This is a genomic window from Arthrobacter sp. K4-10C, from assembly GCF_059090085.1.
Map to the genome: position 1 here is coordinate 171504 of NZ_JBNHFI010000002.1, position 57671 is coordinate 229174.

At 67.2% G+C, this 57671-nt stretch carries 37 protein-coding genes (2 of these 37 cut by a window edge); 27 read left to right on the forward strand and 10 right to left on the reverse strand.

The annotated features are described in order from the left end of the window. The 8 genes from AC5RUU_RS03505 to AC5RUU_RS03540 form a co-directional block, all read right to left on the reverse strand. On the reverse strand, window positions 1–1262 hold the 5' portion of the coding sequence (locus AC5RUU_RS03505) for an acetyl/propionyl/methylcrotonyl-CoA carboxylase subunit alpha (RefSeq protein WP_493973826.1). The gene continues 547 nt to the left of window position 1, outside the view; the window shows 1262 of its 1809 coding nt (coding positions 1–1262); it begins with the start codon at window positions 1260–1262; the stop codon falls past the left edge of the window. Window positions 1263–1392: 130 nt separating this feature from the next. Next, entirely contained in the window at window positions 1393–2040 is a 648-nt protein-coding gene (locus AC5RUU_RS03510; RefSeq protein WP_493973827.1) for a Maf family protein, read from the reverse strand. A gap of 41 nt (window positions 2041–2081) precedes the next feature. Further along, window positions 2082–4604 carry an MMPL family transporter gene (locus AC5RUU_RS03515; protein WP_493973828.1) on the reverse strand — a complete coding sequence of 841 codons (2523 nt, stop codon included), beginning with the start codon at window positions 4602–4604 and terminating at the stop codon, window positions 2082–2084. A 16-nt stretch (window positions 4605–4620) separates the two neighbouring features. Further along, a complete protein-coding gene (locus tag AC5RUU_RS03520) occupies window positions 4621–5346 on the reverse strand; it encodes a TetR/AcrR family transcriptional regulator (RefSeq protein ID WP_493973829.1) in 726 nt (241 codons plus the stop codon). Window positions 5347–5766: 420 nt separating this feature from the next. Then, window positions 5767–7212 (reverse strand): dicarboxylate/amino acid:cation symporter, encoded by a 1446-nt coding sequence (locus AC5RUU_RS03525; RefSeq protein ID WP_493973830.1) that lies wholly within the window; start codon window positions 7210–7212, stop codon window positions 5767–5769. Between the two features lie 169 nt (window positions 7213–7381). Then, window positions 7382–9067 carry a DUF885 domain-containing protein gene (locus AC5RUU_RS03530; protein ID WP_493973831.1) on the reverse strand — a complete coding sequence of 562 codons (1686 nt, stop codon included), beginning with the start codon at window positions 9065–9067 and terminating at the stop codon, window positions 7382–7384. Between the two features lie 58 nt (window positions 9068–9125). Continuing rightward, the gene (locus tag AC5RUU_RS03535) at window positions 9126–9395 is read right to left on the reverse strand and encodes an acyl-CoA carboxylase subunit epsilon (protein ID WP_493973832.1); all 270 of its coding nucleotides are present in this window, start codon (window positions 9393–9395) and stop codon (window positions 9126–9128) included. Next, window positions 9392–10975, reverse strand: coding sequence for an acyl-CoA carboxylase subunit beta (locus AC5RUU_RS03540; RefSeq protein WP_493973833.1), 1584 nt, complete (start codon window positions 10973–10975; stop codon window positions 9392–9394). Before AC5RUU_RS03540 ends, AC5RUU_RS03535 begins: the two co-directional genes overlap by 4 nt. 225 nt (window positions 10976–11200) lie before the next feature. Between AC5RUU_RS03540 and AC5RUU_RS03545 the strand changes: the two genes are divergently transcribed. The 22 genes from AC5RUU_RS03545 to AC5RUU_RS03650 all read left to right on the forward strand — a co-directional run bounded on the left by AC5RUU_RS03545 (window position 11201) and on the right by AC5RUU_RS03650 (window position 49436). Next, on the forward strand, window positions 11201–12088 hold the full coding sequence (locus AC5RUU_RS03545; RefSeq protein WP_493973834.1) for an SDR family oxidoreductase: 888 nt from the start codon (window positions 11201–11203) through the stop codon (window positions 12086–12088). A gap of 15 nt (window positions 12089–12103) precedes the next feature. Beyond that, window positions 12104–12175: an antitoxin MazE-like protein gene (locus AC5RUU_RS03550; protein WP_493974018.1), complete on the forward strand. Its 72-nt coding sequence runs from the start codon at window positions 12104–12106 to the stop codon at window positions 12173–12175. A 9-nt stretch (window positions 12176–12184) separates the two neighbouring features. Next, a complete protein-coding gene (locus AC5RUU_RS03555) occupies window positions 12185–13093 on the forward strand; it encodes a biotin--[acetyl-CoA-carboxylase] ligase (protein WP_493973835.1) in 909 nt (302 codons plus the stop codon). Further along, on the forward strand, window positions 13086–13685 hold the full coding sequence (locus AC5RUU_RS03560; RefSeq protein WP_493973836.1) for a PH domain-containing protein: 600 nt from the start codon (window positions 13086–13088) through the stop codon (window positions 13683–13685). Before AC5RUU_RS03555 ends, AC5RUU_RS03560 begins: the two co-directional genes overlap by 8 nt. Beyond that, a complete protein-coding gene (locus tag AC5RUU_RS03565; RefSeq protein ID WP_493973837.1) occupies window positions 13675–14799 on the forward strand; it encodes an adenylate/guanylate cyclase domain-containing protein in 1125 nt (374 codons plus the stop codon). Before AC5RUU_RS03560 ends, AC5RUU_RS03565 begins: the two co-directional genes overlap by 11 nt. Window positions 14800–14962: 163 nt before the next feature. After that, the gene (locus tag AC5RUU_RS03570; RefSeq protein ID WP_493973838.1) at window positions 14963–21088 is read left to right on the forward strand and encodes an Ig-like domain-containing protein; all 6126 of its coding nucleotides are present in this window, start codon (window positions 14963–14965) and stop codon (window positions 21086–21088) included. A 162-nt stretch (window positions 21089–21250) separates the two neighbouring features. Then, entirely contained in the window at window positions 21251–27361 is a 6111-nt protein-coding gene (locus tag AC5RUU_RS03575; protein ID WP_493973839.1) for an Ig-like domain-containing protein, read from the forward strand. 83 nt (window positions 27362–27444) lie between these two features. Further along, on the forward strand, window positions 27445–28416 hold the full coding sequence (locus AC5RUU_RS03580) for an AAA family ATPase (RefSeq protein ID WP_493973840.1): 972 nt from the start codon (window positions 27445–27447) through the stop codon (window positions 28414–28416). A 58-nt stretch (window positions 28417–28474) separates the two neighbouring features. Further along, window positions 28475–29806 carry a DUF58 domain-containing protein gene (locus tag AC5RUU_RS03585; protein WP_493973841.1) on the forward strand — a complete coding sequence of 444 codons (1332 nt, stop codon included), beginning with the start codon at window positions 28475–28477 and terminating at the stop codon, window positions 29804–29806. Further along, complete coding sequence (locus AC5RUU_RS03590) at window positions 29803–32382, forward strand: transglutaminase-like domain-containing protein (RefSeq protein ID WP_493973842.1); 2580 nt, start codon at window positions 29803–29805, stop codon at window positions 32380–32382. The genes AC5RUU_RS03585 and AC5RUU_RS03590 overlap by 4 nt, the downstream gene beginning before the upstream one ends. Beyond that, complete coding sequence (locus AC5RUU_RS03595; protein WP_493973843.1) at window positions 32379–33968, forward strand: RDD family protein; 1590 nt, start codon at window positions 32379–32381, stop codon at window positions 33966–33968. Before AC5RUU_RS03590 ends, AC5RUU_RS03595 begins: the two co-directional genes overlap by 4 nt. Continuing rightward, a complete protein-coding gene (locus tag AC5RUU_RS03600) occupies window positions 33965–34945 on the forward strand; it encodes a PP2C family protein-serine/threonine phosphatase (RefSeq protein WP_493973844.1) in 981 nt (326 codons plus the stop codon). Before AC5RUU_RS03595 ends, AC5RUU_RS03600 begins: the two co-directional genes overlap by 4 nt. Then, window positions 34932–36812: an FHA domain-containing protein gene (locus AC5RUU_RS03605; RefSeq protein WP_493973845.1), complete on the forward strand. Its 1881-nt coding sequence runs from the start codon at window positions 34932–34934 to the stop codon at window positions 36810–36812. Before AC5RUU_RS03600 ends, AC5RUU_RS03605 begins: the two co-directional genes overlap by 14 nt. Continuing rightward, the gene (locus tag AC5RUU_RS03610; RefSeq protein WP_493973846.1) at window positions 36809–38533 is read left to right on the forward strand and encodes a serine/threonine-protein kinase; all 1725 of its coding nucleotides are present in this window, start codon (window positions 36809–36811) and stop codon (window positions 38531–38533) included. The genes AC5RUU_RS03605 and AC5RUU_RS03610 overlap by 4 nt, the downstream gene beginning before the upstream one ends. Window positions 38534–38594: 61 nt before the next feature. Then, window positions 38595–39299 carry a hypothetical protein gene (locus AC5RUU_RS03615; protein WP_493973847.1) on the forward strand — a complete coding sequence of 235 codons (705 nt, stop codon included), beginning with the start codon at window positions 38595–38597 and terminating at the stop codon, window positions 39297–39299. After that, window positions 39296–43741, forward strand: a complete 4446-nt coding sequence (locus tag AC5RUU_RS03620; RefSeq protein ID WP_493973848.1) for a type VII secretion EssC family protein — start codon at window positions 39296–39298, stop codon at window positions 43739–43741. The genes AC5RUU_RS03615 and AC5RUU_RS03620 overlap by 4 nt, the downstream gene beginning before the upstream one ends. A gap of 121 nt (window positions 43742–43862) precedes the next feature. Next, window positions 43863–44474, forward strand: coding sequence for a hypothetical protein (locus AC5RUU_RS03625; protein WP_493973849.1), 612 nt, complete (start codon window positions 43863–43865; stop codon window positions 44472–44474). Window positions 44475–44625: 151 nt separating this feature from the next. Continuing rightward, a complete protein-coding gene (locus AC5RUU_RS03630; protein ID WP_493973850.1) occupies window positions 44626–45246 on the forward strand; it encodes a hypothetical protein in 621 nt (206 codons plus the stop codon). A gap of 37 nt (window positions 45247–45283) precedes the next feature. After that, window positions 45284–47560, forward strand: a complete 2277-nt coding sequence (gene ligA / locus AC5RUU_RS03635; RefSeq protein ID WP_493973851.1) for an NAD-dependent DNA ligase LigA — start codon at window positions 45284–45286, stop codon at window positions 47558–47560. Next, on the forward strand, window positions 47557–48393 hold the full coding sequence (locus AC5RUU_RS03640) for an inositol monophosphatase family protein (RefSeq protein ID WP_493973852.1): 837 nt from the start codon (window positions 47557–47559) through the stop codon (window positions 48391–48393). Before ligA ends, AC5RUU_RS03640 begins: the two co-directional genes overlap by 4 nt. Before the next feature lie 108 nt (window positions 48394–48501). Further along, the gene (locus tag AC5RUU_RS03645) at window positions 48502–49005 is read left to right on the forward strand and encodes a GNAT family N-acetyltransferase (protein WP_493973853.1); all 504 of its coding nucleotides are present in this window, start codon (window positions 48502–48504) and stop codon (window positions 49003–49005) included. A 47-nt stretch (window positions 49006–49052) separates the two neighbouring features. Further along, complete coding sequence (locus AC5RUU_RS03650; protein WP_493973854.1) at window positions 49053–49436, forward strand: RidA family protein; 384 nt, start codon at window positions 49053–49055, stop codon at window positions 49434–49436. A gap of 13 nt (window positions 49437–49449) precedes the next feature. Here AC5RUU_RS03650 and AC5RUU_RS03655 read toward each other — a convergent pair whose 3' ends face one another. After that, window positions 49450–50115: a response regulator gene (locus AC5RUU_RS03655; RefSeq protein ID WP_493973855.1), complete on the reverse strand. Its 666-nt coding sequence runs from the start codon at window positions 50113–50115 to the stop codon at window positions 49450–49452. Then, window positions 50108–51841, reverse strand: a complete 1734-nt coding sequence (locus AC5RUU_RS03660; RefSeq protein WP_493973856.1) for a sensor histidine kinase — start codon at window positions 51839–51841, stop codon at window positions 50108–50110. Before AC5RUU_RS03660 ends, AC5RUU_RS03655 begins: the two co-directional genes overlap by 8 nt. A 201-nt stretch (window positions 51842–52042) precedes the next feature. On the opposite strand from AC5RUU_RS03660, the gene AC5RUU_RS03665 reads away from it, so the two are divergent. The 5 genes from AC5RUU_RS03665 to AC5RUU_RS03685 all read left to right on the forward strand — a co-directional run. Beyond that, on the forward strand, window positions 52043–53530 hold the full coding sequence (locus AC5RUU_RS03665) for a CitMHS family transporter (protein ID WP_493973857.1): 1488 nt from the start codon (window positions 52043–52045) through the stop codon (window positions 53528–53530). A gap of 147 nt (window positions 53531–53677) precedes the next feature. Beyond that, window positions 53678–53974 carry an Asp-tRNA(Asn)/Glu-tRNA(Gln) amidotransferase subunit GatC gene (gatC, locus tag AC5RUU_RS03670; RefSeq protein WP_009359679.1) on the forward strand — a complete coding sequence of 99 codons (297 nt, stop codon included), beginning with the start codon at window positions 53678–53680 and terminating at the stop codon, window positions 53972–53974. 3 nt (window positions 53975–53977) lie between these two features. Continuing rightward, window positions 53978–55552 (forward strand): Asp-tRNA(Asn)/Glu-tRNA(Gln) amidotransferase subunit GatA, encoded by a 1575-nt coding sequence (gene gatA / locus AC5RUU_RS03675; protein ID WP_493973858.1) that lies wholly within the window; start codon window positions 53978–53980, stop codon window positions 55550–55552. After that, window positions 55552–57060 (forward strand): Asp-tRNA(Asn)/Glu-tRNA(Gln) amidotransferase subunit GatB, encoded by a 1509-nt coding sequence (gatB, locus tag AC5RUU_RS03680; RefSeq protein WP_493973859.1) that lies wholly within the window; start codon window positions 55552–55554, stop codon window positions 57058–57060. The genes gatA and gatB overlap by 1 nt, the downstream gene beginning before the upstream one ends. Window positions 57061–57248: 188 nt before the next feature. After that, window positions 57249–57671 carry the 5' portion of a hypothetical protein gene (locus AC5RUU_RS03685; RefSeq protein ID WP_493973860.1) on the forward strand. Its footprint extends 231 nt past the window's final position, so only the first 423 of its 654 coding nucleotides appear in the window; its start codon is at window positions 57249–57251; its stop codon lies beyond the right edge, outside the window.

The following is a 57671-nucleotide window of genomic DNA, read 5'->3' on the forward strand; positions in this document are numbered from 1 at the left end:
TCTTCCAGTGCCCGGCGGGCCCGCTGCAGGGCCTGGGGCCGGCTGGCTCCGGTCACGATGAGCTTGGACAGCATGGAATCGAAATTGCCGCTGATCACGTCACCCTGCTCAATGCCGGAATCGATGCGGACTCCGGGTCCGGTGGGGTTTTTCAGGACGCGCACTGTTCCCGGTGCCGGCATGAAGTTCCGGCCCGGGTCCTCGCCGGTGATCCGGAACTCGAAGGAATGGCCGCGGACCTCGGGGTCGCCGTAACCGAGTTCCTCGCCGCGAGCCAGCCTGAACTGTTCGCGGACCAGGTCGATGCCGGTGACTTCCTCGGAGACACAGTGCTCCACCTGGAGCCGGGTGTTCACTTCCAGGAAGGAGATGGTGCCGTCCTGGCCCACGAGGAACTCGCAGGTGCCGGCGCCAAGGTAATGGGCCTCTTTCAGGATGGCTTTGGAGGATTCGTAAAGCCGCTGGTTCTGCTCCTCGGTGAGGAACGGGGCGGGAGCTTCCTCCACCAGTTTCTGGTTGCGGCGCTGCAGCGAGCAGTCGCGCGTGGACACCACCACCACGTTGCCGTGGGCGTCGGCCAGGCACTGGGTCTCGACGTGGCGGGGGGAGTCAAGGAAGCGCTCGATGAAGCATTCACCGCGGCCAAACGCCGCAGTGGCTTCCCGGACGGCGGACTCGTAGAGCTCGGGAATCTCTTCCCGGGTGCGGGCGACCTTGATGCCGCGGCCGCCGCCGCCGAAGGCGGCCTTGATGGCCACGGGCAGTCCGTGCCGGTCCACGAAGTCCAGCACTTCCTCCGCTGACTCCACGGGGTCGGCGGTACCGGGAACCAGGGGAGCGCCCACCTTTTCCGCGATGTGCCGTGCCCGGACCTTGTCGCCCAGCGCGGAAATGGCCTCCGGGGACGGACCGATCCAGGTGAGGCCGGCCTCGATCACGCGGGCTGCGAACTGCGCGTTCTCCGACAGGAAGCCATAGCCGGGATGGATGGCGTCCGCACCGGACTGCCGGGCGGCGTCGATGATTTTGTCCATCACCAGGTAGGACTCGGCTGCAGTATTGCCGCCGAGGGCGTAGGCCTCGTCAGCGAGGCGGACGTGCAGGGCGTCGCGGTCCGGGTCGGCGTAGACGGCCACGGAGGCGATGCCCTCGTCGCGCGCGGCGCGGATAATGCGGACGGCGATTTCACCGCGGTTTGCGATCAGCACCTTTGTGAGGGTCGACTGCGTGGTTCCTGCGGACTGCTCCAAATTTGCTGACAAGGCGTCTCCTTCTTTCCTTCAGGGAGCCTAGCGCGCTTTTGGAGGTTTCGCCGATATTACTTGCGGAATCCGCGGGTAAACCGGGAAGGCTTTGTAGGGAAGCTACAAGATCCGTTGAAACGGTGACGATTTACGCCGAAGGCCACAGGTCTGTGATCCGCACGTTAGCGGCGGCGAGCAGGCCCCGCAGGGTGGACACGGACAGTCCGACGACGGCGTGCGGGTCCCCGTCCACCTTGCGGATGAAGGCCCCGCCCAGGCCGTCGATGGTGAAAGATCCGGCGCAGTGCAGCGGTTCGCCGGTGGCGATATACGCGTCGATTTCGTCAGGTTCCATGTCCATGAAGGAGACCTCGGCGGAGGCAACCGCCCCCAAGGTGGCACCTGAGCCGGGGTCCCCGCCGTCGTCGTCCGCTTCCGTGTCCCGGCAGTCCACCAGCCAGTGACCTGTGTGCAGCACCCCCGCGTTGCCGCTCATCCGCAGCATCCGCTCCCGTGCGATGGCTGCCGTGTACGGCTTGCCGTGCGCCTCGCCGTCGAACTCGAACACCGAGTCGCAGCCCAGGACCAGCGCACCTTCGGCCTGGGGCAGGGCCGCCACCGCTTCGGCCTTGGCGCGGGCCAGCAGCAGCGCGGTGTCGTGCGGATCGGTGACTCCGTAGTGGGCCTGCACCGCGGCTTCGTCCACGTCCGAGACCAGGACCGAGTGCCTGATGCCGGCCTCGGCAAGGAGCTTGGTGCGGGCGGGGGACTGGGAGGCAAGTATCAGGCGGACCACGCCTTTAGCCTAGCCCGTCCCCGCAGGGACCGGAGCCGGAGTCAATGGACCAGCTCGCCGGATGCCTTCGCAGCCTCCGGCCGCTTGAGCTTGGCTCCCTCCACATCCACGTCCGGCAAAATCCGGTCCAGCCAGCGCGGCAGCCACCACGATTTTTCGCCCAGCAGGTACATCACGGCGGGAACGATGGTCATGCGGACTACGAAGGCGTCGAGCAGGACGCCGAAGGCCATCGCAAAGCCGAGGGGCCGGACCATGGTGAGGTGGCTGAAGATGAAGCCTGCAAAGACGCTCACCATAATGATCGCGGCGGCGGTCACCACGGCGGCGGCGTGCCGGAAGCCCACCCGGACTGCCTCCTTCGCGGACGAGCCGTGCATATAGGCCTCGCGCATGCCGGAGGCAATGAACACCTGGTAGTCCATGGCCAGTCCGAACAGGACACCGATCAGGATGATGGGCAGGAAGCTCAACACCGCGCCGGGGTTGGCGACATCGAAGACGCTTCCCAGCCACCCCCACTGGTACACGGCCACCACGGCGCCGAACGCCGCGGCGAGGGAGAGCAGGAACCCGCCGGTGGCGAGCAGCGGCACAACGATGGAGCGGAACACGAGCAGCAGCAGGATCAGGGACAGGCCGACGACGATCGCCAGGTAGGGCGGCAGGGCCTCGCCGAGTTTGGTGGAGACGTCGATATTGCCGGCGGTCTGGCCGGTCAGGCCCATGGCCACGTTGTATTCCGCCTGGATGTCATCGTTCAGGCCGCGCAGTTCGGAGACCACCTGGACGGTGCTTGCGCTGGCCGGGCCTTCCTTGGGGATGACCTGGAAGACGGCCGTCCGGCGGTCCCCGCTGAGCGCGACGGGCACGGCGGCCACCACGTTGTCGACCGCGCGCAGTTTGTCCGCGACGTCGTACTGCAGGGCCTGCGCCTGGGCCTCGTCAAGGTTGGCGGGGAACTCGCCCACGGCCACGATGGGACCGGTGACGCCTTCGCCGAAGCTCCGGGCTGTCAGGTCGTAGGCCAGGTAGGCCTCGGACTCCACGGGTTCCGAACCGCCGTCGGGCAGGGCAAGCTGCAGCTGCGCGGCGGGCAGGGCAAGGGTTCCCAGCAGGACCACGCCGGCGAGCAGTGCCAGCACCGGATGCCGGGTGACCAGGCCGCCCCACCCGTGCGTGCTGCGTTCACGGTCGGCCGCCTCATCTGCTGCCTCGTGCCCAGGCTCGGCGTTGTGAGCCTCCGCCTTGGCCCAGGCCCGCCGGGAAATGATCCGGCAGCCAATCAGCGACAACATGGCCGGGGTGAGGGTGATGGCCACCAGGACCGCCACGGCAACCGTGCCGGCGGCCGCGAGGCCCATGACCGAGAGGAACGGCAAACCGGGAACCACCAGTGCGGCGAGGGCGATGATGACCGTGAGGCCGGCAAAGACCACCGCGTTGCCGGACGTGCCGGTAGCCCGAGCGACGGACTCCCCGGGTTCCATCCCGGCAAGGAGCTGGGTGCGGTGCCGGTTCACGATGAACAGCGAGTAATCGATGCCCACGGCGAGGCCGAGCATAAGGGCCAGCATCGGCGAGATGGAGCTCATGTCGAAGAGGCCGGACAGCGCGAACGTGATGCCGACGCCCACTCCCACGCCCACTATTGCCATCAGCAGGGGCAGGCCCGCCGCTACCAGGGTCCCGAGCATGATGATCAGCACCAGGGCCGCCACGGCGATGCCGATGATCTCGGCGGCGCCGAAGAGTTCGGAGATGTCCTCGGTGATTTCCTTGCTGGCCAGTGCGGTGACCCCGGCCGAGGACGCCTCGTGGGCGATGTCCTGGACCTGCTGCCGGGTTTGGGGGCTCAATCCGTTGATGGAGGTGTTGAACTGAACCTGCGCGACCGCGGCCCGGCCGTCTTCGGAGACGAACCGGATGGCGGAGGATGCCGCCGCCTGGCGCTTGCCGAGTTCGAGCCTGGCCTTGTTCGCTTCGAGCTCCTGCCGGCCGGCCTCGAGCCTGGCTTCACCTTCCGCCAGCGCTGCTTTCTGCTGCCCCAGCTGTGCCTCCACCAGGGCTGCCGGGGCGCCCGCGGCAGCCAGCTGCTGCTCGGCGGCAGTGAGCTGGGCTTTGCCGGCCTCGAGCTCGGCGCGGGAGGCATCCAGCTGTGCCTGGCCGGCGGCCAGCTGCTGCGCGCCGTCGGTGATTGCCCGCCCTGCCTGGTCCACCTGGGCCTGGGTAGCGAACGGGTCCACGGTGCCGCGGACGTCCGGCAGGGTCTCGAGCTTCTTTAGTACATCCGTGACGGCGGCCCGGCTTCCGTCCGTGAAGCCGCCCTCGGGGGCTTCGAAAACGATGGTGGCGCTGCCGCCGGACGCCGAGGGCAGGTCCTGTTTCAGTTTGTCAGCGATCCGCTGGGTTTCGGTTCCCGGGATCTGGAAGTTGTTGGAAAGGGTGCCGTGGAAGGCTGCGGCCGAGCCGCCAACCGCCACCAGCGCGGCCAGCCACAGCGAGATGACCAACCAGCGCCGGCGGTAGGAGAATTTGCCGAGGCGGTAAAGGAACAGTGCCATGGGGGAACCGATCTGATCAGGCGGAACGGGAATCTGACGGGGAGGGCTGGACAGCCTTTCCTGCTGCAGGACGGGGGGTGCCTGTTGGCCGCGGAGACGCGTTGAAGCCGGCACCCAGCAGCGCCATGGCATCGATAAGCAGGTGCCGCAGCTCGGCCAGGGACGCGGGCGAGAGGTCCGGCCCGCGCCGGCTGAACCAGACTTCCAGGGCAGCCTTGCCGCCCGAGATAACGGAACCGGCCAGTGCGTGGACGTACAGGTCATCCTGCCCGCCGCGCATTCCCGCCACGCGTTCACGGGCAATCGCGAAAACTTGCGCCCTGCAGTGGTCCCAGGCCTCAAGTTCCGTATGGGACATGAGCGGACTTTGCTGGGTCAGCGTGAACAGTTCGGCCAGGGGTGCGATGGCCTTTGGATCGGCGAGGGCCATGAGGGCTGCCTGGGCTGATTCCAGCACGGGTTCCTCAGCCGGGCGGAGCCGCAGCTGCTGGATGGCGTTGTCCAGGAAAGCGTGGGTGATCGAGGCCAGGGCGGCGTCGGTGCTGCTGAAGTAGTTGAAGAATGTGCGCCGGGAGATTCCGGCCGCCTCTGCAATGTCCTCGGCCGTGAAGTTCCCGGGGCCCTTGGCGCGCAGAAGGCCGAGGGCGGCGTCGGTGATCGCCTGGCGCGTTGCCGCTTTGTTGAGCTCGCGCCGGGAGGGAGCGGCAGCCGGTTCCGCGGCCGGGGGAGGAGAAGTCGCCACGCTTCTTACACTACGTGCAAATTTGCACTCTGCGCAACTTCAATTCACAGCCGACTGAAAGTTTCCAACAGCCTGTCCAGAACCTTGTTTCCGATGCTGGGAGTGCCTTGAAGAGGCGAACCAGCAGCAGCTGTCACTGACGGCGGATCCAGGAGACAAAGAAATGTCACGCACAAAAGAAAATGACCCTCGGCCTGTCAGCCACGGCGCTGGCCCTTGCGGCCCGCATCGGAGTCGCCGGCATGGCCTCCGCACGGACGGCAAGCTGACGCGGGCGGAAGGTGATGCCGCCACCAAGGCGGTGGAAAACGGCGTGATCGGCGGCGGCGGACGCTGATGGTGCCGGCCCTGTAAGGGCATAAACGAAAGGAAGTCCCCGGGATCCTCCCGGGGACTTCCTTCGGTCACACTTCGCGGCGCTTAGGCTTTCGCGTCCTGCAGTTCGCGGGGCGTGGTGTCCGTGGCGATGCCGTCCGACGGTGCAACGTCAGCTTCGCTGGCCTTGTCGTCGTCAACAAAGGGGGTGCCGTTGCGCGGTGCGTTGTACAGCGACTCGTCCAGGATGCCCTGGCGCTTTGCCACGATGGTGGGGACCAGTGCCTGCCCTGCAACGTTCACCGCGGTGCGGCCCATGTCCAGGATCGGGTCGATCGCCAGCAGGAGGCCGACGCCGGCCAGCGGCAGTCCCAGTGTGGAGAGCGTCAGCGTGAGCATTACGACGGCGCCGGTGGTTCCGGCAGTTGCCGCCGAGCCCAGGACGGAAACCAGGGCGATCAGCAGGTACTGGCTGAAGTCGAGCTGGATGCCGAAGAACTGGGCCACGAAGATGGCGGAGACGGCCGGGTAGATGGCCGCGCAGCCGTCCATTTTGGTGGTGGCGCCCAGCGGCACCGCGAAGGAGGCATAGCCGCGTGGTACGCCCAGGCTGCGCTCGGTGACCCGCTGGGTCAGCGGCAGGGTGCCCACCGAGGAGCGGGACACGAAGGCAAGCTGGACTGCCGGCCAGACGCCCGAGAAGTACTGCTTGACCGAGAGCCCGTGGGTGCGGACCAGGAGGGGGTATACCGCGAAGAGCACCAGGGCGAGGCCTGCGTAGATGGCGAAAGTGAACTTGCCCAGGGAACCAATGGTGTCCCAGCCGTAGACGGCTACGGCGTTGCCGATCAGGCCGACGGTGCCGAGGGGTGCGATGCGGATGATCCACCACAACACCTTCTGGATGACGGCCAGGGCAGAGGCGTTGAGGTTCAGGAACGGTTCCGCTGCCTTGCCCACCTTGAGGGCGGCAACGCCGACGGCGATGGCGATGACCAGGATCTGCAGGACGTTGAAGCTCACCGAGGTGGTGACGGCACCGGATTCGGCCACGGTGGAGCTGGCACCCAGGCCGAGGAAGTTCTTGGGGAACAGCCCGATCAGGAACGCCCACCAGTCGCCCACCTTGCTCGGCGCTTCGCCTTCGCCCGTGATGCCCGTGTTGGCGCCGGGCTGCAGGAGGACGCCCAAGCCAATGCCGATCAGCACGGCAATCAGCGAGGTGATGGCAAACCACAGCAGCGTGTTCCACGCCAGCTTCGCAGCGTTGGACACCTGGCGCAGGTTGGAGATGGAGCTGACAACGGCGGTGAAGATCAGGGGAACGACTGCGGTCTGCAGCAGCGAAACATAGCTGGATCCGATGGTCTGCAGCGTTGCGCCGAGGCCGTTGGGGGCAGCCTTGGTGCTGCCGGTGTATTTGGCCAGCAGGCCGAGTCCGAGGCCGACGACGAGGGCGGCGATGATTTGGAAGCCGAACGAACCAGCCCACTTGGGGAACTGGAAGCCGGTCTTTCCTGCGGGATCTGAGGGGCGGGTCGAAGTGCTCACCCGAACACGCTAGGGTGCCAGCCAATACCACGGCGAATGAACATTGAGAAATATGACGCGGTCCTCGGACGCGGGTAATACGAAAAGCCCGAAAATCCAGCGGCATTCCGGGCTTTTGTTAACTTATTCCCAGCAGCTTTGTGGCAAACATCTCGCGCAAGAGTCGGGATTACACCAGCAGTGCCCGCCTCAGGGTGTCCAGCCCTACGGAACCGACGTTGAGTGCCCTGGTATGGAAATCCCGGAGCTCAAAACCCGGGCGGGCCTGGAGTTCGGCCCGGATCTGTTCCCAGAGCCGCTGCCCGACTTTGTAGGAGGGGGCCTGGCCCGGCCAGCCGAGGTAGCGGGCGAACTCAAAGTCGAGCTGGCCCTCGCTGATGGCCAGGTTCTGCTTCAGGAATCCGTAGCCCTTGTCCGGCGTCCAGAGGCCGGAACCCCAGCGGGGCGGAACCGTCAGTTCCAGGTGGACGCCGATGTCGAACACCACGCGGGCCGCACGCATCCGCTGCATGTCAAGCATGCCCATGTGGTCCCCGGGGTCGTTGAGGTAGCCCAGTTCCTGCATCAGTTTCTCGGCGTACAGTGCCCAGCCTTCGCCGTGGCCGGACGTCCAGCAGACGTTGCGCCGCCATTTGTTGAGCAGTTCCCGCCGGTAGGTGGCGGTGGCCACCTGGAGGTGGTGGCCCGGGACGCCTTCGTGATAGACGGTGGTGGTTTCGGCCCAGGTGGTGAAGGTGTCCTCGCCGGCCGGAACGGACCACCACATGCGGCCGGGCCTGCTGAAGTCATCGGACGGGCCTGTGTAATAGATGCCGCCCTCGTCCGTGGGCGCAATCAGGCACTCCAGCCTCTTCATGACGTCAGGGATGTCGAAGTGCACGCCGGCGAGTTCCGCCACGGCCTTGTCCGACAGTTCCTGCATCCATTCCCGCAACGCCTCCGTGCCTTTCAGCCCGCGGGCGGGATCGTTGTCAAGGATTTTCTTCGCTTCGGCAATGCCGGCGCCGGGCTTGATGGTGTCGGCCACTTCCTCCTGCTCGGCGATGATGCGGTCCAACTCTTCCACGCCCCACGCATACGTTTCTTCCAGGTCCACGGTGGCGCCTAGGAAGGACCGGGAGGCGAGGGCGTAGCGGGCCCGGCCCACGGCATCCTTTTCCGGGGCGGCGGGAAGCAGTTCGGTGCGGAGGAACTCGGCAAGCCTTGTGTAGGCGCTGCGGGCGGCGACTGAACCGGCGTCGAGCTTTTGCTGCACCTTTGCGCCCAGGGGCCCTGTCGTTGCGGCGGCGCCCGAAGCAAGTTTGGCGAAGAAGCCGTCAGCTGCGGCGTATTTGCCTGCCTGGTCGATGACGATTTTCACCTGGCGCGCCGCGGCAACCCGGCCGGCGTCGCGGGCCTGCCGCAGGGATTCGATGTAGCCGGCGATAGCCCCGGGTACGTTGTGCGCCCGCCCGGCAATGTTTGACCAGTCCTGTTCGCTTTCCCTGGGCATCAGGTCGAAGATGGAGCGGATGTCCTGGGCGGGCGAAGCAATGTTGTTCAGATCTGCATAGTCCCAGCCGGAGGCGTGGATCAGCAGCTGCAGGCCGAGGCGCTCCTGCATCGCGTCCACAGTGACGGTGTCCACATCATCCTGGGGTTCAAGCCCTTCGAGACCGGTCAGTGCCTGGCGCGCCGCCTCGGCGAACCCCGCGATGCCGGCGGGGGAGAAGTCCTGGAATTCTGTTTCGTGCCCCGGTACGCCCAGGGTGGTGGCGAGCGACGGGTTCAGGCTGATGAGCGTGTCCGTGTACGCGTCCGCGACGGCGTCAATGCGGGTATGCGGGCGTGCGGCAGGGGCGTTTTCAGTAGTCACCTCCCGAGACTAACGGGGCTCCGGAGGATGGGAAAGCACCCGGACCCCGCGCGCGCGCTCAGCCCCGGCTGCGCTTCCAGGCGCCGGGTCCCGGCGTGGGCGCGAGCCGCAGCTGTTGCCTGCGCACCCAGTGGCGGACGGTGGGGGTGCGCGCCGGAGCAGGTGACGAACCAACCAGGGACAGGACGACGGCGGTCAGCGCCGCAAGTTCCTCGGCGTCCGGCTGGCCCTTGACCACAGAAAAGAGCGGCGCCTGGGGTGCCCGCGGTGCTTCGGCTGCCCCGGAGGTTTCGAGAGCCTCAGCCGGCGGCTGCTTCGCGGCGTTCACAGCGGGATGTTTCCGTGCTTCTTGGCGGGGAGGCTGGCACGTTTGTCGCGCAGCGCGCGGAGGCCCTTGATGATATGGACCCGCGTGTCCGAAGGGGCGATGACGGCGTCAACATATCCGAGTTCGGCTGCCTGGTACGGGTTGAGGAGTTCCTCCTCGTACTGCCGGATGACCTCGGCCCGCCGCGCCTCGACGTCGCCGCCTGCTTCGGCAACTGCGGCGAGGTCGCGGCGGTAAAGGATGTTGACGGCACCCTGGGCACCCATCACGCCGATCTGCGCGGTAGGCCAGGCCAGGTTCAGGTCGGCGCCAAGCTTCTTCGAACCCATGACGATGTAGGCGCCACCGTAAGCCTTGCGGGTGATCACCGTCAGCTTTGGAACGGTGGCCTCGGCGTAGGCGTACAGCAGTTTCGCGCCGCGGCGTATGATGCCCTGGAACTCCTGGTCCTTTCCGGGCAGGAAGCCCGGCACGTCCACGAGCGTGATGATGGGGATGTTGAAGGCGTCGCAGTGGCGGACGAACCGGGCCGCTTTTTCAGAGGCTGCGATGTCCAGCGTCCCGGCGAACTGCAGCGGCTGGTTTGCCACGATGCCCACCGTGTGGCCTTCCACGCGGCCGTAGCCGATGATGACGTTGGGCGCGTACAGGGCCTGCATCTCCAGGAAATGGGCGTCGTCCACGATCTGCTCGATGACCGTGCGCATGTCGTAGGGCTGGTTGGCGGAATCCGGCACCAGCGTGTCCAGGGCGAGGTCGTCGTCGTCGATTTCCAGCTCCTGCTGGTGCTCCGCCACGGGCGCCTCCGACAGATTGTTGGAGGGCAGGAAGTCCAGCAGTTCGCGCACGAACTCGATGGCGTCGCCTTCATCGGAAGCCAGGTAGGTGGAGGTGCCTGTGGTGGAGTTGTGCTGGCGGGCGCCGCCCAGCGTTTCCATGTCCACGTCCTCGCCGGTGACGGTCTTGATGACATCGGGGCCGGTGATGAACATGTGTGAGGTCTTGTCCACCATCACCACGTAGTCCGTGAGCGCGGGGGAGTAGGCCGCGCCGCCGGCGGAGGGGCCCATGATCATGGAAATCTGGGGGACGACGCCGCTGGCGTGGACGTTGTTGCGGAAGATGTCCGCGAACATTGCCAGCGAGGCAACACCTTCCTGGATGCGTGCGCCGCCGCCGTCCAGGATGCCGACCACGGGGCAGCCGTTCCGCAGGGCGAACTCCTGCACCTTAACGATCTTTTCGCCGTTGACCTGGCTCAGGGAACCGCCGTACACGGAGAAGTCCTGGCTGTAGACGGCTACCAGGCGCCCGTCCACCGTGCCGTAGCCCGATACCAGGCCGTCGCCCAGGGGCTTCTTCTTTTCCATGCCGAATGCGGTGGAACGGTGTACTGCCAGGGCGTCGAACTCCACGAACGAGTCCTCGTCCAGCAGGAGGCCGATGCGTTCGCGGGCTGTGTTCTTGCCGCGGGCGTGCTGCTTTTCAATGGCTTCTGGGCCGGAGGGCTGTTCGGCACGGGCCTGGCGGTCGCGGAAATCGGCAATCTTTCCCGCTGTCGTGGTCAGATCGTGGCTCATCAGGTATCTCCGGCTCTGTTGCAGATTTGTTTCGTGGCGCTCTGGTTTCTGGCGGGCTAAGTCATGCCGGAGCTTAAGTAGCTTCCACACAAAGGACGAACCCTGCAGGCAAGTCTAGTGACGCTTTGGGCGGCCGCAGCTGTAGGGAACCTACAATTTTCTGCCGCGCCTCCAGCTGCACCGTCATGTTACTCGCGGGTAACTTTCTTGGGTTACAGTATGCAGATGACTTCGAGCAATGACGCTGCACACGCCAGTGCCGGCCCCTACCGTGCCTCAGGTTCGCTTCAGGGACAGACCATCCTCATCTCCGGCGGGAGCCGCGGCATTGGCCTGGCCATCGCCGTCCGCGCTGCCCGGGACGGCGCCAACATCGTCCTGATGGCAAAGACGGGAGAGCCGCACCCCAAGCTCGCCGGCACCGTCCACACCGCGGCCCGCGAACTGGAGGAAGCCGGCGGGCAGGCCCTGCCCCTGGTTGGTGATGTGCGCCGGGACGAGGACGTGGCCCGCGCAGTGGCGGCCGCCGTCGAGCGCTTCGGCGGCATCGACGTCGTCATAAACAACGCGTCCGCAATTGACCTTTCCAGGACCGATGACGTGGACATGAAAAAGTACGACCTGATGCAGGACATCAACGTCCGTGGCACGTTCCTGCTCTCCAAGCTCGCGCTGCCTGCCCTGCGCGCCTCAGGGCAGGGGCACATCCTCACGCTTTCGCCGCCCCTGAACCTTGACCCGGTCTGGGCTGGAAAACACCTGGCCTACACCATGGCGAAGTACGGGATGAGCCTCACCACGCTGGGACTCGCGGAGGAGCTGAAGGCCGACGGGGTCAGGGTCAATTCGCTTTGGCCCTGCACGCTGATCGACACTGCCGCCATCCGGAATATGCCCCACGGCGAGGTGATGGTCCAGGCCGCCCGGGGCCCGGCAATCATGGCCGACGCCGCCCATGCCATCCTCACCGGCAGCCATCTGGCCGCGGGCGGGGTGCCGAGCGGCAACTTCTATACGGACGAACAGGTCCTCGCGGCCGCGGGAGTCAGTGATTTCAGCCCGTACAGCCTCGGCGCGCCGGAGGACCAGCTGGTTCCGGACATCTTCCTCTAGCCGCGCTGTGCTGGGCTGCGCTGTGCCGGGCTGCGCCCTGTCCAGTTTTGGCTTGCCCGCTCCTCCCGTGCTGGTTTAGCTCGCTAGGATTTAGGCATGGATGACGCACATAACCCAGGCACCCCTCTGAAGCGCTGGGACCTGGATGACCGGCGTTTCCTGTCCGCCGCCGGAATCACCCGGATGGACGTGGTCGACTCCACCGGATCCACCAACGCCGACCTCCTCCATGCCGTCGCTGTCGAACCGGGCGCCTGGCCTGACATGTCGGTCCTCACGGCCGAGTACCAGACCGCCGCCAGGGGTCGCCTGGACAGGCACTGGGAAGCACCCCCGCTGAGTTCCATTTCCGTGTCGGTGGTGCTGCGGCCCGTCAACGCCGACGGCAGGCCGCTGCCCACCCACAGCTATTCCTGGCTCTCGCTGATCGCCGCGCTGGCGCTGCGGGAAACCCTCCTGGAAACAGCCGGCCTTCCCGCCGAACTCAAATGGCCCAACGATGTCTTGGTCCGCGGCAGGAAAATCGCCGGCATCCTGGCGCAGCTTGGCTCCATGGTGGACGGAACGCCGCCCCCGGTCATCCTGGGAACCGGCTTGAACGTCACCCTGCGCGAGGGCGAGCTCCCCGTTCCCACCGCCACGTCCGTGGCACTGGAGGGTGCCCGCACCACGGACCGGACATTGCTCCTGAAAAGCTACCTGTCGCATTTCGCCGTGCTCTACCGCAGCTTCTGCAACGCCGACGGCGACCCGGCAGCGGGGTTGGCCGGCGGACCGTCCCTGCACAAGCGGGTGGAAGCCGTCATGGCCACCCTGGGCAAGCAGGTGCGGGCGCAGCTGCCCGGGGACCACGAAATCATCGGGCACGCCTCACGGCTGGACGAGTACGGGTCGCTGCTGGTTGTGGACAGGGAGTCCAGGGAGCACGTTGTCACGGCCGGGGACGTGGTGCACCTGCGGCCGTGGACTTCCCCCGACGACGCCGGCCAAGGCGGTTATGCGTAAAGACCTCGTGCCGGGCGAGCAGGTGATTGTGACCACACGCCCGCAGCCGAGGAAGCTGGCAGGAGCCGCGCTCGCCTTCATCATGTCGCCCGCCCTTGCGGCGTTCGCTACGGCCTGGATTATCCGGGGTGAGGCCCGGCGGTATGTTCCCTTCCTCACTCCACAGTGGACCCCCTGGCTGGTTGCCGCCTGCGCCGGGGCCGCAGCATGGGTATGGCTGGGGTACTGCCTGCCACGCCTGCTGCGCTGGCATGGCACCCGTTACACGCTGACCAGCCGCCGGATGCTGGCCAGGTACGGCAGGCTCAAGCGGCGGGACCAGCAGGTCAACCTTGCGTGGGTGCGGAACCTGACTGTCCACGAGTCGGTGCTGCAACGCCTCCTGCGCTCCGGGAATATATCCTTGGAAACCGGGTACCAGGGCGTGGTGACTTTTCAGGACGTGCCCGAGGTGGCCCGGTTCCGGGAATTCATCCTCGACGCCATCGGGGAATTGCCGGACGATCGTGATGCCCAGCCGGGCGGCGCAACGCACTACCCCGCCGAAGCTTTGCCGTGGGATATGAGAGAAGGTGGACGGGATGACCGATGAGGACCAGCAGGAACGCCTCGACCCCATCGCGCCCCCACCCGCCACGGACCCGAACCCGCCTACCGGCACCATGTCCGCGGAACGGCTGGCAATGAAGGCGCTGGAAGCCAGGCTGCTGGGCGGGGAACGCAAGCTCCGCCGTCGTGAGGTCGCCGCCGGTGCGGGACTGTCCCTGCTGTCCGCGCGCAAGCTTTGGCGCGCCCTGGGCTTTCCCAACTTCGGCGATGACGACGTCGCCTTCACCGAACGCGACCAGGCAGCCCTCTCCACCGTGGTGGACCTCGTCCGGACCGGCAAGCTCACCGAGGAAGCCGCCATCTCGGTCACCCGTTCCATCGGCCAGATGACGGACCGGATGGTGGTGTGGCAGATCGAGGCACTAGTGGAGGACATGGTCCACGAGCAGGGCGTCACGGATGCCGTGGCCCGCAAACGCCTGGTCAACGAACTTCCCGCCCTGGTGGACGCGCTCGAGGAAGTGCTGGTCTACTCGTGGCGGCGCCAGCTCAACGCCGGAGTCCAGCGGCTCGCCGTCCGCGCGCAAGCTGGCCTGCAGGCCAGTGAAGAGGGCAGGGAAGGCGACGAGGATGATGCCCCGCTGCCGTTGGCCCGTGCCGTGGGGTTCGCCGACCTGGTGTCCTATACCAGCCTGTCCCGCCGCATGAATGAGAAAACGCTGGCCCGGCTGGTCCAGCGGTTCGAAAACAAGTGCGCCGAGATTATCTCCGTTGGCGGTGGCCGGCTTGTGAAGACCGTCGGTGACGAAGTCCTTTATATCGCCGAAACGCCGGCTGCCGGCGCGGAGATTTCGCTGGCACTTGCGCAGGCCTTTACCGAAGACGAAATCCTGCCCGAGGCCCGCGTTGCAATGGTGTGGGGCCGGATCCTTTCGCGGCTTGGGGACATCTACGGGCCCACCGTGAACCTTGCCGCCCGCCTGACCACCCTCGCCGATCCCGGAACAGTGCTGATCGATTCAATGACCGCCTCCGCCCTCGAGCAGGATGAGCGGTTTGTCATGGTTCCGCAGCCTCCGGAGAACGTGCGCGGCTTTGGTGAAATCCGGCCTGTCCGGCTGACCCGCGGGCTGGGCAAGGGGCTGGTGCTGGACTAGCCGCCGGCTTATCCAGGGTTTATCCATTTGTTGGCCTTACGGGCTATATTAGTTGTGCCCTGCTGCCGCACGGCCGGAGGCCGGCGGGCGCCGGACTCTATCTGGGGGAAGTCTTTCGATGAATTTTCGCGGACCCGTTCGCGCAAAAAGCGGCCGCTCAGCAATGCCGTTCCGCAGCCGCCTTCCCCGTTCCCGCGCTTTTGGGGGCACCGTTATTGGCCTTGCCCTCGCCCTGCTGGTGGTGGCAGCGGTCGTCTATCCGGGGTTTAAGACCGCTGAGGTGGAGTTGAATGACGGCGGCGTGTGGGTGGTGTCGAAGTCCAAGAACGCGGTGGGGCGGTTGAATTATCCGTCGCGGGTCCTGGACGGTGCGGTGACGCCTGCTTCGACGACGTTTGACATTCTTCAGGATGCCGGGGATGTGTTTGTTGATGATGATTCGGGTTCGACGTTGAATCAGGTGTCGCCGGCGAATTTGCGTTTGGGTGGGGACAAGCAGTTGCCGGGGGCGGCGGATGTGAGTCTCGGGTCCGAGGTGATTTCGGTGACGGATGCGGCCTCGGGCAAGGTGTGGGCGGTGTCGCCGTCCACGGTGAATGGTTTTGATGAGGAAGCTTCAGAGCCGGTGTTGGTGGGTTCGGAAGGCACTGTTTCCGCCGTGGGGGAGGATGACCGGATTTATTCGGCGGATCCGGAGTTGGGCGTGGTCACCGTTACCGGCGTGGACGCCAATGGTGCTGTGGTGTCTTCGGAGTCTGAAACCTGGGGTGGGTTGAAGGGTTCGGGGGACCTGCAGATCAGCGTGGTGGGGGACAAGCCCGTGCTCCTGGATGCGGCGGCGGGGAGGTTGTTCCTGCCGGGTGGGAAGCGGCTGCAGTTGGAGAACGCGCGGGATGCGAAGTTGCAGCAGGGCGGCCCGGCCAGCGATTTTGTTGCCATCTCCACGCAGAAGGCGTTGTTGAAGCAGCCGTTGGATGGCGGTACGGCCAAGATGGTGACGTTCGATGGTGAGGGTGTCCCTGCTGCCCCGGTGCAGTTGGGCGGGTGTGTGCATGCGGCGTGGTCGGGGGCGAACAAGTATGTCCGTGATTGTGTCAACGATGGTGATGATAAGAACGTGGACGTGCCCAAGGCGAGTGCGTCGCCGTCGTATGTGTTCCGGGTGAACCGGGATCTGGTGGTCCTGAACGATGTGAACTCGGGCAATGTGTGGCTGGTCAACCAGAACATGCAGCTGGTCAACAACTGGGACGACGTCATTCCGCCGAAGGAGACGTCCGACGACGCCGACAAGGACTCCGCCGACGAGGTACAGCAAACAGTCCTTCCCGACCGCACCAAACCCAACAGCCCGCCGGCGGCAAAACCGGACTCCTTCGGAGTCAGGGCCGGAAAAACCACCGTCCTGCCGATCCTGGACAACGATTCAGACCCCGACGGCGACATCCTTACCCTCCGCCCGCCCGCCGGGGTGAAAACGGGAACCCTGTCCAGCATCTACGGCAGCACCGGTTTCCAGATCGCCGTGCCCGCCGACAAAGCGGGAACCGATTCGTTCCAGTACACGGTTGACGACGGCCGCGGGCTGTCCGCAACTGCCGACGTTGCCTTGCGCGTCGTGCCCGCCGGAGAGAATACGGCACCGCAGCAGAAACCGAACCGCGAAACGGCGCTCGTGATCCAGCAAGGCAAGGCACTCAGCCAGAACATCCTGGCCAACTGGATCGACCCCGACGGCGACGACCTCTTCGCGGAATCCGTCAGCAGCCCCGACCCGCTGGACCAGGTCAGGATCAGGCCGGACGGCCAGCTCACCTTCCAGGACTCCGGAACAGCACCCGGCCGCAAAATCCTCACCGTCCGGATTTCCGACGGTACAGCCGCGGCGGAGGGACGGATCACCGTCGACGTCCGCGCACCGGGATCCCTGCCGCCGGTGGCCAACGCCGACCACGTCATCGCCGTGGCCGGTACGGATACAGTGATCGCCCCGCTGAAGAACGATATCGATCCCCAGGGCGGGTCCCTGCGCCTTGCCCAGGCCAGCACCGATGAACAGTCAACCGCAACGCTCGGGGCGGACCAGCAAACGTTCACCTTCACATCCGACGTCCTTGGCGCCCACTACGTCTCCTACCTGGTAACCAACGGCCCGGCCAGCGCCCAGCAACTGGTCCGCGTCGACGTCGTTCCCGGTGATGACGAGGGCGCCCCGGTCGCGGTGCGCGACATTGCCCTGCTTCCCACCGGCGGCAGCGTGCTGGTGGACGTGCTGGGCAATGATTCCGACCCGTCCGGCGGCGTGCTGGTGGTCCAGTCCGTGACCGCGGACTCCAGCCTGCCCGTCAGCGTCTCCGTCCTGGACCATTCGGTGGTGCGTGTGACCGACATCCGCGCCGAAGGCCAGCTGACCATGAAGTACACCATCTCCAACGGGCGCTCTTCCGCCGTCGGCGAGATCGCCGTGCTGCTGGTCCCGGCGCCGGCCAAACTCCAGCCTCCACAGGCCAAGCCGGACGAAGCCACGGTGCGCGCGGGGGACGTAGTGACTATCCCGGTCCTTGAGAACGACACCGACCCCAACGGCGGAAAGCTGGCACTTGTCCCGGAACTGGCCCAGCAGCCCGATGCGGCGGACGGACGGATGTTCGTGTCCGGCGACGCGCTGCGGTTCATTGCCGGAGAGACGGCCAGGACGGTCTATGCCATCTACAAGGTCCGCAACGATACCGGGCAGGTGGACTCGCAACAGGTCACCATCCGGATCCAGGCGCGGGACGACGAACGCAATTCCCGCCCCGAACCGAAGAACCTGACGGCACGCGTTGTTTCCGGGATGACAGTGAAGATCCCGGTACCGCTGGACGGGATAGACGTCAACGGTGACTCCGTCCAGCTCATCGGCATCGACAACGCCGCGGCCATGGGCACCGCCACCGTCAGGGACGGCTACCTTGAATTCACGGCCGCAGGAGATGCCGCCGGAACCGATACCTTCACGTACCGGGTGCGTGACCGCATCGGTGCCGAGAACACGGGAACGGTGATTGTAGGCATCGCCCCGCCCGAAGCCAACAACCAGAACCCCATCGCGGTGGATGACTCCATCGACATCCGCCCGGGCCGCAAAGTGGCGGTGGACGCGCTGGCCAACGACTCAGACCCCGACGGCGACCCGATCGCGCTGCGCTCCAACGCTTTCGAGGCACCGACTGACCTGCAGGTGGAAGCCACGGAGGACTCCAAGGTACTGCTCACGGCCCCGCCGGTGGCGGGCAACGCCAGCATCGGTTACGGCGTCCAGGACGACAAGAAGGCAGAGGCCCGTGCCGCCGTCCGGATCCGCGTCAGTCCTGATGCCGAACTCAAGCGCCCTGCCGCGAAGGACGACAGGGTGACGCCGGCAGAAACCCTGGGCAAGACCGCCGTGGATGTCCCGGTGCTGAAGAACGACTCCGACGCCGACGGCGTTGCCGCCGACCTTAAAATTGGCCTTCCGGACGGCAATCCCAACGCCCGGGCCGGCGGCTCCGGCAACGTAGTGGTGACCCTGGCTCCGCAAGACCAGCTGATTCCCTACACAGTCACGGACGTTGACGGCCTCAGCTCAACCGCCGTCCTGTGGATCCCCGGGCAGGGAGCCCAGTACCCCAGCCTGGCGCGGTCCGACACCGTGGAAGTGATGGCCGGCAAGGAAGTCACCCTCCAGCTCAACGAGTACGTCCGGGTGCAGGAAGGAAAACGTCCGCGTATTACTGTTGCGGATTCGGTCCAGGTCCAGGGCGCCGCACCGGAGAACGTCATCGCCGGGGACGGAACAGCGCTCCGTTACGCCGCAAAGCCGGACTATGTGGGCCCCGGCTCGCTGACCTTCGAAGTCACCGACGGCAACGGACCCGACGATCCCAACGGCCTGAAATCCACGCTGGTGATCATGACCAAGGTGATACCGGACCCCCATGCCAACCACCCACCCACGTTCAGCGGGGCCGCCCTGGACGTGCCCAAGGCGGAAACGGGAACGCTGGACCTTGGGCCGCTCGCAACGGACGTTGATGAGCAAGACAAGGGCAACCTCAGATTCGAACTCGACGGCGGCCTCCCGGCAGGGTTCTCGGCTACGGTGAAGGGCAGCGTCCTGGAAGTCCGCGCCGAAACCTCAGTGGCTGCCGGATTCACCGGCAATATCCCTGTCCGGGTCACCGACGGCAGGTCCCCGGCGGTCAAAGCGAACATTTCGGCGCGCCACGTTGCCTCCACCCGGCCGATGCCGGTCGCCAACGACGACGTCGTCGGGAAAGCCAACGCGGGCAAGACCGAAACCGTGAACGTCCTCGGGAACGACGGAAACCCGTTCGACGACGCACCGCTGAAACTCGTCTCCGCGGGGGTTGAAACCGGGTCCGCTGCCGGACAGCCTACGTTCGAGGGCGACTCTGTCACCGTGACGCCCGCCCAGGGCTTCAAGGGCGTGCTCGTGGTCCGCTACACAGTGGTGGACAAGACCGGTGACGTGTCCCGGCAGGCCACCGGCCGCCTGCGCCTGACCGTCCGCGACGTGCCCGACGCGCCGTCCCCGCCTACCGCCACGGACGTCCGCAGCCGGACCGCCGTGCTCAAGTGGGCGCCGCCGTCGGACAATGGCGCTGCCATCACCGGCTACCGGGTGGAATCAAACAGCGGCTTCACCCAGTCATGCCCCACCACCACCTGCACCCTGTCCGGACTGACCAACGACGTCAAATACGTCTTTACGGTCATCGCCGAGAACGAGGTGGGCAAGTCCCAGCCCTCGGCGGCCTCCAACGAGATCCGGCCGGACGAAAAGCCGTCGCCCCCGGAGGCGCCCTCGGTAAAGGCCGGCGACAAGAACATGGTCATTACCTGGCCCGCCGCCAAAACCGAGGGCTCGGCGGTAAAGCACTACAACCTGGAGATCTCCCCGCCGCCGGCCAACGGCGTGGCTGTCAAGAACGAAGTGGGCGGCCTCAACTACACCTGGAGCGGCCTGACCAACGGCGTGAAGTACCGGGTCCGGGCCCAGGCGGTCAATGAACTCGGTCCCTCCGACTGGGGCATCTACTCGGTGGAAGACAACCCCGCCGGGGTCCCCGCCGCGCCGGCTGCCCCCGGCACGGCAGTGGCGGGCGCGGTCGGCAGCGAAAACCAGATCCGGGTGGACTGGGCGGAACCTGACACCAACGGCGACCCCATCCGCAACTACTACGTCACCATGAGCGGCGGCGGCTCCGGCCCGCAGACGCAGGTGGTGGCTGGAACCGTGCGCACCGCCGTGTTCCGGGCCCAGAACTCGGAAACGGCCTACACGTTCACGGTCCAGGCCGAAAACAAGGCCGGCAAGGGAGCTGTCAGCCCGTCCTCCGCACCCCGACGGGCGACGGGAAAACTCGCCCAGGTGACCGGTGTCAGCGCCACGCCCGCAAACACGGACGGGGCCGGCCGCCAAATCACCATCCAGTTCAACCAGCTCACCGACGCACAGCGTAACGGCTCCCGGGCCGAGGAAGTCAGTTACCGGTACTCCGCGGGCGGACAGAGCGGACCCATCAGCCCGGGCCAGACCGTGGGCGGCTTCACCAACGGACAGGCCCTTTCCGTCACCGTGACTGCAGTCTCCACCGTGGCGCCGAGCTCCGACGCCAGCGCGCCGGCACGAGCCACGCCGTACGGTTCGCCGGGCACGCCATCAGCGAGCGGCACCAACGGAAAACTCAACGACCAGACAGTAACCCTTAGCTGGTCGTCGCCGTCCACGTCCACTAACGACGTCGCGGAAACCAGGATCATGATCAGCGGCGGCGGGTGGGAGACTGTCGCACCCTCCGGCAGTCGCACCATCAACACCGGGGGATGGGAACAGTCCCGCACCATCACCGTGCAGACCTTCAATTCCCTGGGCACCGGCAGCGCACAGGTCAGTGCCACCGCCACCTCCGGCAAGAGGGGTGAATGGACCACCCGGCTGAGCTCGGCAGACCCGGAGTTTGTGAGGTCCTGCACCTACACGCTGGGCGGAGCGAACTACCGGCCGGCCCCCTATTACGACTGTGACGGCATCAACGCGCACCGGCCGCCCTGGCTGTACGTTGCCGACCAGCACACCCTGATTGTCCGCTGCTACATCATCCAGAGCGACCATTGGACGCCCAACCCGATCCAGGCGTGGTACCGGATCGAACCGGGGTCCGCAAGCAACGTGGGCCGCTACGTAGTGGCCGGTGCCACCACGCTGGGCCAACCGGGCTCTGCAGGTGTTCCGCCATGCTGACGCGCTGGGCAGCAGAAACCGCAGGCCACGCGCTGGGGGAGGGCTCCCCATCGCGGGTGAACAAACCCTTGGGTAGGCTTGCGCGGGGAACGGAGAGCCCAATACCGGGTTTTCCCATGTGCTGGCCTGGGGCCACCGTGAAAATTCGAGGGAAATAACGCTGTGACAAGTCTGCTGGGGAAACTTGTGCTCAAACGGCGCCACAAAAAGATTGTCTCGGGGACGGCGTTCAGTGCCGCCGTGGCTGTCGTGGTGACTGGCGCCGTGCTGTATCCGGGGTTTAAGACCGCTGAGGTGGAGTTGAATGACGGCGGCGTGTGGGTGGTGTCGAAGTCCAAGAACGCGGTGGGGCGGTTGAATTATCCGTCGCGGGTCCTGGACGGTGCGGTGACGCCTGCTTCGACGACGTTTGACATTCTTCAGGATGCCGGGGATGTGTTTGTTGATGATGATTCGGGTTCGACGTTGAATCAGGTGTCGCCGGCGAATATGCGTTTGGGTGGGGACAAGCAGTTGCCGGGGGCGGCGGATGTGAGTTTCGGGTCCGAGGTGATTTCGGTGACGGATGCGGCGTCGGGCAAGGTGTGGGCGGTGTCGCCGTCCACGGTGAATGGTTTTGATGAGGAAGCCTCGGAGCCGGTGTTGGTGGGTTCGGAAGGCACTGTTTCCGCCGTGGGGGAGGATGACCGGATTTATTCGGCGGATCCGGAGTTGGGCGTGGTCACCGTTACCGGCGTGGACGCCAATGGTGCTGTGGTGTCTTCGGAGTCTGAAACCTGGGGTGGGTTGAAGGGTTCGGGGGACCTGCAGATCAGCGTGGTGGGGGACAAGCCCGTGCTCCTGGATGCGGCGGCGGGGAGGTTGTTTCTGCCGGGTGGGAAGCGGCTGCAGTTGGAGAACGCGCGGGATGCGAAGTTGCAGCAGGGCGGCCCGGCCAGCGATTTTGTTGCCATCTCCACGCAGAAGGCGTTGTTGAAGCAGCCGTTGGATGGCGGTACGGCCAAGACGGTGACGTTCGATGGTGAGGGTGTCCCTGCTGCCCCGGTGCAGTTGGGCGGGTGTGTGCATGCGGCGTGGTCGGGGGCGAACAAGTATGTCCGTGATTGTGTCAACGATGGTGATGATAAGAACGTGGACGTGCCCAAGGCGAGTGCGTCGCCGTCGTATGTGTTCCGGGTGAACCGGGATCTGGTGGTCCTGAACGATGTGAACTCGGGCAATGTGTGGCTGGTCAACCAGAACATGCAGCTGGTCAACAACTGGGACGACGTCATTCCGCCGAAGAACGAATCCGATGAGCAGGACCAGGAATCGGCGGACAACAACACCATCAACGTCCTGCCCGACCGCACCAAACCCAACCGGCCGCCGGAAACCAAACCCGACGCCGTCGGCGTCCGCCCGGGACGCACCACCATCCTCAGCGTCCTGGACAACGATTCCGACCCCGACGGCGACGTGCTCACCGCAGCGGTGACCGACTCCGGCCCGCAGGCCGGCACCCTCGAAAACATCTACGGCGGTACCGCCTTCCAGATTTCCGTGCCCGCCGACGCAAAGACTGGCACGGAGACGTTCAATTACAACGCCTCTGACGGACGCGGCCTTTCCGCAGGCGGCCAGGTTACCCTGAGCGTGGTGGGCCCCGACGAGAACAAGCCGCCGCAGTTCAAGCGCGGTGACGACACCACGATGCTCGTGGAGCAGGGCAAGACGGTCAGCCAGAACATCCTTACGGACTGGATCGACCCCGACGGCGACGACCTGGTCCTCCTGGACGCCAGGGCGGACAACGACCAGGACCAGGTGAAGGTCCGCCGCGACGGCCTGCTGACCTTCCAGGACTCCGGCGCCACGGCCGGCAAGAAGACCGTCGAGGTCACCATCTGGGACGGCCGCGCGACGGTGACGGGCAAGGTCACTGTCAACGTCCAGCCGCCCGGAGCCCTGGCCCCGGTGGTCAACGCCGACCACGTCACGGCAGTGGTGGGCCAGGACCTGGTGATTGCGCCGCTGAAGAACGACGTCGATCCCAACGGCGGAGCCCTCCGGCTCGCCCAGGTCGAAGCCAACGGACCGGCAGAACTGGGACCCGTCACCGACGGCGGAACATTCACCTTCCGCAGTACCACCCCGGGGCCCGTCTACCTGACCTATATCGCCAGCAACGGCCCGCAGAGCAGCCAGGGACTGATCCGCGTTGACGTCGAGTCCGGAAACGAGGCCGGCAACCCGGTGGCCGTCCACGACGTCGCGCTGATGCCCACCGGCGGCAGCGTCCTGCTGGACCCGCTCGCCAACGACTCCGACCCCTCCGGCGGAGTCCTGGTCCTGCAGTCGGTCAAGCTCCCGGAAAATTCCACGGCTTCTGTCAGCGTGATCAACCACAGTGTCCTGCGCATCACGGACATCCGTGGGACCAAGGATCCCATCCTTTTCGAGTACACGATGTCCAATGGCAAGAAATCAGCGACGGGCAGCGTTTCTGTGGTCCCCGTGCCCGCTCCCGCTGTAGTCGAAGCGCCCCAGCCCAAGCCGGACGAAGTGAATGTCCGCGTCAACGACGTGGTGACTATCCCGGTGCTGGAGAACGACACCCACCCGCAAGGCCAGGAACTCACCGTTGACCCCGTCCTGCCGCAGGGCGTGGACCCCGCGGACGGCAAGAGCTTCGTGTCCGAGAACACGCTGCGCTTCATCGCAGGCAGCCAGCCCAAGACAGTGCGGGCCATCTACAACGCGGTGGACCCGCAGGGCCAGAAGAGCGCCGCCGCCGTGACCATCCACATCCTTCCGCTGGAAGGCGCCGAAAACTCGCGGCCCCAGCCGCGCAACCTCACGGCCCGCGTGGTGGCCGGCGGCACGGTCCGGATCCCCGTCCCCCTGGACGGCATCGATCCCGACGGCGACTCCGTCCAGCTCACCGGAATCGACAGCACGCCTGCCATGGGTACGGCGGCCGTGGGCAGCAATTTCATCGACTTCACCGCGGCCGGGGACGGCGCCGGAACCGACACCTTCCGCTACAAGGTGCTGGACCGCCAGGGCGCCGTCAACACGGGAACGGTAACCGTGGGCATCGCACCCCGTGGCGAGGTCAACCAGAAACCCACCCCCGTGGACGATGAGGTCCGGGTCCGCCCGGGCCGGCAGATCGCCGTCGACGCCACCGGCAATGACACCGATCCCGACGGCGACCTCATCCGCATCCTCGCCGACGGCATCGAGGCAGATCCCGCCCTGCAGGCCACCGTCAGCAAGACCAGCGGGCGCATCATCCTGCTTGCCCCCGGCGAGGCCGGAACCGTCAACGTCCGCTACACCATCGCCGACGACAGGGACGCAACCGGCCAGGCCGCCATCCGCCTGGTGGTGGACAACGAAGTGCCGCTCAAGGCACCCATCGCCCGCGACGACCGGGTGACGTCCGCGCAGACCCTGGGCAAGACCGCCGTCGACGTGCCGGTCCTGAAGAATGACGAGGACCCCGACGGCGTGGGGGAGAACCTGTTGATCACCACCGAGGCTCCCACTGCCCGGCCCGGCGCCGAGGGCAACATGATCGTGGACCTCACTGACCAGCCGCAGCTCATCCCGTACACCGTCGAGGACGTGGACGGACAGCAGTCGACGGCGGTCATCTGGGTTCCGGGGCTGGGGCAGCAGGTGCCCACGCTGGCAAAGGACGAGGTGGTGGAAGTCGTAGCCGGCCAGTCCATCGACGTGGACCTGGACGAATGGGTGAAGGTCCGGGAGGGCCGCTCGCCGCGGCTGACCCAGGCGGACCGCATCAAGCTGATCGGCTCAAACGGCAGCGATCCCGTCACCAGCGATGGCACGGCCCTGAAATACACCGCCGGCACGGACTACGTGGGCCCTGGCTCGCTGACCTTCGAAGTGACGGATGGAACCGGACCGGACGATCCGGCAGGTTTGAAGTCCACGCTCAGCATCCGCACCCGGGTGCTGCCCGATCCCAACAGGAACAACCCGCCTGAGCTCCTTGGCGCCACCGTGGACGTGCCCAAGGGCGACTCCGCCACCACCGACCTGGGCAAGCTGACCTCGGACCCGGACCGGGACGACGTCGAGAAGATGAAGTACGAGCTGGTGGGCGGATCGCCGGCAGGTTTCAACGCCAGCGTCGACGGCAAGACCCTGAAGGTTTCCGCGACGGACGCCACCGGCACCGGAACCACGGGAGCCCTTCAGGTCAAGGCCAGGGACTCCCGCGGACTCGAAGCCACCGCAACCTACCAGCTGGCTGTCACGGCGTCCAACCGGCCCAAGCCGGTGGCAAACGACGACCTCGAACCCAACGCCGCCGCCGGCAAGCCGGTCACCGTCAACGTGCTGGCCAATGACGCCAACCCGTTCCCGGAGGCCCCGCTGAAGATCATCGCCGCCGGATCGGAAACGGGCAGCGGCAACGTGGAGGTCAACGGCGAATCCGTGGTGGTGACCCCCGCCCCTGGCTTCACCGGAACAATGGTGGTTTCCTACACGGTGGCAGACAAGACCGGCGACGCCTCACGGCAGGCAACTGCCCGCATCCGCCTCACAGTCAAGGACAAGCCGCAGGCCCCCGCGACGCCGCAGGCACAAAGTGTGGGTGACCGGACTGCACTGCTGGCATGGACGGCCCCGGCGGACCGTGGCTCGGCCATCACCAAATACACGGTGTACGGCGAGGGCGGGTTCCAGCAGGACTGCCCGGCCAACACGTGCACGCTCAACGGGCTGGTCAACAACACCAAGTACCACTTCCAGGTCACGGCCACGAACGAGTTCGGTGAGTCCGACAGGTCCCCGGCCTCCGCGGAGGTCCGCCCGGACGTTAAGCCCGATACCCCGCTCGCGCCGCAGCTGAAGTTCGGCGACAAGGAGCTGTCCATCAACTGGACGGCGCCCGCCAGCAAGGGGTCGCCCGTGAAGACCTACGACCTGGAGATCTCACCGCCGCCCGCCGGCCAGAACGCCCAGGTCCAGAACCTGACCGCCGTGAGCTACGTCTGGAAGGGCCTGCAGAACGGTGTTTCCTACAAGGTCCGGGTCCTGGCCCGCAACGACGCCAAGGAACCATCAGAATGGAGCCCCTATTCGGCGGCAGAAGTTCCCGCAGGCGCGCCCGCCACCCCGGCGGCGCCCACGGCCGTACAGGTCCAGCCGGTGGGCAGCCAAAGCCAGATGAGGGTTTCCTGGACGGCGCCCAGCAACAACGGCGACGCCATCTCGGCCTATACCCTGACGACGCTCCGCGGCGGCGCGGTGGTGTCCAGCCAGCAGGTGACGGGCACCACCCAGAACGTTACGGTGGACAACTCGGAGACCAACTACACCTTCACGGTCTCGGCCACCAACAAGGCGGGAACCAGTGCGGCAAGTGCCCAATCGGCGGCAGTCCGGGCAGCCGGAAAACCAGGCCAGGTCAATAGTGGCACCGTCAGGGACACCGGAACCAGCGGCCAGCTCGAGGTGACGTTCACGCCCCTGACCGAAGCGCAGCGCAACGGGTCCACCGCCGCTGAAATCGCCTACTCCTACAACGCCGACGGCAAGAGCGGTGCCATTGCGGCAGGGGGCGGCACCATCGGCGGCATGACCAATGGCAGGGACATCACGGTCACCATCATCGCCACGTCAACGAAGAACAACACCGCCGGCGACGCCAAGGCCATCGGGACCGGCAACCCCTACGGGCCGGCGAACGCACCCAGCATCGACGGCCGCACGTCCGCCAAGGGTGACGGTGATGTCCACTGGACCTGGAACGACCCCAGCACCAACGGACGGCCGCTCAGCCATTACGAGGTGAGCTACGAAGGTGGCGGCTGGATCAACGTGGGCAAGGCCAACCGCTACGACAGACCCGCTGGCGGCTGGGACCAAGCGCGCCAGCTTCGCGTGCGTGCCGTGACGGCGGTGAACGGTGCCATCGGCGGACCTGTAACGTCCAGGTCCGGTGCAGACCCCACTCCGCCCCCGCCGACGTCGTGGAACATCACGGCCAGCCCTGTCCGCAGTTGCACCGAACCCCGTAAAGGAACGGACAGCTTTGTTGCCGGCAACCCATCACAGTGCAACGGCGAAGGCAAGTGGCTCGATGCCGGTGCCGCCGCGCAAACGGATCGCTACCAGGTCTGGTACAAGACATCGAACAACCCCAGTGGCATCTGGTACCACCTGACTTCGGGCATGGCGGCCGGAAACTGGATCCGCTGCGACACCACGAACATCGGGTGCAACCCGCCGCCTGGCATGCCAAACCGCTAGGCCCGTACCACCAACTTAACAGCGGGGGCCGGGTGCACCGGTCCCCGCCAGGACTTTGAATTCAGGAAGAGGAAGAGCCACCCATGACCATGACCACCGAGCAGGCCGCCTGGTTTGCCGACACGTTCGAAAAGCTCGTAGCCAATGTGGGACAGGCCGTCCTGGGCAAGGAACACGTCATCAGGCTGACCTTCACGGCGATGCTCGCCGAGGGACACGTCCTGTTCGAAGACGCACCAGGCACGGGCAAGACCTCCCTGGCCCGCGCCCTTGCCGCAACGGTGCAGGGCTCGAACAACCGCATCCAGTTCACCCCGGACCTGCTGCCCTCCGACGTCACCGGCGTGACCATCTACGACCAGAAGACGCAGAAATTCGAGTTCCACAAGGGCCCGATCTTCAACAACATCGTCCTCGCCGACGAAATCAACCGTGCCTCGCCCAAGACCCAGTCAGCCCTCCTCGAGGTCATGGAGGAATCCCGGGTCACCGTGGATGGCATCACCTACGAGGCCGGCCGGCCGTTCATGGTGATGGCCACGCAGAACCCCATCGAGCAGGCCGGTACCTACCGCCTGCCCGAAGCCCAGCTGGACCGGTTCCTGGTCAAAACCTCCATCGGCTACCCGGACCACGCCTCCACCGTGCGCCTCCTGGGCGGATCCAACCTCAAGGACCGTTCAAAGGAACTCTCGGCCGTGATCACCACGCAGGCAGTGGCTGACATGGCCGACCTTGCCGCCACCACCCACGTGGACACCGCCGTCCTGGAATACATTTCCCGCCTCTGCGAAGAGACCCGCAACGCACCTGAAACCCGGCTGGGCGTCTCGGTCCGCGGGGCGCTGGCCATGGTGCGGGCCGCCAAGGTCTGGGCCGCCTCGCAGGGCAGGAACTTTGTCCTTCCGGACGACATCAAGGAACTGGCCTCCGTGGTGTGGACACACCGCTTCGTCATGGATCCCGAAGCCGAGTTCTCCGGGGCCACAGCCGAGGCAGTGCTCACCCGGATCCTCGCGGACGTCGCCGCGCCGCAGCAGCGCACCAGCGCCTGACCGCCGGCAGGACGCCCGGCACCACCATCCACCAGCGCAACACAACGAAGGCACAAATATGTCCAGCGGCACCCCGTTGATCCGGCTCGCGGAGCGTCTGAAGCAACCCTTCGCCAGGAACGGCCGCCCCACCCGCCTCCACCCGTCAGCAGTCTGGGCCGAGGCGAGCAGCACGGCGGCCCTGGCCCTGGCTCCGGCCTGGCGGACGGTACGCGGCGCCTGGCTGAAATACGCCTGGCCGGTCCTCTCCGTGGTCAGCATCCTGGGCTGGTCCGTGCTCGCGGCCGCCATCCTGCTCTGGGCAACTGGGCAGGCTTTCGGCTGGCAGGAAGCGAAGGCCGCAGCCATCGCAGCTTTCGTGATGTTCCTGGTCGCAGTCGGCTTCATCCTGGGCCGCTCGTCCTACGGCGTGGTGCTGGACCTCGCCCGCACCCGGGTGGCGGTGGGGGACAGTGCCGTGGGCAGCATCGCCGTGTCCAACACATCTGCCCGCCCCCTGCTGCCTGCCGCGCTGGAACTGCCGGTGGGCAATGCGACCGCCGTCTTCCACCTGCCCCGGATGAAGCCCGGCCAGGTCCATGAGGACCTGTTCACCATCCCCACGGCCCGCCGGGCCGTCATCGTCGTCGGCCCCGTGCGGTCGGTCCGGGCAGACCCGCTGCACCTGCTGCGCCGGCAGGTCCTGTGGACCGAACCGGAGGACCTTTTTGTCCATCCCCGCACGATGGCGCTGGCCGGCTCGGCGGCCGGCTTCATCCGCGACCTGGAGGGCATGCCCACCACTGACCTGTCGAGCGCCGACGTGTCCTTTCACGCCCTGCGTGACTACGTGCCGGGGGATGACCGGCGGCACATCCACTGGAAGACCACGGCCCGCACCAACAAACTCATGGTCCGCCAGTTCGAGGAGACCCGCCGGGCCCACCTGGCCATCTCCCTGTCCATCAACACCGACGAATACGCGTCGGAGACCGAATTCGAGATGGCGATTTCCGCGGCGGCCTCCATCGGCCGCCAGGCCATCCGTGAACAGCGGGAACTGGACATCATCACCCAGAAAGGCCCCATGCGCTGCGAAACGGGCCGCAACATGCTGGACGACATGACCCGGATCGTCGGCGCACCCATGCGCCGCACCGCCGTCGACCTCGCCAGGACCCTCGCCGACACCGTCCCGAACGCCTCCGTGACGTTCTTCGTGGTGGGGAGCAACGTGACGGCCACGCAACTCCGCTCCGCCGCCGTGTCCGTCCCACCCGGAGTTCGAAGCCTCGCCGTCCGGATCGAAGCCGGCGCCGCTCCCACCAGGGCCAACATCGCCGACCTGACAGTGCTGACGCTTGGCGACCTGGCCGACCTTGCCATCGTGCTCAGAAAGGCGGCAGCATGAGCTCCGCACCGGGCCAGGGGCCCCGCAGGGCATCCCGCCGGGCGGCCACCACGGACCAGCAGGAGTCGGCCTTCGCCGACGGCCAGCCCCGCTGGCATTTCGTGCTCGATGCCGGCGCCCTCACGGTCCTGCTGGGGCTGGGCCTGCTCGGGTTCGGACTGAGCTTCGGCGGCGACCCCTACTACCTGTTGTCCGGCTTCGGCGGGATTGTCCTGGGCCTGGCCATCGGGGTCGCCAACGCACACTTGCGGCTCGGCCTGCTGATCACAACGGCACTTGCCCTGGGCGCGTACCTGGTGTCCGGCACACTCCTGGCTGTCCCCGATTCAGCCATCGCCGGCTTCATCCCCACCCTGGACTCGCTGCGGATCCTGCTGCTTGGGATCGTCTTTGCCTGGAAGGACATGCTCACCGTCGGCGTTCCGGTGGGAACGGCCGGCGGCGTGCTCATTGTTCCCTTCCTCAGCTCGCTGGTCACCGCCCTGGTTGCGGCGGTCCTGACCTGGCGCGTGCGGAGCCCCTATTTGCCGCTCCTTCCCGTCCTGGTCCTGTTCGTCACGGGTATCGCCTTCAGCACCAACGCCGCGTTCCTCACCCTCGAGCGCGGCATCGGCCTCACGGTCCTGGGCATTGCGTGGGCCACCTTCCGCCGGGACGCCCTCCGCCGGAACAGCACCCGGAAGGTTGCGGTGAACAGCCCGCAAACCGATTCCTCCACTGCCCGGCGCGCCAGGATCCGCCGGCTGGGGATGGCCGCGGGCGTCATCGCCGTCAGCGTGGCCGTCACCGCGCTGTCCGCGCCGCTGGTAACCGCCGGCAACGAGCGGAAAGTGCTCCGGAACGTCGTGGTGCCGCCCTTCGATCCCAAGGATTACATCACCCCGCTGGCCAGCTTCCGCACCTACGTCAAGGATAAGAAGGACGACACCCTTTTCGTGGTCAAGGGGCTCCCGCGCGACGGGCGCGTGCGGCTGGGTGCGCTGGACGCCTTCAACGGCACGAACTACAACATGGACCCCAACGGGTCCGGCAACTTCAGCAAGGTGGGCGACACGACGTCCATCAACACCCTTGCCGACACGTCCGGCACCGTGCCCACCAACGACTACTCAATCAACATCAGCATCGAGGACTACCAGGGCTTCTTTGTTCCCGGCGGGCGCAAGACCACCGGCCTGAGCTTCGACCAGGGCGCCTCAGCAGCGGCGTCCGGCCTGTACTTCAACTCCGGCACGGACACCGCCGTCACCACCAACGGCCTGTCCCGCGGCGACTCGTACAGCGTCCAGGTGTCCGACCCCGTCAAGCTGGAACACGGGCAGCTCACGCAGTACGACTTTGCCAGGATCTCCATGCCCGACGCCCTCGAGGTCCCGCCGGTGGTGGCGTCCCAGGCCAATGACCTGTCCTCCGATGCCCCCACGGCCATCGACCGGGTCCGCCAGATCGAAGCCCACTTCCAGAAGACCGGCGCCTTCAGCAACGGCCTGGTCAGCGAGGGCCAGCTGCCCAGCGTCTCCGGCCACGGTTCCGCCCGGATCCGGAACCTGCTGACCGCCAAGCAGATGCTGGGCGACGACGAGCAGTACGCCGTCGCCATGTCCCTGATGCTCCGCCACCTGGGCATCCCGTCCCGCGTGGTCATGGGCTTCTACCCGGATCCCACCAGCCCCGAAAACGGTGCTGGCGAAGTCAAGATCACCGGCAAGAACGTCCATGCCTGGGTGGAAGTCGCCTTTGAACGCGTGGGCTGGGTCAGCTTCGATCCCACTCCTCCGAAGGACAACGTTCCCATCCCGCCGGACCCGGAAAACAAGTCCAAGCCCAAGCCCCAGGTGCTGCAGCCGCCGCCCCCGCCGCAGGAGCCGGCCGACCTTCCGCCGGACTCCTCGCCAGACGCGCTGGACGCCGACCAGAAGAAGAACAACCCCTGGCTGTTCTGGGGCGCCCTGCTGGGCGCGCTGGGTGTCGCATTGATCCCGCTGTCCATCCTTGCGCTGCCGCTGCTGCTGATTGCTTTGCTGAAATCACGACGGCGGAAGGCACGTTTCCGCGACGGCCACCCCGCGCAGCGGGTGGGCGGAGGCTGGAGCGAGGTGGTGAGCCTGGCCACGGACATGGGCGCCGCCGTCGATACCCGTTCGACGCGCCGCGAAAGCGCAGCGGTCCTGGCCGACGCGTTCCCCGCCAGCAAGGGAACCACCACCATGCTCGCCCGGCGCGCGGACGCCTCGATCTTCGGCGCGGGCCAGCCCACGGAGGAAGAGGTCCAGGAATACTGGACCATCGTGGACGGCTCGCTGAAGGAGATGACTGCCACGGTGGGATTCTGGCGCCGGCAGCAGGCAAGGTTCTCGCCGCGTTCGCTCCTCGCCGACGCCCGCAATGTCCTAAACCTGCGCGGCACACGGCTGGCGCTGCCCGCCCTGCCCTCCATCAAGGTGCCGGGGCGCCGGGGTTCCGGTGCAGAAAGCGGACCACGCCACCCGGCCACGGATGCGCCTCAAACAAGGGCATCTGAAACCGGCTCGCCTTCGACAGATGCTCCTCCGACGCAAGGACCCAGGACGCAGTGACCTTCGACGCAGAGCGTTGCCCGCGCTGCCAGCAACCTGTCCGCACCGGGGCGGCGTTCTGCACGGCCTGCGGTGCACCCCTTCCCAACCGGGCGGCGCGCAGCATTCGCAACCAGGACCACGCACTGGATCCCGGCACCACCGGGCGCACCCGCCCCGGCGGCAGGCAGCCCGCCACGCATGCGCCGGCGATTCCCGGTACTATCCCGGTAGTACAAACGCGCCCGGCCCAGCACGCCGCGGGCATCGCGGATCCGGGCACAGGGCTGGGCAGCGCCAGCGGTTCCACCGCCCAGGTGGGTGCCGCTCCAGGGGGAGGAACGGGAATGGCAACTAACCTTCAGCTTGTTCCGGCCGCGGCGGGCAGGCGGCTCGGCGCTGCGGTCATCGACTGGCTCCCCCCGCTGGCGGTGCTGGTGGTGACGTTCACTATCGGCTTTGCCGGCATCACCCGCACCCGGAGCGGCGGATTCATCATCTACGACACAGCATCGCTGGTGCTGTTCGGCAGCATCGGGCTGGGGCTCACCCTGGTGTACCTGTTCGTGGTCATGGGCGTGGAGGCACGGACCGGCAAAACGCCTGGAAACCTGCTGATGGGCATCCGCAGTGCCGACAATGACGGGTACGCACCCGGCGCGGGAGCGGTCTTCCTGCGCGGCCTGATCACCGGGGCAGGCATCCTGCTGGCGCTGCTTGCAGCCATCCTGGTGGTGGTCTTCCAGTGGTTCGGGGCTGCCCTGTTCATCCTCGGTCCGCTGATGCTTGCGGGCACAGCATGGGCGGTGCTGGTGGTCGTCTCGAACAGCTGGGACAAAAACGGCCGGCTGCGGGGCTGGCATGACGCCGCGGCCAAAACGCTCGCCTTCGATGTGAAGGCAGGCCGGGATCCGATCACCAGCGGAGGTATCCAGGGGCCCTACAGTTTCGCCCCGCTCGACCTGCCGCCCGTGCAGCAGGTGCTCTCCCCGGTTGCCGCTGCCACACCCAGGGTCATCAATGCGCAGGCTCCCGCCGGCCCGGTCCAAAGCCCAGGGCAGGAATCTGTGCAGGCGCCGGCCGGCCTGCATGCACCGGCCAGACTGCAAGCGATGCCCTCCCAGGCGCTGCCTTCGCAGACAATGCCTTCCCAGGCAATGCCCTATACAACGCCGGCGTCGTTCGCTCCGCCCGCAGCCGGGCAGGTGCAGCCGCACGCGGACGACGACGTCGAACGCACCCAGGTGCGCCCGGGTGTTGCCGGTCCCGCGCCGGTTGCGGTCCTTCGGATCCGGCTCGATGACGGCCGCGACTTCCAGCTGGACCGGAGCGTCCTGGTAGGCCGCAATCCCGTGGGGCAGGCGGGTGAACAGCACGCCCAGCTGCTCGCCGTCGATGATCCCGGCCGTTCCATTTCAAAGACGCACCTGCACCTGCTCACCGACGGTGCGGGGATCTGGGTGACGGACCGGAACTCAACCAACGGCAGCGCCGTGACCACCCCGGACGGCCACCGCACGCCGCTCGTGCCGGGGGTCCCCAGCTTTGTTACCCCGGGATCCAGCGTGCACTTTGGAGACCGAACCTTTTACCTAGGACAGGCATGAACCAACAGCCCGCCAGCGAGCCCTCCACCTTGCAACCGGGACAGGGGCTCAACCTGACCATCGGTTACGGAACGGACCGTGGACTGCGCCGGGAGCTGAACGAAGATTCCTACATCGCCTCCGATCCCGTGTTCGCCGTGGCGGACGGGATGGGCGGCCACGAGGCAGGCGAAATCGCCAGCGGAATGTGCGTTCGGGCCCTGGCCGCCATGCCCCAGCTCACCACCGGCGAGCGGACGGCCACGGCCGCGGTGCTCCAGCAGTACCTGGTGCGAGCGGACCTCTCCATCCGCGAAGCCACCGGAGCCCGCGCCGGCACCACCCTCACCGGCGCCGTCATCGTTGAGCAGATGGGCGTGCCGTACTGGCTGGTGATGAACATCGGGGACTCACGGACCTACCGGCTCAGCCAAGGCAGGTTCGAGCAGATCAGCGTTGACCACTCCGAGGTCCAGGAACTCGTGGACGCCGGAGAGATCACACCCCAGCAGGCCACCGTCCATCCGCGCCGCCACGTGGTCACCCGGGCCCTGGGCACCGGGGACGAGACCGAGGCCGACTACTGGCTCCTTCCGGTGGAGGAGGGGGACCGTGTCCTGGTCTGCTCCGACGGGCTCACCTCGGAGCTGGCCGACGAACACATCCTCCGGATCCTCAGCACGGTGGGCCAGCCGCAGGATGCCGTGGATGCCCTCATCCAGGCGGCACTGCGCAACGGTGGAAGGGACAACGTCACGGTTATCGTGGTGGACGCCCGGAACGTTTTGAACGACGCCGGCGCCGCCACCACCGCGCCGCGGCACGACGCTTCGGCGGAGGACGAAGTGACACTTCCGCGTTCCCACGCCGCAGAACCGCGCGCTGACCAAGGTACAGGGCACGACCGGGGCACAGGGCAAGACAAGGGCACAGGGCACGACAAGGGTGCAGGGGAAGACACGGACGAAAACGGGGAGCCCCACGATGGCCGGCACTAGTTACATTCCCGGTTCCTGGCTGGGCGTTGTGCGTTCCGGTACCGCGGTCCTCCTCGGCCCGGACACCCCGCCGGCCCTGGCCGGTGCGGTGTGGAACCTGCTGGGTGACAAGCCTGGAGTCCACGACGTACTCCATGCCGTCACCAGCAGCAGCCCGGGCAGCTCGCTGGCCAGCATCCCGTCGTTCGGGATCCTTGCCTTCGATGGTTCGCTGCGGGTGTTCCTCCGCGGCGGGCTGGACCTCACCGTGGAACAACCGGACGGGCCGGTGGAACTTGACGGGCGTGATGTCACCACCTGGAACGAGCGCCGTTTCGCCCTGCCAGCTCCATGCACCCTGGTTATTCCTGGTGCCGGCTCCGCGGGCCTGCCAGAACTTCCACTGGGTGAGGGGGTCATCCTGCTTCAGTCCCTGACCTTTGGGAGGGAACGGGGGCAGGCGGCAGTCGGCGCCGGCCCCGCCGCTGCGGCGGTAGTGGTGGACTCCGAAGGCAACGCCGGCGTGCGGCACGCCGCGGACAATAACGCCCCGGCCCCGGAACCCGCCGCTGAGCCTGAACCCATCGATTCCGACGTAACCATTTTCCCGGAACAAGGAGTGTCCGGGGAGACGGTTCTGGCGGTGATTGATGAGGATGAAGACCAGCTGCTGGAAGAGCAGCTTGAAGAGCAGCTTGAAGAGCAGGTGGAGGAACAGGGTGCGGCTGCGCTGGCTGGTTCCGATGCCGCGGATTCCCCACTGGCCGGTCCAGTGGTTGGGCCCGGTTTTGTACCTGCCACCGACCTCACCGGTTCCTATGACCACCTGTGGGAGCGCACGGTGATGCGGAACATCGAGGATGCCGCCGTGCGGGAGGAAGAGGAGGAGGACCACGCCGGGCACGCTCCGTCCCGAACCCCCGCCCTGGAACCGGCGGTCCAACATCCCGTCCTCGAAACCGCCGGCCCAAAGGGGCCTGCAACGCCAGCCACGCCCGCCGCCGTCGTGCCCGAAAGCGCCCCGGCCGGCAGCCTCCAACCGGAACCGGACGATCGCCCCGTGCCCGAATACGGGCAGGCAGTGCCGCTGCCGTCTGCGCCGGCGCATCCCGCTCCGGGCACCGTCCTCATCGACTCCGTGCCATGGCGGACCGCGGGAGCAGGCTCCGGTCCGGCACCAGCCTCCCCGTCCCATGCCTCCCAGTCCCATATCCCAGGAGCGCCGGGAGCCGCTGGGACGAGGGCAGCGCCGCCACCGAACGTACCCCACCCGGCACCCGCGACAACGCCGGCCGCACCCGCCGGACTTCCTGCGGAAGCCGGTGCCGGCTGCTTCGACGGCGACCACGACGGCCAGACAGTCATGAGGAGCAGCCTCACCGGTATGGCTACCGGCCCCGCTCCGGCCGCCTCCATGGAGCATGCGGACGGACCCCTCGTGCTGGCCCGGGTCTGCGGCCAGGGCCATCCGAACCCGCCCACCCGCGCCCAGTGTGCGGCCTGCGGTGCACCGCTGCTGCCGGATGCCGTGCAGGTGGCACGTCCCCGGTTGGGCCGGGTCCGCCTGTCCACGGGCGAACTGCTGGACCTCGACCAGTCCCTGGTCATCGGCCGCCAGCCGTCGGTGTCCCGTGTTCAGGGCGGCGTCATGCCGCGCCTGGTCCAGGTGGCAAGCCCGGGCGGTGACATCTCACGGTCGCATGTCGAGGTCCGGCTGGAGGGCTGGCACGTCATGCTCTGCGACCTGAAAGCCACCAACGGCACCGTCCTGGTCCGGGAAGGCCAGCCCCCGCGGCGCCTCGCCCAGAATGAGATGGCAATCCTCCTGGACGGCGACATCGCGGAGCTCGGTGACAACATCTCGCTGCGTTTTGAGGAGATTCCTTGAGTTCCAAACGGCCTGTAGCGCCGCCGCCCCGCATCCCGGGGTTCACGTACATCAGCCTGCTCGGCTCCGGCGGGTTCTCGGACGTCTACCTGTATGAGCAGGACCGGCCCCGCCGGAAGGTTGCCGTCAAGGTGCTGCTCTCGGACCTGAAGACCGAAGGCGCCCGCCGCCGGTTCGAGTCCGAGGCCAACCTGATGGCCCAGCTGTCCTCGCACCCCTACATCGTGACCATCTTCGAGGCGGAGGTGACCGACGACGGCCACTCCTACCTGGCTATGGAGTACTGCTCCCGGCCGAGCCTGGACGTCCGCTACCGGCGGCAGCGGTTCAGCGTGGACGAGGTCCTGGCCGTCGGCATCCAGGTGGCATCCGCCGTCGAGACGGCACACCGCGCAGGCATCGCCCACCGCGACATCAAGCCCGCCAACATCCTCGTGACGGACTATAACCGCCCGGCGCTCACCGACTTCGGCATTTCCGGCACCCTCGCCGGCGACGGCGACGACGATTCGGGCATGTCCATCCCGTGGTCGCCGCCGGAGCAGTTCAGGGACGGCAGCGTGGACGGCGTCATGGTGGACGTCTGGGCCCTGGGGGCAACGCTCTACACGCTCCTTGCCGGCCGGTCGCCGTTCGTGATGCCGGGTGCGGACAACTCGCAGCGGGAGCTGATCAACCGCATCAGCAATACGCCGCTGCCCCGCCTTGGCCGCGCCGACGTTCCCGAATCGCTGGAACTGGCCCTCGCCACGGCCATGGCGAAGTCCCCGCAGTCCCGTTACTCGTCGGCGCACGCGTTCGCCCTTGCCCTGCAGCGGATCCAGGCCGAGCTCAACCTGTCAGTGACGCCCTTCGAGGTGCTTGAGGAACCGCACCAGGAGGACAACCACCCGGACGAAGGCGTGGAGGAGACGCGCGTCCGGAGCATCGCCGCCATCGACCCGGAGCGGACCGGCAGCGCGCCCACCTTCCCGGCACGCACCCGCCCCCGGGACACACCAGCGGGGGCAGCCCTGGACTCCGCCGCAACCTCGGGCCGGCCGCACTTGCCTGCCGCCAGAGTCACCGAACCAGGCAAAGTCACCGAACCAAAGGACGACGGCGGCCGGCAGGAATGGGCACAGGCTACGGTCCTGCGCGGCAATGCTGGAAGCGGCAATGCGGGAACCAGTGCCAGCCCGGGCGGCCCTACCGGCTACGCCGCGGAAGCGGGCTATACCGGTGCCGCAGATGCCACCGTCCATAGGCCGGCGCCGGTGGACGAACGCGCCGCCCTGCCGGCAAAGGACCACGGCAGGCGCAATGTCTGGCTGGCCATCTCCGGCGGCACCCTGCTGGCCCTCGCCGCCGTCGTGGGCCTGGTGGTGGCGAACGCCGCCCCGGAAACTCCCCGGGCGGCCGAAACCTGGCAGGCCAGTAGGCCGCCGGCCGACGCACTGGACAACGGCACTGTGCCGGACGTCGCGGCCCTCACTGGAGTGCTGGACGCGGAGGGCAAGGCGACGTTCACCTGGGAGAATCCGCAGCCCAAGGACGGCGACACCTATAAGTGGCGCGTGTACGCCGTGGGGGAGAGCAGCGAGTACCAGGCCACCACGGGGACGAGCGTCCAGGTGGCGTTGAACCCGGCCGTGCCCACCTGCATCCAGGTGATGATCGTCCGCAGCGACGGAGCTTTCTCGCCGATGGAGGATGACTCCATTGGCTGCATCAACAAATGACCCGGCAGAGCAGGCCGACGAACCCAATCACGCGGGGACTGCCCGGAAGGAGACACAGAACATGGGGGATCTAGCAATAGATTTCTGTGGTGAATGGTACGAACCGTCGGATGAGGACGTCTTCAACATCGGTCGCGAAGGCGACCTGGAAGTGGACGATAACCCGTACCTGCACCGGCAGTTCCTGCAGGTGGCCCGCTACGACGGCATCTGGTGGCTCAGCAACGTGGGCAGCATGCTGTCCGCCACGGTGGCCGACGCCTCCGGCGGGATGCAGGCCTGGCTGTCTCCCGGCGCCCGGATCCCGCTGGTGTTCAGCCATACCAACATCATCTTCACGGCCGGCCCCACCACCTATGAGTTCGCCGTGCACCTGAAGACCCCGTCCTTCCGGCAGGAGGCGCGCGAAGGCGGCGTCAGCGGCGACACGACCATTGGCCCGGTGGTGTTCACGGACTCCCAGAAGGCCCTCATCGTGGCGCTCGCGGAACCCATGCTCCGCCGGGAAGGCACCGGGTTCAGCGCCATCCCCTCGTCGGCCGCCGCCGCCAAAACCCTTGGCTGGGCACTGACCCGGTTCAACCGGAAGCTGGACAACGTGTGCGACAAACTCGACCGCGTGGGCGTGGTGGGACTGCGCGGAGGTGGCGGCAAACTCGCCACGAACCGCCGCGCGAGGCTGGTGGAACACGCCGTGACCTCGCATCTGGTGACGCCCGACGACCTCTACCTGCTTGAGAAGATGAGGGGCGTGGACGAAGGATGAGGATCCGGCTGACACTCCGCCGCGAGCCCGCCGAAGCCAAGGACCTTGCCGTGACAGTGGACGGCCTGGCCACCGTGGCCGACATTGCCGCCGTGCTGTGGGCCGCGGACCCGGACCGCAAGGGGACCCCCGCTCCGGAGAACCTTTCCCTGCGCATCGACGAGGCGTTCGTGGGCGCAGGCATCAGCGGCAATGTCCTGACCCGCACGGACAACCTCCTCGAGTCCGGCCTCCGCCCCGGCTCCGTGGTGTCGCTGGCCCAGGTGAGCGAACAGTTCCACGAACCCGGAAGCAGCCGCGGCCCCGCGGCCGCCACCCTCCGCGTGCTGTCAGGGCCCGACGTCGGCCGCGAATTCTCGCTGCCCACCGGCACCAGCTACATCGGCCGGGACCGGGACGTGGATATCCGGCTCACGGACCCCCTCACCTCCAAACGCCACGCCCGCATCACCGTGGGCGAGGGGGTGGAGATCGTCGACACGAACTCCGCCAACGGGCTCCTGATGGACGGCCTTCCCGTCACCCGCGCAACCTTGAACTCCTCAGACACCGTCACCCTGGGCGACACCACCGTGACAGTGGTTCCGCTGGGGCACAACCATGCGGCAGCACCGACGTCGCCCATGGTGGACTTCAACCGGTCACCGCGGGTGGTGCCCCGGTTCGAGGAACCCAAGCGCGTGGTTCCGGCCGGGCCGAAGCGACCCGAGGACCAGCCCTTCCCGTACATCATGCTGATCGCGCCGCTGATGATGGGCGCCGTGATTTTCGCCGTCACGCGCAACGCGCTGTCCATGGTGTTCATGCTGATGATGCCGCTGTTCATCGTGGGTCACTACGTTGACCAGAAAATGCGCAACCGCCGCCTGCGCAAGGACGGCCTCAAACATTTCCGCGCCTCAATGGCCGCGTTCCGCGAGGACATCACCGGGCTTCAGAAGGTGGAACGCGCCGTCCGGCTGCATGAGGCGCCCTCCGTCAGCGACACCGTCGACGCCATCTACAAACTGGGGCCGCTGCTGTGGACCCACCGCCCCGAACACAAGTCTTTCCTGGGGCTGCGGTTCGGCATGGGAACGGCGCCCTCCCGCCTCCAGCTCGAAGAACCTGCCAACAACGACACCGAAGTCCAGTACACGCGGGAAATCCAGGACTGCCTGAAACAGTTCCGGGATATCGATGGCGTTCCCGTGGTCTGCCAGCTCCGTACCTCCGGATCGCTGGGGATCGCCGGCGCCCGCGGCCTGGTGGACGACGTTGCACGCGGCATGGTGCTCCAGCTTGTGGGGCTCCACTCCCCGGCGGAAGTGGTCCTCACGGCCATCACGTCCGCCCAGTCGCGGGAGCGGTGGAACTGGCTGCAGTGGTTGCCCCACGTCGGGTCCGGCCACAGCCCGTTGTCCGGCGACCACCTCGCCGCGGGATCCGCGGGTGGGTCCTCGCTCCTGGCCCGCCTCGAGGACCTGCTCGACGCGCGGGAGGCCGCCGCCAGGCGTTCCGGCCCCGACCTGCGGCCGGACGTGGACCCGGCCAAGCACGAGCTGGAGGAGCCCGTGCTGCCGTCCGTGCTGGTGATCGTGGAGGACGACGCGCCCGTGGACCGGGGACGCCTCACCAGGCTCGCCGAACGCGGCCCGGATTCCGGTGTCCACGTCCTGTGGGTGGCCACGGACATCCAGGCACTCCCGGCCGCCTGCCGCGATTTCATGGTGGTGGATGGCGACCACGGCACTACCACCGGCCAGGTGCGCCTGGGCCGGCACACGTACCCGGTCAGCTGCGAAAGCGTGGAAGCTGAACTCGCCGGCCAGCTGGCCAGGATGCTCGCCCCCGTGGTGGATGTGGGCAAGCCCGTGAACGACGACTCCGACCTGCCACGGTCCGTCTCCTACGCCAAGCTCATCGGCAAGGACTTCCTGGACAACCCCCAGGCGGTGGCCGAACGTTGGACCGAAAACAACTCCGTCCACGCCACCGCCGTGGCCAACCGCAAGGACAACGGCACGCTCCGCGCCCTCGTGGGATCCAAGGGCATCGAGCCGCTGTACCTGGACTTGAAGAACGAAGGTCCGCACGCCCTGGTGGGCGGTACCACCGGTGCCGGCAAGTCCGAATTCCTGCAGTCCTGGGTGATGGGCATGGCGGCCGCTTACAGCCCGGACCGCGTCAGCTTCCTGTTCGTGGACTACAAGGGCGGCGCCGCCTTCGCGGACTGCATCAACCTCCCGCACACGGTGGGGCTGGTCACCGACCTGTCGCCGCACCTGGTGCGTCGGGCCCTGACGTCCCTCCGCGCCGAACTCCACTACCGGGAGCAGCTGCTCAACCGGAAGAAGGCAAAGGACCTGCTGGCATTGCAACGCGAAGCAGATCCGGACGCCCCGCCGTACCTCATCATCATCGTGGACGAATTCGCGGCCCTCGCCAACGACGTCCCCGAGTTCGTGGACGGCGTGGTGGACGTTGCGGCACGCGGGCGGTCCCTGGGCCTGCACCTGATCCTGGCAACCCAGCGTCCCGCCGGTGTCATCAAGGACAGCCTGCGGGCCAACACCAACCTCCGCGTGGCGCTGCGCATGGCCGACGAGGACGACGCCACCGACATCCTGGGCGTCCCCGACGCCGCCTACTTCGACCCCGGCATTCCCGGACGCGGCGCCGCGAAGACCGGACCGGGCCGGATCCAGGGATTCCAGACCGGCTACGCCGGCGGCTGGACCACGGACAAACCGCAGCGGCCCCAGATCGACATCGTTGAAATGGCCTTCGGATCCGGACCCAGCTGGGAACCGCCGGCACCGGAAAAACCGGCAGTGGCAGAACCTGCGGGGCCCAATGACATCGCGCGGATGACGACGAACATCGTCCGCGCCGCAGGTGCCCTGGGCATCCGGCCGCCGCGGAAGCCATGGCTGGATGAACTGGCCACGACCTACGACTTCTCCAAGCTGCCCAACCCGCGAACTGATGAACGGTTGCTGCTAGGCGTCGGCGACGACCCCGCCCGGCAGGACCAGCCCACGGTCTTCTACGAGCCGGACAAGGACGGCAACATGGCCATCTACGGAACGGGCGGTTCAGGAAAGTCGGCCGCCCTCCGCGGAATCGCCATCGCGGCGGCGGTGACGCCCCGGGGCGGCCCGGTCCATGTATACGGTATCGACTGCGGCTCGTCCGGGCTGAGCATGCTCGAAGAGCTCCCGCACGTGGGCGACGTCATCGACGGCGACGACGTGGAACGGGTTGGACGGCTGCTGCGCCTGCTGCGCGACATCGCCGAGCGGCGTTCCGCCCGCTTCGCCGAGGTCCGTGCGTCCACCATCGTGGAGTACCGCAAGCTGGCCAACCGGCCTGACGAAAAGCGCATCTTCGTCCTTGTGGACGGCATGTCCGCATTCCGGGAGGCCTACGAACACAGCAAGCTGTCCGGCCTGTGGGACATCTTCCTGCAGCTGGCCACCGACGGCCGCACCCTGGGCATCCACCTGGTGGTGACCGGCGACCGGCCCAACGCCGTGCCGGCATCACTGCTCGCCTCCATCCAGCGCCGGCTGGTGCTGCGCCTGTCCTCGGAGGACGACTACATTTCGATGGACGTGCCCCGTGACGTCCTGGGCGCCGGCTCACCGCCAGGCCGTGGGCTGCTGGACGGGCTGGAGGTCCAGCTGGCCGTGCTCGGCGGAAACTCCAACCTTGCGCTGCAGGCCCGCGAGGTGCACAAGCTCAGCGAGGCGATGCTGCGCCAAGGCCTGGACACCGCTCCCGGCATCGAGCGGCTCCCCGAACAGGTGGACCTGGACGTCCTGCCGGCCGGCGGCCCCGACCTGCCGGTCATCGGCGTCGACGACGAAACGCTGGAGCCCGCAGGGATCATGTCCCGGGGCCCGCTGCTGCTGGCAGGCCCTCCCGGCGCCGGACGCACCGTGGCATTGGTCACCCTGGCCTACGCCCTTCGCCGGTCCAACCCGGACACGGAGCTGATCTACGTCGGGTCCCGGCGCTCCGCCGTCGCCTCTCTGCCTCTGTGGAACCGCTCCGTGGTGGGTCCCGACGACCTCGCCGAGGTGGCGGAGGAACTGGTGGAGCATTCCTCCGGCAACCCGGGCAAACTGGCCATCTTCATCGAGGGGCTGACCGAATTCACCGACACCCTCGCAGAGTCCGGCGTGGCACAGCTGGTCACGGCCTCCGTCAAGGCGGACCAGTGGGTGGTGGGCGAGTCGGAAACTTCCACCTGGTCCTCGGCGTGGCAGCTCGCGCAGCCGTTCAAATCGGGCCGGCGGGGCCTGCTGCTCAACCCGGGCGACATCGAGGGGGACAGCCTGCTTAACACCTCACTGGGCCGGGTCAGCCCAGAGTTCATCCCCGGCCGGGGCTATGTGGTGGGACGCGGAAAGGCCCGCAAGATCCAGGTGGCGCTGCCGCCGGAGAACCGCGACTAGGAAGCCTTATACCCGTGGGGCCGCACAATCGATGGATTTGCGGCCCTCCGGCGTGTTGTAGAAGACTGCTTGGAAGACCAGAAAGCCGCAGACGGGGGACTGCGCGCACCGAAAGGTATGCATGAGCCCGTCCTCTCCGCTCCTCCGCGCTGTCTCGGCAACGGCATCGGCAGCAGTGCTGGCCGCCGCAGTTACCCTTGCTGGCGGTGCTGCACAGGCCGATTCCCCCGAGCCCACACATTCGGCAACGGCCACCACAGAACCCGGCTGCGGGGACGACTGCACATCGGACCCTGCTGCCACCCGGACCGTCGAGCCGCGGCCCACCAGGACGGCGAAACCCGAGGACGACAACTGGCAACCGGAGCCGCCGTCGGATACGCAGCCCGCAGCGCCCCAACCGGCAGCCCCGTCCCCGCCTGCCGCAGCTCCTGCAGCTCCCACTGCTTCCGTTGAACTGATGCCCGCCGAGCCGGCTGCTGAGCCAACCGAAACCGAAGCTGCAGCGGGTCCGTCCGCCACCGCCACCCCAAGTGCTGCACCGCCGTCGGGATCGAACCGGAACACCCCCGTCACCCGGTCCGCCAAGGCGAGCCAGGCGGCGGCCGTGTCACGTCCGGGTGCGGGCGCCGACGGCGCCAACCTTCCCGCCGTCGCCGCCGGCGTCCTCCTGGTGGGTGCGGGCGGCGGCGCCTTCGCCTGGTGGGGCAGGAACCGCCTCCGCTCGCACTGACACCTGCCCGGACACCCGGCGGGCGGTCGCGCCGGCCACAGGTCACAGCCCGGGGCAATGAGCGGATTTGCGGCCCCGGTTCCGGCTGTATAAGACTGCCGGGGAGACCAGAAAAGCCGCGGTGGGGGACTGCGCGCATCGAAAGGTAGCAATGACCCCGACTTCACCGGCCCTCCGCGTTATGTCCACCACCGCAACCGCAGCGGTCCTGGCCATCGCCCTCCTTTTCCTGGCAGGGCCCGCAGTTGCCGATTCCCCCGAGCCATCGCCTGCCACCACGCCGGAAACGGGCGCTCCGGCCGAAGACTGCGGCCTTGTGTGCCTGCCCATCCTTAACGGCGGCAGGCCGGAACCCACAGATGTTGAACACCCAGCGCATGCTCCGGCCGAAACCACGGCGCAGCCAGGGAACCCTGCCGCAGAAGCACCCGCCGGGCCCACACAACCGGCCGCATCACCGGCTGCTACTGCGCCGGCACCCGGACCTTCTGTGCGGGATCCAGCCGAAGAGGCGGCACCGGAAAGGGCCGGAGCAGAAACCGCAGCTGCGGGTACCGGCTCCGCCACGTCGGCCGGGCCCTCCGGCACGCCGGACTGGAATACTCGCCTCACCCGGTCCGCCACGGCAACTCAGGTGGCCGGCATAACCCCTGCAGCTGGCCCCGGTACCGGGGGTCCCGAGTTGCTTCCTATCGCAACCGGCACGTTGCTGGTGGGCGCGGGCGGTGCGGCGTTCATCTGGTGGGGCAGGACCCGCCTCCGGGCACACTAACCGGCGTCCTGTCGCACCCGTAAGGCAAGATAGGTCTGTGAGCACAGGACCAGGCCCCGCAGAAAAGACAGCCCCCAGGAACAGCAGCCCCGACAGCCCGGACGCCATCCCTTCCGACTCCCTCCGGGAGGAATATGAGAACCTGGCAGACCTCGTCCGGAAGTACCGGTTCGCGTACTACCAGGAAGACGCCCCCCTGGTATCGGACGCCGAATTCGACACGCTTTTCCGCCGCCTCGAGGAGATCGAGGCACTCCACCCGGAGCTGGTGTCCAACGATTCACCCACCCAGGAGGTGGGCGGCGAAGTGTCAGCCGCCTTCGCGGCCGTTGAACACCTGCAGCGCATGTACAGCCTCGAGGACGTCTTCTCCATCGACGAGCTCGAAGCCTGGCTGAACAGGGCGGAGGCCAGCATCGAAAAGCTCGGTGACGGTGCCGCCAGGGCCGCCTGGCTCACAGAGCTCAAAATCGACGGCCTGGCAGTCAACCTGCTGTACCGGGACGGGAAACTGGTGCGTGCCGCCACCCGCGGCGACGGAACAACCGGCGAGGACATCACGCACAACGTGCTCACCATCAAGGAGATCCCGCAGCAGCTGGACGGTGACGGCTTCCCTGCGGAGATGGAAGTCCGCGGCGAGGTCTTCATCCCGTCCAAGGAGTTCGCGGAATTCAACGAGGCGCTCATCGAAGCGGGCAAGGCGCCGCTGGCCAACCCGCGGAACGCCGCGGCCGGCTCGCTACGCCAGAAGGACCCCGCCGAAACGGCCAAGCGTCCGCTGAAGATGTTTGTCCACGGCATCGGTGCCCGCGAGGGGCTGGATGCCCGCAGCCAGTCCGAAACCTACCGCCTGCTGAAGGAGTGGGGCCTTCCTGTCAGCCCCTACTTCGAGGTGCTGGAGCGCCGGGAGGACGTCCTGGAATTCATCGAAAAGTACGGCGACCAGCGCCACAAACTGCTCCACGAGATTGACGGCATCGTCATCAAGGTGGACGATTTCGCCACCCAGCGGGCCCTCGGCTACACCACCCGCGTTCCGCGCTGGGCTGTCGCCTACAAGTACCCGCCGGAAGAAGTGCACACCAAGCTGCTGGACATCCAGGTCAACGTGGGGCGCACGGGCCGGGTGACGCCCTTCGGCATGATGGAGCCGGTCAAGGTGGCCGGCTCCACGGTGGAGATGGCCACGCTGCACAACCAGGATGTGGTCAGGGCCAAAGGCGTGAAGATCGGCGACATCGTCATCCTGCGCAAGGCAGGCGACGTCATTCCGGAAATCGTGGGCCCGGTCCTGGCCCTGCGCGACCAGCAGGATCCGCCGGTGCGGGATTTCGTGATGCCTGCCGAATGCCCCTCCTGCGGCACCCCGCTGGCGCCCGCCAAGGAGGGCGACGTGGATATCCGCTGCCCCAACGCAAAGTCCTGCCCCTCCCAGCTTCGGGAGCGCGTGTTCCACCTGGCCGGCCGTGGCGCCTTCGACATCGAGGCACTGGGCTGGGAGGCCGCCATCGCGCTGACGCAGCCCGCCGAGCCGGAGGTTCCGCCGCTCACCTCCGAGGCTGGCCTGTTCGACCTGGCCCCAGAGGACCTGGCCGGTGTTCGGATCCGGCGCGAGAAACGGTCCAAGGGCGCAGGGACCGGAGACTACGAACTGGTTCCCTACTTCTACAGCAAGGGCACGGCAAAGTCGCCGTCAAAGCCCACGGCCACCACCGAGAAGCTGTTCAAGGAACTGGAGAAGGCCAAGGCGCAGCCGCTCTGGCGCGTCCTGGTGGCACTGTCCATCCGGCATGTCGGCCCGCGGGCATCACGGGCACTCGCGCAGGCCTTCGGCAGCATGGCCGCCATCCGGGCTGCCTCCGAGGAAGACCTCGCCCACGTGGACGGCGTGGGACCCACGATCGCCGCCGCACTTAAGGAATGGTTCGCGGAGGACTGGCACCGGGACATCGTCGACCGCTGGGCGGCGGCAGGCGTCCGGATGGCTGACGAACGGGACGAATCCACGCCACGGACCCTCGAGGGACTCACGGTGGTGGTTACCGGGTCGCTGCCCAACTTCAGCCGGGATGAGGCAAAGGAAGCAATCCTGGTCAGGGGCGGCAAGGCCGCAGGCTCGGTCTCCAAGAACACCAGCTTCGTGGTGGCCGGCGAAAGCGCAGGAACCAAGCTGGACAAGGCCGTCCAGCTTGGCATTCCAGTGCTTGACGAGGACCGCTTCCGCCAGCTGCTGGACGGTGGCCCCGAGGCGCTGGCCGGGCAAGCGGCAGAGACAGAAACCGACGAACATGCCGTGGAGGAAACCGTATGACCGGCGCACCAGGCACAGCAGACAAGACCATCCTGGACGCGCTGCTCGCCGTTGCCAGGGAAGCGGCGGCGGCCGGGGCGGAGGTGCTGGCCACCAGGACCCGGGACGCCTTGGATCCCAGCAACAAGGGCGAGGCCGGTGACTGGGTGACCGCCTTTGACGTCGCTGCCGAGAACGCCGTCCGCGGGGTCATCGCCACGGCCCGCCCGAACGACACCATCACGGGAGAAGAACACGGAACCACCCGGCCCCAGGCACCCAGCGGCTACCGCTGGTCCATCGACCCGCTGGATGGCACCACCAACTTCATCCGCAATATCGTCTATTACGGCACGTCGGTTGCTGTAGCGGACGCGGATGGCGTATGGCTGGCCGGCGTGGTTCACGCCCCTGCACTGGGCCGCGTTTATTACGCGTCCCGCGGCCAGGGCGCCTGGCTGGAGGAAAACGGGACGCTTACGCGGCTCGAAGGGCCGGTTCCGGGACGCAAGGGGCAAATCCTGGCCACCGGGTTCAACTACGACCCCCAGGTCCGTTCCGAGCAGGCCGAGCAGTTTGCCGAACTGCTGAAGGATTTCGCGGATGTCCGCAGGCTCGGGTCCGCTGCGCTGGACCTGTGCCTGGTGGCGGACGGCACGCACGACGCCTTCGGTGAGCGGGGGCTCAACGAGCACGATTTCTCGGCCGGGGCGCTGATCGCGGAGGAAGCCGGCTGCTGGGTCCGCCGGCCGCGGCTCACCAGCCCGCTCGACGGTGGCCCAGGCGACCGGGAACGGCTGGACGCGTGGACCTGCGCGGCGAGCCTTGAGCTGTCCGGTAAATTCCCGCTCTGACGCCGGCCTGGTGTCCGCATGAGCAGCGAGCCGGCGCCGGGTGATAGTTCAGTCACGGAAACCCCGGTTTCGCCCGCTCCTGCCGGCTGGAAGCACTACCATTGTTCGGTGCAACCGCCAGTAACAGTCCGGCCCGCCGACGAAACAGACTTCGACGCCGTTGCCCGCATCACCAGGGATTCCTACCTGGCGGCCGGGTACTTTGACGACGCCGGCCATCCCTACATGCGCAAGGTCCAGGACGTTGCCCTGCGGGCCGGCCAGGCCACCGTCTGGGTGGCAGAACGGGCCGGGGATGTGCTCGGTTCGGTCACGCTGGCCCTCGCCGGCGAGCCCTACGCGGACATTGCCCTGCCCGACGAGCTCGAGTTCCGCATGCTGGTGGTGGACCCGGCCGCGCAGCGCACCGGGGCAGGCAAGGCCATGCTGGCGGCCATCCTTGAGCATGCCAAGGCCCTGGACGGGATCAATGCTGTATCGCTGACCACTGGGAGCACGTGGGAAAGCGCCCGTGGACTGTACGACAAGACCGGCTTCGCACGGGTCCCGGAACGGGACTGGTTCGTGCCCGGAACTGACATAAAACTGCTGGTTTACCGGCTGGACCTGTAGCCGCCCTAAAGTGGTGCCGACCCACTCCAGCTTCGAAAGGCCCCACCATGCGCAAAACCTTCGGCACCGGCTCCGTCTGGGAACAGTCGCTCGGCTACTCCCGCGCCGTCCAGGTGGACAACACCCTGTACATTTCGGCCACCGCTGCCAGCGGCGATGAGGGCATCGTGGGCGGTGACTTCTACACCCAGACCCAGTACATCCTGCAGAAGCTTGGCAAGGTCCTGGCCGATGCCGGTTTCAGCTTCGAGGACGTTGTGCAGTCCAAGCTGTACCTGACGGACATCAGCAAGTGGGAAGAGGCGGGCCGCGCGCACGGTGAGGTGTTCGGCGACATCCGTCCCACCCTGTCGCTGGTGCACGTGCTGCCGTTTTTGGACCCAGAGATGCTCGTCGAGATCGAGCTCGTTGCGCAGAAGAGCACCAGCTAGCAGAGGTGATGCCTTAGGGCGTGGCGGGCACGCCGTAGCGGTGCTCCGGCCTGCCCGTGCTCCCGTACCGCAGCTGGATGTCGACGGCGCCGTCGTCCGCCAGGGAAGAAAGGTAGCGCTGCGCCGTTGCCCGGGACACCCCCACCCGGCTGGCCACTTCGGCGGCCGAATACTGCTCGCCGGGAACCAGCGATTCCAGTACCGCGGCTTCCGTCGCTGAGCGGGGCTTCGCCGACGGGCTGGCGTCCCCCGGGATCAGCGACCTTTTGGCGCGCTCCACCGAGTCCTGGTCAAGGGCCCCGGGCTGGGAAAGCAGGCGCCGGTACCGGGCATAGCTCCGCAGCTGCTGCGACAGGGCGTCCGCCGTGAATGGCTTCAGCAGGTATCCCAGTGCCCCGCGGCGGAAGGCCGTCCGGACTGACGGGGCGTCCGAGGCTGCGCTGAGCATGACGGTATCGACGTCCAGCTGCTGGAGCAGGTCAAGGCCTGAAGCGTCCGGCAGGTAAACGTCCAGCAGCACCAGGTCGGGCCGCAGGCTGTGGATCGCCTGCAGCGCCAGCGAGGCCGTGCCCACCGGCGCCAATGCCAGGAAGCCCGCCACCGAGTCAACGTAGGCGGCATGGAGCTTGGCCACGTGGAAGTCGTCGTCCACGATCAGGACCCGGAAATCCTCAGCCATCGTTGTCCTTTCCCCGTGGGTTCAATTGTGGCGTCATCGCACCGCGGGCAACGGTCCTTCCCGCAGTGGTACGCGGCAGCGTGGCCATGAAAACCGCTCCCGGTCCACCCGGCCTGCCCTGGTCCAGCACTGTCACGTCCCCGCCGCGGCGCCGGGCCAGCTGCCGGGCAAGCGCCAGCCCGAAGCCCTGGCCGCCACCGGCACGCACGGGACCGGTGGCGGTAGTGAAACCTTCGGCGAAGACCTGCTCGGCGTCCGTCCCCTCAGCCAGCCCGTCGCCCGAGTCCGCCACCACTACGTGGAGGGTGCCGCCGTCGTCGTCCGGCTCATCCAGTACCTCCAGCTCGACCCAGCGTTCTGCGGCTGAACCCGCCACCGCGGCGTTGACCGCGTTGTCGATCAGGTTGCCCAGCACCGTGGTGACGTCCTGCGCGTCGGTGACCTGCCCGCGGACCAAAGTCTCGGGCCCAATGCGGAGGGTGACGCCGCGTTCGTCGGCCTCCACGCCCTTGGCACCCACGAACGCCTGCAGGTACGGGTCCTGGAGCAGTTCCGCCTGCTCAACCGGGAACTTCAGGGGGCCGGTGGCAGCCAGCTGCGCCAGGTACTCGCGGGCCTGCCGGTGCTGGCCGATGCTCATGAACCCCGCCAGTGTGTGCAACTGGTTGGCGAACTCGTGGCGCTGGGCACGCAATGCTGTTGACATGGTGCCCACGGCATCCAGCTGGCGGGTGAGCTCCTGCAGCTCCGTGCGGTCGCGGAGCATCACCACCCAGCCCAGGTCCTCCCGCCGGTGCAGGGCCTTGCGGGCGTTGGCAACCAGCACCCGGCCGCCCGCAACGAGTTCCAGGGCGTCGCCTCCGGTACCGGGCCTGGTCAGCGACTTCAACTGGTCCGGCACCGGGGCGTCCTCCCAGCGCTCGCCGGTCAGGTCAGGGAGGTTGAGCAGGCGTTGCGCGGCTGCGTTGAACACGCTGATCCGGCCGTCGGCACTCACGCCGATGACGCCGTCGTCCACGCCCTGCAGTACCGCCACCTGGTCATGGACCAGCGTGCTGATCTCCTCCGGCTCCAGGCCGAGCGTCAGCCGCTGCAGCCGGCGGCGCAGCAGGAAGGAGCCCAGCACGCCGGCCAGCAGGGCTCCTGCTGCCGTTCCTGCAACGGGCCCGATGTCGCGGGCCACGCTCTGGCCCACCGTCTCCATCGAATACCCCACGCTCACCTCGCCCACCACGGTGTTGCTGCCGGGGGCGTACACCGGCACCTTGGCACCCGCGGAGGGGCCCAGCGTCCCGGTGTTCCGGGTGGTGACCTCCTGCCCGGCCAGGGCCTCCGTGGGGTCAGTGCTCACCTTTTCGCCGAGCCGCCCGGGATCCGGATGCGCCAGCCGGAGGCCGGTTTCGTCGGTGATCACAACGAAGAGCGCACCGGTCCGGGTCCGTGCGGCCTCGGCTGCCTGCATCAGGGGACCGGCTGCGAGTTCGGACGGCGGGGGAGTGCCCTCCCTTTCGCTGATGGCGAGCACGTCCGCCCGCACGGAGGGGTCCGAGGCGACGGTCCGGGCGAGGGTCAGTGCCTGGTTCTCGGCCTCACTGCCCACCCTGCCATAAGTAAGCCAGGCATGGACGGCAGCGCTCAGCAGGACCACCAGCAGCACCACGGCCAGCTGCAGCAGCAGGGTCTGCGTGGAGAACCGCAGCGGCGGCCGGGAGGCGGAACGCTGCATGGTCCTCCTTGATACGTGTCCTGCCTGCTGCCGGGGAGCGGTCGGAACTGCGGCAGAATCCTGTGAGCAGAATGAGCAAAATGCTCCCAATAAGCAGTATGCCAATCAATTGAGCCAAAGGCACTGCCGTGACGGCCGCCACCCTACAGTCTGTAGCACGCATCACAACGCTGTGGTGCCGTTCACAAGAAGGAGCCGGCTGTGCTGGTAATACTTGGATTCGCCATGATCGCGGTATTCATGGTGCTGATCATGACGAAGAAGTTGACGCCAGTGCTGGCGCTGATCATCGTCCCCACCGTTTTCGGACTTTTCGCCGGTGCCGGCCTGGGCATCGGGGACATGGTCCTGGATTCCATGAAGTCCATGACCTCCACCGCCGCGCTGCTGATGTTCGCCATCATCTACTTCGGGCTGATGATCGACGTCGGGCTGTTTGACCCGCTGGTGAAGTTCATCCTCCGCAAGCTGGGCAATGATCCCGCCAAGGTCGTCCTGGGCACCGCCCTGCTGGCAGCCGCCGTGTCCCTCGACGGCGACGGCTCCACCACATTCATCCTCACCACGGCAGCCATGCTGCCCATCTACCTGCGGCTCAAGATGAGCCCGGTGGTCCTCACCTGCGTGGCCGGCCTTGCCAACGGCACCATGAACATCGTTCCGTGGGGCGGCCCCACCGCCCGCGCCGCCACCGCGCTGGAAATCGACGTCAACGACGTCTTCGTCCCCATGCTTCCGTCACTGATCGCCGGCATTGCCGTGGTCCTCGCCTTCGCTTGGCTCCTCGGCCTGCAGGAGCGCAACCGGCTCCGCGCCACCCAGCCTGAAATCTGGGGTGTCCCGGATACTGCCGAGAACTTCGACGGCGGCGCTTCCGCCGGCTCTGCGGGCGGCGGTTTCGGAACCGGCCGCGGACGCACGGGGGGCAACTCCGGCGGAGCAGCCCCCGCCGCCGGCGGTCTCTCCCCCGAGGGTTCGTCCGTTGCAGTGCTGGACCGTCCCGAAGGCCTGGTGGACGACAGCGACACGGCCATGGCCGACACCGCCCTGGACCCCAACCGCAGCACCCTGCGCCCCAAGCTGTTCTGGTTCAACCTGGCCCTCACGGTGGCCGTCATGGGCATGCTCATCGCCGACCTCGTCCCGCTGCCGTACGTCTTCATGGTGGGCTCCGCCGTCGCGCTGCTGGTGAACTTCCCCAAGGTCAAGGACCAGGGCACCCAGCTGGTGGCCCACGCTCCGTCCATCGTCGCCGTAGTCAGCATGGTCATGGCGGCCTCCGTCCTCACCGGCGTGCTGACCGGCACCGGCATGGTGGAAGCCATGTCCGCCTGGCTGGTGCAAATCATCCCGTCCAGCATGGGCCCGTTCATGGCCGTCATCACCGGCGTCCTCAGCATCCCCATGACGTTCTTCATGAGCAATGACGCCTTCTACTTCGGCGTGCTGCCGGTCCTGAGTGAGACCGCCGCACACTATGGCATCAGCGCCGCCGAAATGGCCCGCGCCTCCATCACCGGCCAGCCGTTCCACATGCAGAGCCCGCTGGTTCCGGCCATCCTGCTGCTGGTGTCCCTGGCCAAGGTGGACCTGGGCGACCACCACAAGAAGGTGCTGTGGCGCAGCGCCGTGGTGTCCCTGGTCATGCTGGGAATCGGCATGCTGACCGGAGCCATCGGTATCGGTTAGTCTGTAGCTGCCGCGGTGCTGTTCCTTGTGGGCGGTACCCCGGCATGAAGGTGCCCGTCTGACGCCCGCTGGGGGTCGTCAGACGGGCATCATCGTTTCCCCACTAGAATGGATCGGAAACCAATCCGAACTTTGCAGGGGAGATCCATGGCTGCGATCAACCGTGACGACGTTGCGCATCTCGCGCGGCTCGCTCACATCGAGATGAGTGCTCATGAGCTGGACAGGATGGCCGGAGAACTCGCCGTCATCGTTGATGCGATCAAGTCGGTCAGTGAAGCCGCCGGAGACGACGTGCCGGCCACGTCCCACCCCATCCCGCTGAGCAACGTTTTCCGCGAGGACGTTGTGGGCCACACCTTCACGGCGGAACAGGCACTCTCCGGTGCCCCGGATTCCGACGACAACCGTTTCAAGGTTCCGGCAATCCTGGATGAGGACTAAACAATGACTGAACAGAACACCAGCGCCGCCGTCCTGATCCGGCTCTCCGCCGCACAGCTCGCCGACAAGCTGCGCGCCCGCGAAGTTACCGCCGTCGAGGTCGTCCAGGCGTACCTGGACCGGATCGCCGAAGTGGACGGCGGCGAACGCGGCGTCAACGCGTACCTGCACATCAACGCCGAGGAAGCGCTCGCCGTCGCGGCCGAAGTGGATGCCATCCGTGCCGGCGGCGGCCCGGAGGCCGAGGCCCTTCATTACCTGGCCGGCGTGCCCATCGCGGTCAAGGACCTCATCGTCACCATCGGCCAGCCCACCACGGCGGGCTCCAAGATCCTCCAGGGCTGGCACAGCCCGTACGACGCCACCGTCGTGGAGCGCCTGCGCGCTGCGAAGATGCCCATCCTGGGCAAGACCAACCTGGACGAATTCGCCATGGGCTCCTCCACGGAGCACTCGGCCTACGGCCCCACCCGCAACCCTTGGGACCTGGACCGCATCCCCGGCGGCTCCGGCGGTGGCTCCGCTGCCGCCGTCGCCGCCTTCGAGGCACCGCTGGCCCTCGGCACGGACACCGGTGGATCCATCCGCCAGCCCGGCGCCGTCACCGGGACGGTGGGCGTCAAGCCCACCTACGGCAGCGTCTCCCGCTACGGTGCCATCGCCATGGCCTCCTCGCTGGACCAGATCGGCCCGGTCTCCCGGACCGTCCTGGACTCGGCTCTCCTGCACCAGGTCATCGGTGGGCACGACTCCCGCGATTCCACCTCGTTGCCCGACCCGCTGGCCGACCTTGTTGCCGCCGCGAAGACCGGCAACGTCGAAGGGCTGCGGATCGGCATCATCAAGGAACTCCACGGCGAGGGCTACCAGGCCGGTGTTGAGAACCGCTTCAACGATTCCCTGGCGCTGCTGCGTGAAGCGGGAGCGGAAATCGTCGAGGTTTCCTGCCCCAACTTCCAGTACGCCCTGGGTGCCTACTACCTCATCATGCCCTCCGAGGCGTCCTCCAACCTCGCAAAGTTCGACGGCGTCCGCTACGGCCTGCGCGTCCTGCCCGAGGACGGTCCCATGACCATCGAACGCGTCATGGGTGCCACCCGCGCTGCAGGCTTCGGCGACGAGGTCAAGCGCCGCATCATCCTGGGCACCTACGCCTTGAGCGCCGGCTACTACGACGCCTACTACGGCTCGGCGCAGAAGGTCCGCACCCTGGTGCAGCGGGACTTCGACGCCGCGTTCACCGTGGCGGACGTCCTGATTTCCCCCACGGCACCCACCACTGCCTTCCGCCTTGGAGAGAAGCTGGACGACCCGCTGGCCATGTACCTGAACGACGTCGCCACCATCCCGGCCAACCTGGCCGGCGTTCCCGGGCTGTCCCTGCCCGGGGGACTGGCGGACGAGGACGGACTGCCCGTAGGCATCCAGCTGCTCGCACCCGCCCGGGAGGATGCCCGCCTGTACCGCGTGGGCGCCGTCCTGGAATCCCTGCTCGAGGCCAAGTGGGGCGGTCCGCTGCTTGCCCACGCCCCCGACCTTGCCGGTAGCGCGGCCCTCGAAACCCAGGAGGCAAAATAATGACCACTGACGCAATCCTCAGCTTCGACGAGGCCATGGAGAAGTACGATCCCGTCCTGGGGTTCGAGGTCCACGTGGAGCTCAACACCAAGACCAAGATGTTCTCCTCCGCGCCCAACGTCTTCGGTGACGAGCCCAACACCAACGTCAACGAGGTGGACCTCGGCATGCCGGGCGTCCTGCCGGTAGTGAACAAGACGGCCGTGGAGTCCTCCATCAAGATCGGCCTGGCCCTCAACTGCAAGATTGCCGAGAGCTGCCGCTTCGCCCGGAAGAACTACTTCTACCCGGACACTCCCAAGAACTTCCAGACCTCGCAGTACGACGAACCCATCGCCTACGACGGCTACCTGGACGTCGAACTGGAGGACGGAACCGTGTTCCGCGTGGAGATCGAGCGCGCGCACATGGAAGAGGACGCCGGCAAGCTGACCCACATGGGCGGGGCGACCGGCCGCATCCAGGGCGCCGACTTCTCGCTGGTGGACTACAACCGTGCGGGAGTGCCGCTGGTGGAGATCGTCACCAAGCCGATCCAGGGTGCCGGTTCCCGCGCTCCCGAGCTCGCCAAGGCCTATGTCGCGGCGGTCCGGGAGATCGTGAAGAACCTCGGCGTCTCCGACGCGCGGATGGAACGCGGCAACGTGCGCTGCGACGCCAACGTCTCGCTCCGCCCGCACGGCCGCGAACGTTTTGGCATCCGCTCCGAAACGAAGAACGTGAACTCGCTGCGCGCCGTCGAACACGCCGTCCGCTACGAGATCCAGCGCCACGCCGCCGTCCTGGACTCCGGTGAACCGGTCATCCAGGAAACCCGGCACTGGCATGAGGACACCCGCACCACCACGTCCGGCCGTGCCAAGTCCGATGCCGACGACTACCGCTACTTCCCGGAGCCGGACCTGGTTCCCGTGGTCGCCTCCCGCGAATGGGTGGAGGAGCTCCGCGCCACCCTGCCCGAGCCGCCGGCCGAGCGCCGCAAGCGGCTCAAGGCCAGCTGGGGCTATTCCGACCTCGAATTCCGCGACGTGGTGAACGCCGGCGTCCTGGATGAGATCGAGGAGACCATAGCCGCCGGCGCCAGCGCTTCCGTGGCACGCAAGTGGTGGATGGGTGAGATCGTGGGCCGTGCCAAGGCTGCCGACGTGGACCCCGGCCAGCTGGGTGTCCAGCCGGCCACCATCGTGGAGCTTGCCCGGATGGTGGAGGACGGCAAGATCAACAACAAGATGGCGTCGCAGGTGCTGGACGGCGTGCTCGCCGGTGAGGGCACCCCGGCGGAAATCGTCGAAAAGCGCGGCCTCGCCGTCGTGTCCGACGACGGCCCCCTGCTGGAAGCCATCGACGCCGCCCTCGCTGCGCAGCCCGACGTCGCCGACAAGATCCGCGGTGGCAAGGTCCAGGCTATCGGCGCCATCGTGGGCGGCGTCATGAAGGCCACCCGCGGGCAGGCCGACGCGGGCCGCGTCCGTGAACTGATCCTTGAGAAGCTGGGCGTCACCGTCTAGCCCGCCGTCTGGTCCCTGGCACCCAACTGGGTCGCAGCTAATGTCGTTTTGAACGCCCATAACGACATCTGCTGCGACCCAGTTGGGCTTTAAGTACTCAGGTGGTGGTGCTCCAAAAGTACCCGTGTGCACCGGTGCATCGTCCGCTTACACTGGAGCGCACGGAGGCCGCCGCCGCAGGCTCCCCCGTGAGCCACGCGAAAGGGACCGCGATGCCACTGCAGCACCAGCCAGGGATCCGCAAGGCCTTCCTCGCGGGGGCTATAGCCCTCGCAATGACAGGGACGGGGACGGCCCTCGCGTGGTCCGCGGACCCGCCGTCGCCCTCGCAGTCGGCCCCAGGCCAACAGGACAAGCCCGCCAAATCAGCCAAGCAGGCCAAACTGGACAAGCCGGCCAAACCAGACAAGCCGGCCAAACCAGACAAGGCCCAGCGTCCCCAGCTGCTGCACAGTGAAAGCGTGGTCAAGAAAGCGGACGGCACGTTCCAGACGGTCCTTGAACAGCGCGGCACCGTGGAGGCCGTCAGCCCCAGCTCAATCACCTTGAGGAGCGAGGACGGCCACACCCAGGCGTACACGGTCAACGCCGAAACGAAGATCACCAGGATC

Coding starts and splice junctions, on each gene's coding strand:
- AC5RUU_RS03515 (WP_493973828.1), bottom strand. CDS start 4,604: ATGGCACTGTTCCTTTACCGCCTCGGCAAATTCTCCTACCGCCGGCGC.
- AC5RUU_RS03540 (WP_493973833.1), bottom strand. CDS start 10,975: ATGAGCCACGATCTGACCACGACAGCGGGAAAGATTGCCGATTTCCGC.
- AC5RUU_RS03545 (WP_493973834.1), top strand. CDS start 11,201: ATGACTTCGAGCAATGACGCTGCACACGCCAGTGCCGGCCCCTACCGT.
- AC5RUU_RS03555 (WP_493973835.1), top strand. CDS start 12,185: ATGGATGACGCACATAACCCAGGCACCCCTCTGAAGCGCTGGGACCTG.
- AC5RUU_RS03560 (WP_493973836.1), top strand. CDS start 13,086: ATGCGTAAAGACCTCGTGCCGGGCGAGCAGGTGATTGTGACCACACGC.
- AC5RUU_RS03565 (WP_493973837.1), top strand. CDS start 13,675: ATGACCGATGAGGACCAGCAGGAACGCCTCGACCCCATCGCGCCCCCA.
- AC5RUU_RS03570 (WP_493973838.1), top strand. CDS start 14,963: ATGCCGTTCCGCAGCCGCCTTCCCCGTTCCCGCGCTTTTGGGGGCACC.
- AC5RUU_RS03580 (WP_493973840.1), top strand. CDS start 27,445: ATGACCATGACCACCGAGCAGGCCGCCTGGTTTGCCGACACGTTCGAA.
- AC5RUU_RS03585 (WP_493973841.1), top strand. CDS start 28,475: ATGTCCAGCGGCACCCCGTTGATCCGGCTCGCGGAGCGTCTGAAGCAA.
- AC5RUU_RS03590 (WP_493973842.1), top strand. CDS start 29,803: ATGAGCTCCGCACCGGGCCAGGGGCCCCGCAGGGCATCCCGCCGGGCG.
- AC5RUU_RS03600 (WP_493973844.1), top strand. CDS start 33,965: ATGAACCAACAGCCCGCCAGCGAGCCCTCCACCTTGCAACCGGGACAG.
- AC5RUU_RS03605 (WP_493973845.1), top strand. CDS start 34,932: ATGGCCGGCACTAGTTACATTCCCGGTTCCTGGCTGGGCGTTGTGCGT.
- AC5RUU_RS03615 (WP_493973847.1), top strand. CDS start 38,595: ATGGGGGATCTAGCAATAGATTTCTGTGGTGAATGGTACGAACCGTCG.
- AC5RUU_RS03620 (WP_493973848.1), top strand. CDS start 39,296: ATGAGGATCCGGCTGACACTCCGCCGCGAGCCCGCCGAAGCCAAGGAC.
- AC5RUU_RS03625 (WP_493973849.1), top strand. CDS start 43,863: ATGAGCCCGTCCTCTCCGCTCCTCCGCGCTGTCTCGGCAACGGCATCG.
- AC5RUU_RS03630 (WP_493973850.1), top strand. CDS start 44,626: ATGACCCCGACTTCACCGGCCCTCCGCGTTATGTCCACCACCGCAACC.
- AC5RUU_RS03640 (WP_493973852.1), top strand. CDS start 47,557: ATGACCGGCGCACCAGGCACAGCAGACAAGACCATCCTGGACGCGCTG.
- AC5RUU_RS03650 (WP_493973854.1), top strand. CDS start 49,053: ATGCGCAAAACCTTCGGCACCGGCTCCGTCTGGGAACAGTCGCTCGGC.
- AC5RUU_RS03655 (WP_493973855.1), bottom strand. CDS start 50,115: ATGGCTGAGGATTTCCGGGTCCTGATCGTGGACGACGACTTCCACGTG.
- AC5RUU_RS03660 (WP_493973856.1), bottom strand. CDS start 51,841: ATGCAGCGTTCCGCCTCCCGGCCGCCGCTGCGGTTCTCCACGCAGACC.
- gatC (WP_009359679.1), top strand. CDS start 53,678: ATGGCTGCGATCAACCGTGACGACGTTGCGCATCTCGCGCGGCTCGCT.
- gatA (WP_493973858.1), top strand. CDS start 53,978: ATGACTGAACAGAACACCAGCGCCGCCGTCCTGATCCGGCTCTCCGCC.
- gatB (WP_493973859.1), top strand. CDS start 55,552: ATGACCACTGACGCAATCCTCAGCTTCGACGAGGCCATGGAGAAGTAC.